This is a genomic window from Autumnicola musiva, assembly GCF_031846585.1.
GTDB lineage: Bacteria > Bacteroidota > Bacteroidia > Flavobacteriales > Flavobacteriaceae > Autumnicola > Autumnicola musiva.
On record NZ_JAVRHK010000018.1, the window covers coordinates 1 to 57,671 of the forward strand.

The following is a 57,671-nucleotide window of genomic DNA, read 5'->3' on the forward strand; positions in this document are numbered from 1 at the left end:
TATGTTAAACAAAAAAGCAGCTTTTTGAATGTTTTATTCTTTAAATATTTTCATACAAAGAACCAACCCCAACCAAAAATGAAGAAATGGCATCTATTATGTTTTATCATAGAATTTTACGTCTTTCATACTCTAACGTGAATTTGCTTAAAATGTATTATCGCATGCTTGAAGAAAGCAAATCGAAGAGCTTATTTGAAGATACAATAATCAAAGAAAGGATCGGAATAAGGGAGGCTATCAAGCAGGAATTACTGAAGTGGGAAGAGAATTCCCCGGAGTCGCATAGATGGCTTATATACATGCAGGAGCCTTTTGTTGCTTCGGAATATAAACTGAGTCATTGGCTGCGAAAACTCACCTATGAACACTGTTACAATAGTGAACTGGCCAATGTAAATTTATATTATGACTGTATCTATACCTCTTCCAACTCAAGAAAAACAAATGATTTGCTTATAGCACAAAAAAATAAAATTGAAAAATATCTTATAGCGGAAATAAATTAGTTGTTTAAAATGGGGATTAAATGACTAATTTTAGAAAGCCCGGCTAGATTGCCGGGCTTTTCTTAATAAATTTTTTTTAGAAGCCGACTATCTCCGAGGTAAGCCGTAGGGATATTCCGCTGGTTTCATTTTTAACCTCTGAGCCAAAACCAAAATTTATATTTCCCTCACCCGGAACTGCGAAAAAGTATTTACGACCTCCCCGAAGGAGAGGTGAAATGGAAACTCCGTGGCCGTGTTCTTGGAGAATCTTGTATATAAAAAACTCCCGGGAAGTATTCTTCTCCGGGAGTTTTTAAAATTTAAAAGCTAGCTAATTATGCTGCATTTTGTTTCTGGATAAGGTTTAATGCTGAACCTTGCCTGTACCATTCTATTTGTGGTTCATTATAGGTATGATTTGCTTTAATTGTATCCTTACTACCATCACTATGAACTACTTCAATAGTAATTTGTTTATCCGGAGCAAACCCTTCAAGATCTATAAAATTAAAGGTATCATCTTCCTGTATTAGATCGTAATCATCCTCATTTGCAAAAGTGATTCCCAACATTCCCTGTTTCTTAAGGTTGGTTTCATGAATACGGGCAAAAGATTTTACCAGTACCACTTTTACTCCAAGGTGACGTGGCTCCATTGCCGCGTGCTCCCTGGAAGAACCTTCCCCGTAGTTATGGTCTCCCACCACAACCGTTGGAATCCCGGCTTTTTTATACTCCCGCTGTACAGAAGGTACTCCGTCATATTCCCCGGTAAGCTGGTTTTTAACAAAATTAGTTTTCTTATTAAAATCGTTCACAGCTCCAATAAGGCAGTTATTGGAAATATTATCTAAATGGCCCCTGTAGCGTAACCATGGCCCTGCCATAGAAATATGGTCGGTGGTACATTTCCCCCAGGCCTTAATAAGAAGCCTTGCACCAGTCAAATTTTTGCCGTCCCAGGGTTCAAAAGGAGTAAGCAATTGAAGCCTGTCGCTGTCTTCTGCCACTTTAACTTCTACACTACTACCATCTTCCTTTGGTGCAACATAACCGTCATCCTCCACAGCGAAACCTTTGGTAGGTAATTCTATTCCCTGAGGCTCATCCAGCATTACTTCTTCCCCGTCTTCATTAATAAGCTTGTCCCGGGTAGGATCAAAATCCAAACGTCCTGAAATTGCTATTGCGGCCACCATTTCCGGAGAACCTACAAAGGCATGTGTATTAGGATTTCCATCGGCACGCTTGGAAAAGTTCCTGTTAAAAGAGTGCACAATAGTATTTTTCTCTTCCCCTTTACGGTCACTCCTGTCCCACTGACCAATACAAGGTCCGCAGGCATTAGTAAACACGGTGGCATCAAGATCTTCAAAAATCTGAAGCAGACCATCTCTTTCAGCAGTAAATCGAATTTGTTCAGATCCCGGATTAATACCAAAATCTGATTTTGCTTTTACTTTCTTTTCAACCGCCTGTTTGGCAATAGAAGCGGCACGGGTTAAATCCTCGTAAGAAGAGTTGGTACAGGAACCAATAAGTCCCCAATCCACATTTACAGGCCAGTCATGTTCCTTGGCTTTAGCTCCCATTTCTGAAATAGGAGTTGCCAGGTCTGGTGTAAACGGCCCGTTAAGGTGAGGCCTTAACTCAGAAAGATTGATTTCTATTAACTCGTCAAAATATTCTCCGGGATTTGCATAAACCTCGTCGTCTCCGGTTAAATGCTCACGTACAGCATTTGCAGCTTCTGCCACGTCTTTACGGTTGGTAGCATTAAGATATCGCTCCATGGAATCATCGTATCCAAAAGTAGAAGTGGTTGCACCAACTTCAGCCCCCATGTTACAAATGGTACCTTTACCGGTAGCCGACATAGAGCGGGCTCCTTCTCCAAAGTATTCAATAATAGCCCCGGTTCCCCCTTTTACGGTAAGAATTCCGGCAACTTTTAAAATAACATCTTTAGGAGCTGTCCATCCGGAAAGTGATCCGGTTAGTTTCACCCCAATTAGTTTAGGAAATTTAAGTTCCCATGGCATTCCTGCCATTACGTCTACAGCATCTGCCCCGCCTACACCTATGGCAACCATTCCCAGTCCACCGGCATTAACCGTGTGAGAATCTGTACCTATCATCATTCCTCCCGGAAATGCATAATTTTCAAGAACTACCTGGTGGATAATTCCGGCACCAGGCCTCCAAAATCCAATGCCATACTTATTTGATACCGATTCAAGAAAATCAAAAACCTCGTTACTGGTTTTATTGGCTGCCTGAAGATCTATAGCCGCTCCCATTTTGGCCTGAATAAGATGGTCACAATGTACTGTTGTAGGCACCGCTACTTTCTTTTTACCGGCCTGCATAAACTGAAGCAAAGCCATTTGCGCAGTTGCATCCTGGCAGGCAATCCTGTCCGGGGCAAACTCCACATAATCTTTACCCCGCTCAAAAGCTGAAGAAGTTTCTCCATCCCATAAGTGGGAGTAAAGTATTTTTTCTGAAAGTGTCAAAGGTTTCCCAACAACTTCACGTGCTTTATTTACACGATCTGCCATTTGGCTGTACACCTTCTTGATCATATCAATATCGTACGCCATTTTTTAAAAGTGTTTATTGTGTTCTAAAAGTCAGGCGAAATTACGAATTTTCCTTGAATTTTGAAAATTACAGTTATTATTCAAAAATTAATGGAAATAATGAAGCAGTTTCTATATGTAAGAAGAAATATTTCAGTAAAAACAAAAAAATATGCTAAAAATTATTAATTTGATAAATTATAAGACCGAAAATTAAAATATGGAAAATTAGCCTCACTGTAAAGAACCGGTAAAAGGAAAGGAGTAGGAGCAAATAACACAGGAGTTCACTAAACTATAGAAGTCAGAATAAATCCCTGATGATCTTTTCTTCAGAAATTCCTTCAGCTTCGGCTTTGTAGTTTTTAATAAGCCTGTGCCGCAGAATTCCAATAGCAACAGCCTGCACATCTTCAATATCGGGAGAAAATTTGCCATTTACGGCAGCATGTGCCTTGGCAGCAAGAACAAGGTTCTGGGAGGCCCGGGGCCCTGCCCCCCAGTCAACATAATTTTTAACAAGATTGGGAGCAGTATTTCCGGCAGGCCGTGTTTTTCCAACCAGCCCCACGGCATATTCCACAACATTATCGGCAATTGGAATCCGTCTAATTACATGCTGCAGTTCTGAAATTTCTTCAGCAGAAAAAAGAGATTTCACTTCCGGTTTTTCATCTGATGTAGTGCTTTTTACAACATTTACTTCTTCCTCAAAACTGGGATATTCAAGATTAATTGCAAACATAAAACGATCCAGCTGGGCTTCGGGCAAAGGGTATGTACCTTCCTGCTCTATAGGGTTTTGCGTGGCCAGCACAAAATAAGGAAGATCCAGTTTATAATGGTGTCCCGCTACCGTAACTGCACGTTCCTGCATGGCTTCCAATAAAGCCGCCTGTGTTTTGGGTGGGGTCCTGTTAATCTCATCTGCCAGGATGATATTGGCAAAAACAGGACCTTTAATAAATTTAAACTGGCGGTTCTCATCTAAAATTTCGGCTCCCAGAATATCACTGGGCATAAGATCTGGTGTAAACTGGATTCGCTTAAAGTTAAGCCCAAGAGCCTTTGCAATGGTATTTACCATTAAAGTTTTGGCTAAACCGGGCACTCCTATTAACAAAGAATGCCCTCCGGAAAAAACGGAGAGCAGAATTTGATTTATCACCTCATCCTGGCCAACAATTACCCTGGAAATTTCCCTTTTTAAATGTTGATTTTTTTCAACTAATTTTTCTACAAGCGCAACGTCAGACATTCAGATTATTCTACTTTTTCAACCAGTTACTGTTGTATTCACAGCTCCTGAATTTACCATTAATTTTAATATATGTATCGGCAATTTTTTCTTTTTGCCATTTTTCTATGGCTTCCAGTTGCTTTGCCTGTAATGCCAGGTCTTTAATTTTAAGATAATCTGTGGCATAATTTGCCTCATGCTCGGCAACACGTTTGGTTACCTGGATAATTTTAAAAAACGGTTTGCCGGTACCATCCTGATCGCTTAACCTTAAGGACATTTCTCCTTCTTCAAGATTTACCACTTGGTTATAAAGTGTGGGATCCAGCTTGGTAAGTTCAAATTTGGTATCCCCGGTTTGTGGATTCCTTAGCCTTCCACCGTCACCACGGGTTTCATCTTCATCTGAAGATGCCTTAGCTGCTTCGGCAAAAGTTAATTCACCCTCATTTATTCTTTTTCTAATAGTATCAATTTCAGCTTTGGCTTTTTCCACTGTTGCATTGGTCACTTCAGGAATAATTAAAATGTGTCTTAAATCTACCTGCTGACCTCTTATTTTGTCAATTTCTATAATATGGAAACCAAATTCAGTTTCAAAAGGCTCACTCACCTCCCCTTCCTGAAGACTGAAGGCAACATCTTTAAATTCCTTTACAAAATTATCTTTTCTTCCAAGAGAAAGGATAGATCCTCCTGTATTGGTATCGTCGGAATAAAGAATGGCTTTTGTCCTGAAACTGGCATCATTATCTACAACATCTGCCCGGAATTCATTTAGCCTGTCTATGGCTTTTTGTTTTTCGCTTTCAGGAACTTCAGGCTCTATAACAATTTGTGAAATTTCAACCTCATCCCCAAAAATGGGCAGCTCATCTTTTTTCATTTCCTCAAAATAAGCCCTTACTTCTTCCGGTGTAACCTCAATCCCCTCAACAATTTTCTGTTGCATTTTCTGGGAAAGCTGTCTTTGTTTATTGATTTCAAAAAGTTCGTCCTGTAATTCTGATTCTGATCCTTTATTATAATACTCCACCACTTTCTCCATAGATCCAAGCTGCCTTACCATTTCTGCTATCTGCTGGTCTATATATCCTCTAATATCTGCGTCCAGCACTACAATACTATCCTGGACAGCATGGTGGGCATACAGCTTATTTTCCATTAAAGAACCGGCCAGCTGGCATTCTGTAACATCTGCCGTAGACATATTCTGGCTCTGCATTTGCTTGTACATAAGATCAATGTCACTATCCAGAATAATATAATCTCCAACAACTGCCGCAATCCCTTCTACTCTCCTGCGCTCGTTGTTATTGGTTACTGTATTTTCAGCCACCTCTTCCTGCGGTTGGATAGCAGTACTATCGGTCACCACAACTTCCTGTGCATTTCCAGTAAGAGCTGAAAAGACAAGTATAATGCCTGCCGCGATTTTAGTTAAATATTTCAAATTCATTATTTTTGATTGCATCTTTGGTAATATCTTTTTCTAATTCCTTTATTAATTCCAGTTTTTTCTTGTTGAGCAAAATCTGTTCTATGGTTGGTGCGGCATATTCCATCGGGGCCTGATCATTCCTTTCCAGCACATCTTTTACGTACACCAAATATACGTTTAGTGAATCTTCAAGCTGCAGATAATTCGATTTTTTTAGCAGCCGGGAACGATCATCTACTGAAAGCGGCCCGATTTTATCATAAACTGCTTTGGTTCGAACCCAAACAGAATCGTTCATAGAATAGTTTTTAAACTGGAGGGCCAGTCTTTCCAATTCCGCCTTGTCTTTCTCATTAAAACGCTGAATAGCACGTTTAATTTCATCAAAATTGGTATTTTCCTTATCCAGGTTGATGTATCTTAGTTTCACCAGGTCTTCATTCAGCCTAAAGCTTTCCCTGTTCTGCTCATAGTAAGCTTCTATCTCATCCGGATTAACCGCAGTATCCAGGCTCCTGGAGACCACAGCATCGGTATATGCGTTGGTATAAATTTCATTTCGGTAATTCTCCACAAGATCATTAAATTCATCCTGCTGCTTCTGCGGAAGGTTTAATTCTGCCCGGTCTATAAGCAACTGCTGCGTGGCCCACCTGTTAATATAATTTGAAACAATTAAAGCACTGTCTTCAGGGGAGGTGTCTTCATCTATAAGTGCCATAATATCTTCCTCATAAAGATAAGAATCATTTACCCGCACCACGACTTTTTGCTCCTTTGCCGGCTTAAAAAAGTTACAACCAGCAAAAATTAGAACCGAGAAAATCAGGATTATTCCGTAAAAGTTTACTTTCAAACTCATTCTCAAATTTGGATGCAATTTATATACCAAACAAATTCCGATTTCGCCTGTATCCTTTAGCATGGCAAAAATAAGAAAACGTCCAGCATCTGCAAGTTATTGCGCAAAGCTTTGTAACTACTTCTATTTCTAATAAAGAAATTAATGCTTTCTTAAAAGATGGCACACGTCTTGTTTTGCAGGAATAGCATAAAATTGCAAATTTTATAGGAAAAAGTAGCTTATGCCTCTTATATTTGCGAAAAACATATAATAAAAATGAAAAAAACCGGATTATTTATCACACTTCTTTTTATGAGTGTAATGGCAGGTGCCCAAACCAAAACTGGAACTATTGATGCAGATTATATTCTCTCACAAATGCCCGGAATGTCGGAAGTTAATACAGGACTGGAAGAATATAACAAAGAACTACAGGCCGACCTGCAACAAAGCATAGGCAACTACGAAGGACTGGTTGCAGACTATCAGGAAAACAACACCACCTTTACCGATGAGCAGAAAAAGCAAAAAGAAACTGAAATTATTGGTCTGGAGAATGAAATTAAAGGCTTCAGGCAAAAGGCTTCCGTGATGGTACAAATGAAACGGAATGAACTTACCACTCCTTTATATGAGAAAATAGATGCGGCCATGCGTAAAGTTATCGCTGCTGAAGGTTATACTCATATTTTAAATGCGGGCGGCAATTCCCTGGCTTTTGCCTCTGAAGAATATGATATAACCCTGAAGGTAATGAAGGAAATGGGCATTTCTGCCCCTGCACCTCCGGAAGGAACTGAATAAAAACCTTTTAAAACTGAAAAGAGGCTGTTCGATAATTTCCGACAGCCTCTTTTTTATTCTTAGTAGCATTAGATTACCTGCTGTAATTTGGAGATTCTTTGGTAATTGTTACATCGTGCGGATGACTTTCATGTATCCCTGAAGAAGTGATTTTTATAAATTTTCCGTTTTCCTTCAGCGCTTCGATATCTTTTGCTCCACAGTACCCCATGCCGGCTTTTAATCCGCCAATAAACTGGTGGATACTTTCTTCCAGTTCTCCTTTGTAAGGTACCCTTCCAACGATTCCCTCAGGAACAAGTTTTTTAATATCATCTTCCACATCCTGAAAATAACGATCTTTGGACCCTTTCTGCATTGCTTCCACAGAACCCATTCCGCGGTAAGATTTAAACTTTCTTCCTTCGTAAATAATAGTTTCCCCGGGGGATTCCTTTGTTCCTGCCAGTAAAGATCCAAGCATTACACAATCGGCTCCTGCTGCAATAGCTTTGGGGATATCCCCTGTATACCGGATACCACCATCTGCAATTACTGGAACCCCTGTACCTTTAATTGCCGCAGCAACTTCCAGCACAGCCGAAAATTGCGGAAATCCAACCCCGGCAACCACTCTTGTAGTACAAATAGACCCTGGCCCAATACCTACCTTTACGGCATCGGCTCCTGCTTCCACTAAAAATTTCGCAGCATCGGCCGTGGCAATATTTCCTACAACAACTTCAAGTTCCTGATATTTCTGCTTTACCTGTTTAAGTATTTCTACCACTCCCCGGGTATGACCATGCGCAGTATCAATAATCACAGCGTCCACACCCGCAGCAACCAGTGCCTCTACCCTGTCTACCGCATCTAAAGTAACTCCTACTGCAGCAGCAACACGTAACCTCCCATAACTATCTTTATTAGCCATAGGTTTTTGTGTGAGCTTGGTTATATCCCTAAAGGTAATAAGGCCAACCAGCTTATCTTCCTTATTCACTACCGGAAGCTTTTCAATTTTATTTTCCTGAAGAATATCTTCAGCCTGCTCAAGGGAAGTTCCTTCAGAAACCGTTACCAGGTTTTGTGAGGTCATTACTTCCGAAATTGGTCGTTCATTATTTTTCTCAAAACGCAAATCTCTGTTGGTCACAATTCCCAGCAATTTTCCTTCCCCATCTACAATCGGGATTCCACCAATGCTGTACTCTTTCATGTGGGCCTTTGCATCCTTTACTTTAGCCGAAATGGGTAAAGTAACAGGATCTATAATCATTCCGCTTTCTGCACGTTTTACTTTTCGCACTTTCAGGGCCTGTTGTTCTATCGTCATATTCTTATGCAGCACGCCAATACCACCTTCCCTTGCCATAGCTATGGCCATACGGGATTCGGTTACCGTATCCATAGCGGCAGAAACAATGGGCACATTTATGGAAATATTTCGGGTGAATTTTGTTCTGATGCTTACTTCGCGCGGCAATACTTCAGAAAATGCAGGCACTAACAATACGTCATCGTAAGTAAGGCCTTCTCCTAAGATCTTGGATTCGTGTGCAGTCATGGCAATTAAGGATTTAATTGCGTGCAAATATAAGCTCTTTTCAGTAGAAACGTATGATAATGGGGGCTTAATTATTCCTACTGAAATCTATAGTTAATTTTAAAAAAATCTAAGAAGGGTTCTATTCTGAAAAAATTAATGATAAGCCCCAAAAACTTTTGAAGCTTCATTAAATGAAGATTCAAAACTGCCCATTTTTATATTATGATTAGCTTTTTTTGAAGTAAAGTAGGAAACCATTCGTTCAGTAGGCATATTCCCGGTAAGTTCATCCTTGGCCATGGGACAACCTCCAAAACCCTGGATAGCACCGTCAAACCTATAACAGCCTGCTTTGTAAGCTGCATCCACCTTTTCATGCCAGCTGGACGGAGTAGTGTGCAGGTGCGCCCCGAATTCAATTTTTGGATACTTCGGAATTAGATTTGAAAAAAGATAATCGATAATATCTGGGGTAGAACTTCCTATGGTATCTGATAATGAAAGAATTTTAACTCCCATTGCTGAAAGTTTTTCGGTCCATTCCCCTACAATCTCCACATTCCAGGGATCGCCATACGGATTTCCAAAACCCATGGAAAGATAAGCAACTACTTCTTTGTTTGAATTACCGGCTATTTCCAGGATTTCTTTCAGAATTTCTACAGATTCAGCTATGGTTTTATGGGTATTCCGCATCTGGAAATTTTCAGAAATAGAAAAGGGATAACCCAAATACCCTATTTCTTCATGAACACATGCATCCTGAGCGCCGCGGGTGTTTGCCACAATTGCCAACAATTTACTCTGTGTGTTGGAAAGATCCAACTGCTTCAGTACCTCAGCAGTATCCGCCATTTGCGGAATGGCTTTGGGAGAAACAAAACTTCCGAAATCTATGGTGTCAAACCCACATCTTAATAAAGCTTGGATATACTGCACTTTTTTTTCCGTGGGAATAAAGGATTTAATACCCTGCATCGCATCCCTTGGACATTCGATAAGTTTTATTTTTTGCATATGTCCAAAGATAAGGGAACAATTTTAAATTTTGAAAATGGACTAAATATGAGAATGGTTTAAATTTTGCGGTTTGAGGTTTTTATTTTTCTTCTCAAATCAAAATCAATATCCCAATTGAAATAAACACCACCACCTGCACCCATTTTAAAATTACTCCGGAATTGGGGTGCCGTTTGAGATAAACTGAGATTTTCCCTGCCATCATTGCTACTGCTATAAAAATTAAAAATGCCTGCAACATAAACAGAAAACCGAGAACGTAGAATTGCAATACAGTATTTCCGGCAGGTTCCCATAGAAAGCCCGGGAAAAATGCCAGAAAATAAATCGTGACTTTCGGGTTAAGTACATTCAATATAAATCCCTGTCTAAAAAGTGAAAATAAAGATTTTCTTTGCAGGCCTTCTGTAGAAAAGGCAATTTCAGGATCACTCTTATAAACCTGGTAAGCCAGGTAAAAAAGATAAAGCGCCCCAAAAACTTTTATAAGCATAAAGAGCACCGGCGAATTTTTAATTATTGCAGAAACGCCAAAAGCCACCAAACTGGTATGCACCAGGATTCCAGAAACTAACCCGAGTGCTACCACGATTCCGTATTTACTACCGTTTGCGATTCCTCTTACGAGCACATAAATAATATCCGGCCCGGGAGAAATCGTCAGCAAAACTGAAGCGGTTAAAAATGGTATCAGCTGTTCAAGCATCTATGAGTTTGTGTTTGTTTAAAGTAAAAGGTAAAAAACCACAGTTCATAAACCATAACCGACAAGCTTTTCTATTCATCATTCCTCTTGTTTAGATTCCTGAATCTAGTTTCCAACTTCTTTTCGCATAGAAAGTTTACTGCACAGCTTCCCTCTCCAGGATTTTTTTATTTATCTCCATTATCAACCCAGGGCCTTCGTAAATAAATCCCGTGTATAATTGAACCAGGCTGGCGCCGGCATCCAGTTTTTCCAGCGCATCTTCAGGAGAAAATATTCCTCCTACTCCAATTATTGGAAAGGCTTGATTACTTTTTTCAGCTAAAAACCGGATTACTTCCGTAGAACGCTTCCGCAGTGGTCTTCCGCTTAAGCCCCCCATTTCATTTTTATTTTCAGAATGTAAACCATCTCTTGAAATGGTAGTATTTGTTGCAATAATTCCGGCAATTCGGGTCTCCTCCACAATTTCAATAATATCCAGCAGCTGGGCATCGGTAAGATCGGGAGCGATTTTTAATAATATCGGCTTTTGTTTTGGACGGCCTGCATTTAACTTTTGAAGCGTAGTAAGTAAAAGAGTTAAAGGTTCCTTGTCCTGAAGCTCTCTTAAATTGGGTGTATTAGGAGAACTAACATTTACCACAAAATAGTCCACGTAGTCATACAGGGCCTTGAAACAGATTCTGTAATCTTCTACCGCTTCCTGGTTGGGCGTAACTTTATTTTTCCCAATATTACCGCCAATTAGCACATTTTTATTCTTTTTAAGGCGCTCCACCATTTCTTCCACTCCACCATTATTAAAGCCCATTCGATTTATTATCGCTTCATCTTCCCTAAGCCGGAACAGTCGTTTTTTCTCGTTTCCGGGTTGTGGTTTGGGTGTAACGGTTCCCACTTCAATAAAACCAAAACCGAGATTGGAAAGTTCTTTATAGAGTTTCGCATCCTTATCAAATCCTGCGGCAAGGCCTACGGGATTTTTAAATTTTAAGCCGAAAACCTCCCTTTCCAGTTTAGGATCTTCCACTAAAAACTTCTTCTTCAGAATCGAGGAAACTCCAGGAATTTTATTTAACTTTTGTAAAGTATCAAAAGTGAAATAATGGACTTTTTCAGGATCGTATTTAAACAGGATCTTCCTGATGAGCGCTTTATACATAATGGCAGGTTTGTGCAAAAATAGCTTAAATTCGGTAGTGAGAAAACTTCAGGCGAAACTAAAAACCTGCGGCGGTATCATCTCCCCTTCTGTCGGCACCTCCTTCAAGTTTTCCGTTAGGCAGCACTCGTATAGCGTCCACCTTTCCTATTACAGTAGACTCCCCTTCGTTGATATGGTAGCCTTTTGCCTTCAGGCTTTTCAGAATTTCAGCATTAAAGGCATTGGGTTCAAACAGAATTTCATCGGGCAGCCATTGATGATGAAAACGTGGCGCATTTACCGCTTCCTGCATGGTCATGTTATATTCTTCCACATTCAATATTGTCTGCAAAACCGATGTAATAATAGTGGAACCGCCCGGGGAACCAAGCGTTAGCCATAGTTTGCCTTTTTTCTCTACAATAGTGGGAGTCATGGAACTCAGCATTTTCTTACCCGGCGCAATTGAATTTGCTTCGGCACCAATAAGACCAAACATATTGGGTACTCCCGGTTTCGCACTAAAATCATCCATTTCATTATTCAGAAAAAATCCCAGTTCCTCCACATAAAGTTTAGAACCATAAGCTCCGTTTAAAGTAGTAGTGGCCGCAATGGCATTTCCAAACTGGTCTACAATAGAATAATGGGTGGTTTCCATACTTTCGTAACCGGCAATTTCACCATGTTCAATTTCAGAAGAAGGGGTAGCTTCAGAAAAGCTGAAATTCTCCATCCGCCCTTCAAGATAATTTTCACCCAGTAAAACATCAACCGGAATATCAACAAAATCGGGGTCACCCAGGTAAAAACTCCTGTCCGCATACGCCCGTCTTTCTGCTTCTGTTAAAACCTGGATTGTTTTTACCGAATTATGCCCGTATTCATCAATAGGATAATCTTCAATCACCTTTAAAATCTGCCCCAATACAATTCCCCCGCTGGACGGCGGCGGCATGGAAATTATATTTAAATCATTATATTCCATATTAATGGGCTTTCTCCAAAACGTTTGATATTCTCTTAAATCCTGCATGCTCATAATACCTTTTTGCCGTTGCAGGTAGGCAATTATTCTCTCCCCCGTACGGCCATTATAAAATTCATCCCGGCCATTTTCGGCAATTCTTTGGAGCGTCCCGGCAAGGGCAAAATTCCTTATAGTATCCCCTTCAGCAAAATCCCCGGAATAAAGGATGCTATCTTTATTTACCTGAACAAACATTTCCCTGTAACGTGCCAGGCTTGCCTCCTGATTTTCTGTGACTACATACCCGTTTCGCGCCAGGGCAATTACAGGTTTCAGAATTTCTTCCATTGGCATGGAGCCAAATTTTTCATGTACCGAAAAAATTCCAGCCACTGTTCCAGGAACTCCCACAGCCATGCACCCAACTTTGCTCAAATTAGAAATCACCTCACCATTTTCATCCTGGTACATATCTTTGGTGGAAAGCAAGGGTGCCTTTTCGCGGTAATCAAGTGTGCCAGTTTCCCCGTTTGCCTTCCGGTAAACCATAAAACCACCTCCACCAAGATTTCCAGCGTATGGATAAACCACTGCCAAAGCCATTTCTGTAGCAATCATGGCATCAAAAGCATTTCCACCTTTCTTCAGAATAGACAAACCAATACCGGATGCTTCTTTCCTGGCCGAAACCACCATGGCTTTATCGGCAACAAAACCCAGGCGTTCCGGAGAATCAGTAACAGCATCCACCCTGGTTTTACAGGAGCATATTGAAATGATAATAAGAAGCAGCAGTAGTTTTTTCATAAGTTTAAGGTAATAGGTTTTCCCGATCATATATCTTTGTTATTACAGGGCAAAACATTTGCAAAATAGCCCATATTTCTATTACTAAAAACTCCTGAAATGATTAATAAGAACAAGCTCATAAATAAATTTATAAGTTACATTAAGATTGACACCCAAAGCGATCCTAATAGCTCATGTACTCCCAGTACCGAGAAGCAATGGAACCTGGCGAATAAGCTTGTTGAGGAACTTAAGGAGATTGGAATGCAGGATGTAAGCATAGATGAACACGCTTATGTAATGGCCGCGTTACCTTCTAATGTGCACCATAAAGTCCCGGTGATTGGCTTTGTTTCCCATTTTGACACTACGCCCGATTTTACCGGTACCAATGTGAATCCGCAGATTATTGAAGATTATGACGGAAAAGATATTATTCTGAATAAAGAAAAAGACATTGTACTTTCCCCGGAATATTTTGAAGACCTGGAACAATATAAAGGACAAACCATTATTACCACCGATGGGAATACTTTACTGGGTGCAGATGATAAGGCGGGAATTACCGAAATTATGACTGCAATGCAATATCTTATTGATAATCCGCAAATTGAGCATGGAGAAATAAGGATTTGTTTTACTCCCGACGAAGAAATTGGCCGTGGAGCACATAAATTTGATGTTGAAAAATTTGGAGCAGAATGGGCTTATACCATGGATGGAAGCCAAATAGGAGAACTGGAATATGAAAACTTTAATGCTGCCGGAGCGGTGGTAAAGATCTTCGGAAAAAGTGTACACCCTGGTTATGCTAAAGACAAGATGATAAACAGCCAGTATATCGCGCAGGATTTTATAAGTTCTCTGCCCCGGCTGGAAACCCCCGAACATACAGAAGGTCGCCAGGGTTTTTTCCACCTTAGTAATATGAAAGGAGATGTGGAAGAGACCACACTGCATTATATCATCAGGGATCATGACAAAAAGCATTTTGAAGCAAGAAAAAAGATGATGCTGGACCTTGGCCGGGAAATTTGTGAGCAGTATGAGCGGGAATGTGTGGAAATTGAAATAAAGGACCAGTATTTCAACATGAAGGAAAAGGTAGAACCTGTAAAACATATTGTTGACCTGGCAGAACAGGCTATGAGAGCTGTAAATGTAGAACCTATTATTAAACCTATACGCGGTGGAACCGATGGGGCACAGCTAAGTTATATGGGTTTACCCTGTCCTAATATTTTTGCCGGAGGGCACAACTTCCACGGAAAATATGAATATGTTCCTGTGGAAAGTATGATAAAAGCTACTGAAGTAATTGTAAAATTAGCTGAGCTTACTTCGGAAAAATATAGAAAGTAAGCCAGATTCCAATTTTGAAGATATGCCGGTAAAATCTGTTGAGCAGTATATTGAAATTCATGAAAAATGGCAGGAAGAATTGCGCATACTAAGAAAAATGATGCTTTCTACCGAACTGGAGGAAACGATAAAATGGGGAGCACCCGTTTATACATTAGCAGGAAAAAATGTAGCAGGGCTGGGTGCCTTTAAAAATCATTGCGCCATTTGGTTCTTTAATGGAGATTTACTCAAAGAGAATACAGAGCTTCTTCAAAATGTACAGGAAGGAAAGACCAAATCTTTAAGGCAAATCCGGTTTAAAAAAGGAGAAGAAATTAAAACCGAACTCCTGGTAAAATATATTGGAGAAGCTGTTGCAAATCAGAAATTAGGAAAACAAATCAGGAAGGAGAAACAAAAACTAAATATTCCCCCTGAATTTCAAACTGCACTGGAAAAGGATGAAGAACTGAATTCCGCTTTCGGGAAACTTACCGAAGGAAAACAGCGGGACCATTGCGCCTATATTTCAGAAGCAAAAAGGGAAAACACAAAACATGGCCGGCTTGAAAAAATAATCCCAATGATAAAAAATGGAAAAGGAATAAATGATAAATACCGGAATTGCTAAAATAGTGCCGTTATTCAGAATATTTAGTAATAAGTCTTACCATTAGCTCATTTAGCAGTTCAACATCATATTCTCCTATAGAAGGCTCAATATGTTCATTTCCAATCCCACTATGATTTGTAATAAAAACATAGGTACCGTTGGTACTTAGAGAGAAAAAGCGCATCAGGAATTCAGTTTCCTTATCTATACCACTTGCAGTAACCGGTATAAGTTTAATACCTTTTTCTGCTGCATTTTTAATAGCAGCATGAAGTTCATCTATCACCTGAGACTCATAATGCGGCGGCGCATCCAGTAAAAGAAAGGCAATCCTGCTTTTAGCATCCTCAGACCATTGCAGTTCGGTAAGCGCGGTATTTAAAGCTGTATGAACGGCTTCGGGAAAATCTCCTCCTCCTCCGGCACGCTGCTTGTTTATAAAAGAAACTGTAGAATTTATATCCCTGCTAAACGGGGAATGCTTTACAAGATAATCATCTTCAACATCCCGGTAAAAAACCGTACCTGTAGAAACTTTTATAGAAGCATTTTTATTTTCAACTTTTCGAATTACATCTTTAAGATCCTCTTTTAGAAACTCCAGCTCATCACTCATAGATCCGGTTGCATCTACAATAAAGGCTAATTCAACTTTATTCGAAACAGGCTTAGGATTTTTAATAGTTACTTCATTAACTCCATCTTCAAAAGGCACTAATTGAATAGCAACAGGATCATCATTAACAGTAAGAATATAATTTTGGCTATTATTTCCTTCAGTTTTATTAAACAGTCCAGGCCATAATTGCGCTACTCCAAAATTATCTGTTCTTGCAATCCAGGCCACAGCATCGCCGCTTCTAATTTCTACTTTCACGTTGTTTACAGGCAGGCCCAAAGTATTTTTTACTTCAACAACAATTCGGCCTGAAGTGTAAAAGTTCCAATAATCAGGCATTTCCGAATATTCCTGCCAATTTAATAAATCCTTCCAGAAGGACCAGTTATCCAGGTCACTCCATTCTCCCGCCGTAATCTTTCCGGCTTCACCATCATCGGCTCCCTGGCCTCCCTCGTTTTCTCCGGATCCCGAAGCCCCTCCTCCCTCAGAGCCTGAGCCTGAAGATAAAAAACCGGAAGGATCTCCTTCTTCAGAAACAGCACCTTCATCCTCGCTTATGGGGTCTTTGCTACAGCTGAAAGAAATAATAAATAGGCAGACCATAAAGAGTAAGAATAGAGATTTTTTCATCATTATATAGATTTTCGACCTATCAGAAAATTGTTGCTATTAAGGCCATCTATAATAAAGATGCTCTTAAAGAGAAAAGGTTGCGTAAAAAATTGGTTTATTTATTTACAGTATTCCCACAGTAGAACCTGTAATAAAAAAGCCTCCCAGATGGAAGGCTTTTTTTCAAAATAGTAAATTTGAGCGGAAACTATTTTTTCTCCTTAACGGCAGGTTTTGCCGGTTCATTTAATTTTCTGCTCATTTCCATTGAAATGGAAGAACGGTCAAATGTAATTTTACCTGCCCCTGTTTCAATAATTACCGCATTATTCTTTTCGCTAAAATCCAGGATTTTTCCATGCATTCCGCTTTTAGTTACAATTCTGTCACCTCTTTTTAATTCTTCAACAAAGTTTTTTTCCTGCTTTGCTTTTTTCATCTGAGGGCGTATCATAAAAAAATACACCACCAGAAACATTAAGATAATTGGTGCAAACTGCGCTATTTGATCCATAATCTGCTGTTAGCTATTGGTTCCTCCCGCTGCTTCAACGAAAGCTTTAATTTTAACTTGTTCTTTACCGTTTTGGGTATTGGCAGTAACGGTTACTGTTTTAGTCACCTGCCCGTTTCCTGAACCATTATACTTCACAGTCATTTCTGCGGTTTCTCCAGGAGCGATTGGCTCTTTTGGTGCATCTGGCACAGTACAACCACAAGAACTGCTGGCATTGGTTATTACCAGCGGTGCACGACCTGTATTAGTAAACTTAAATACATGTTCCACACTTTCTCCTTTGGGGATATTTCCAAAGTCATATTCCTTTTCTTCAAAAGAAAGTTCAGGATAAACAGTAGCTTCTGCATCACGTTCTGCTGCTGTCTCAACATTTTCTGCTCTAACCTTATCAGAAGCGTTGTTGTTATCTTTGCAGGAAGAGAAAAACAAAGTTCCTGCTGCTGCTATCATTAAAAGTCCTTTTTTCATGCTTATATTTTTTAATATTAAGGGTTAAAATTAATAAAATTAATTTACTACATAAGCCCCCGGCCCATTTTATTTAGTTTGCCTTCGCTTTTGTATTCTTTAGATAATTTATCCAGCACTCCATTTATAAAAATACTGCTTTTGGGTGTGCTGTATTCTTTGGCTATTTCAAGATATTCATTGATAGTAACCTTTACGGGAATGGAAGGAAATTTCACAAATTCACAGATAGCCATTTTAATCAACACCATATCTATTTCAGCAATCCGGTCTTCATCCCAGTTTGGGGTTTTTCCCAACATTTCTTTAGAAAGCATCTCGTCGTTCAAATAGGTTTTTCTGAAAAGCTCAATAGCAAACTCCTTGTCTTCCGGGCTTTTAAAAAGTTTGGTAAGTTTTAAAGATCCTGCTGAAGTTTCTTTCATCTTTTGAAGCATCTTAAGGATCGCTGTATTTATTAGCGGTAAATCATCCAGCCAGGTGAGTTTTTTATCTTCAAGGTATTCGTAAAGCTTTTCATTGGGGGCTATAATTTGCTTAAAAACGTTAATTACAAATTCCCTGTCTTCCTGAAAACTGGATTCCCTGGTCTTCATATATTCGGCATAGAGGTCACTATTTTTAATTTCCTCCCAGATAATGGCCACATATTCATCATCTCTTTTCCAATGAGTAATTTTATGATCTTCTATTGCCTGCCTTAAAGGCTCGTTTTCATCCAGAATCTGAACGACCTTATTATCTATAAATTTTTTATTGGGATCTATTTCTTCTTTTGTAGCGAGATGTTTTAGCTGTGATTTTTCAAGAAAGTTTTCAGCTTTACCTCTTATTTCTGTGAAAAGATTTAGCTGCAGCAGATAAAGATCATACATCTCATCCATGCTTTTTTTAAGGAATTTCTCTTCCGTGGCAAGTTTATCGTTTTGGCTTTGGTTGAAGGCGTATAAAGATTGCATTACCTTAACCCGAATATGTCTTCTTGTCAACATGAGTGTAAAAGAACTTTTTTAGAATTAGAAAGGGCGAAAACCTATGTTTTCGCCCTGCAAAAATATCAATATTTTGATACTGATTACTTCAAATTTTGTTTTTTTCTTGCTTCAATTCTTTGGTTCGCAATTTCCAGCGCCGCAAAATGTGTGGTAAGATCTCTTTTTTTCGCAGTTTCCAAAATTTGCAAAGTGGTATTGTAAATATTTTCGGTTTTACGCAAAATTTCCTTCCTGTCGTAATTTTCCAATTCGGCATATACATTTATGATACCCCCAGCATTTATTAGAAAATCGGGAGCATAAACTATTCCTTTTTCCTGCAAAATTTTCCCGTGAGAAACTTCATCTGCCAATTGGTTATTTGCCGCACCGGCGATAATCTTTGCCTGTAATCTCTCTATAGTTTCATCATCAATGGTGGCACCAAGGGCGCACGGAGCATAAATATCTACATCTGCGCTATAAATATCGGGGCCCTCAAAAATAACCGCACCATATTTTTTACTTATTTCCTGCAGTCTGTCTTCATTAATATCGCTAATAAAAACTTTTGCACCTTCCTGAGCTAAATGCTCTACCAAAGTTTCTCCAACATGGCCAATCCCCTGTACCAAAACCGATTTATCTTCCAGGCTATCATCTCCAAATTTAAATTTTGCAGCAGCCTTCATTCCCATAAACACCCCGTATGCGGTAACAGGCGAAGGGTTTCCCGCTCCTCCTTTTGCTTCAGAAATTCCGGTAACATATGGCGTAACTTCCCTAATGGTGTCCATATCTTCGGTTTCCATCCCAACATCTTCAGCAGTGATATATTTTCCGCTAAGGGAATGCACAAATTCCCCAAAACGGCGCATAAGTTCAGGTGTTTTTTGTGTTTTGGAATCTCCAATAAGCACAGCTTTTCCACCACCAAGATTTAATCCTGTAATAGCACTTTTAAAAGTCATCCCACGGGAAAGGCGCAATACATCATTAAGGGCTTCCCATTCGCTGGTATAATTCCACATCCTGGTACCGCCCAAAGCAGGCCCCAAAACCGTGTTATGAATTCCAATAATTGCTTTTAAACCTGTATCTTTGTCGTTGCAAAAAACTACTTGCTCATGATTATCAAAGGATAGCTGGCCAAAGACAGGCGCAGCTTTTTTAAGTTCTTTAGCATTTAGAACATCTACTTGCATAGCTTTCTTAGATATTAAGATTTTATTTTAAATAATCCGTAAAAATCATGGGCGAAAATAGTGAATATTTTAATTATCTATTATTTATTCGATGTTAAAATATTAAATTATCAAACCGCACACCTTATACATGAAACACCTCCGGCACCTCAACAAATATTTCCTGAAATACAAGTGGAAACTTATAAGCGGCCTTATTATCACTATAGCCGCAAGAATATTCGCCATATATTATATTCCGCTTATAGGCGATTCCACTAACGTAATTGAAGATTACGTAAAGGGGGAAATCAACGATGTTTCGGTTGTACGTAATGAACTGGTCTATAATATTCTTCTAATTATAGGTGCCACTTTGGCCTCTGCATTTCTTACATTTTTAATGCGGCAAACTTTTATTGTTGTTTCCAGGCATATGGAATATGATCTCAAAAATGAAGTTTACAGGCATTATCAGGACCTTTCCCTTAATTTCTACAAGAAGAACCGTACGGGAGACCTTATGAACAGGATAAGTGACGATGTTTCCAAAGTACGCCTGTATCTGGGGCCGGCAATTATGTATAGTGTCACCACTTTTACTTCTACCGTGGTGGTACTTATTTACATGACACAAGCCGCACCGGAACTTACCTTATATACCGTAATCCCGCTGCCTTTACTATCTTTTGCCATATATAAATTGAGTGTGGCAATTCATAAAAGAAGCACCATTGTACAACAATATTTGTCCCGGCTAAATACCTTTACCCAGGAAAGCTTCAGCGGAATTGCGGTGATAAAATCCTATGGAATGGAACCGCAAACCAATCGCAATTTCACCGAACTCTCTGATAATAACCGGGATAAAAACCTGGACCTTGTAAAAGTGCAGGCTTTTTTCTTCCCGCTAATGGTGCTTCTTATAGGAATAAGTAATATTCTGGTGATTTATATAGGCGGAAGAAAATACCTGAACGGCGAAATTGAAAACCTTGGGGTGATCGTGGAATTTTTGCTGTATGTGAACATGCTTACCTGGCCCGTGGCATCTATTGGATGGGTAACCTCTCTTATTCAGCAGGCTGAAGCTTCTCAGGAAAGGATCAACGAATTCCTCAATGAAAAGCCTGAAATTACCAATCATAAGCCAACTCCAGATAAAATTACCGGAAGTATCGCCTTCAAAAATGTTAGTTTCACATATGACGATACTAACATTACTGCTTTAAAAAATATCTCTTTTGAAGTAAAAAATGGAGAAACCCTGGCAATAATCGGAAAAACCGGTTCCGGAAAATCTACCATTCTGGAACTCACAGGGCGTCTTTACGATGTTGGCGAAGGGGAGATTAGCATTGATGGAACAAATATAAGAAACCTAAACCTGGAAAGCCTTCGGAATAGTATTGGCTATGTACCGCAGGATGCTTTTCTTTTCAGCGATTCCATCAAAAACAATATCAAGTTCGGTAAAACAAATGCCAGCGATGAAGAAATTTATGAAGCAGCGAAAAACGCTTCAGTCCATAAGAACATTACCGGCTTCAGTAAAGGCTATGATACGGTTCTGGGGGAACGCGGCATCACACTTTCCGGGGGGCAGAAACAACGTGTTTCAATTGCCCGGGCAATTATCCATAACCCTGAAATCCTGTTATTTGACGATTGCCTCTCTGCAGTAGATACCGAAACAGAAGAAGAAATTTTGAATAATTTGTTTAAGATTTCCCGCAATAAAACTACAATTATTGTGAGCCACAGAATTTCTTCAGCGAAAAATGCTGATAAAATAATTATTCTTGAAGACGGTAAAATAGTTCAACAAGGCACTCATTCCCAATTAATAAACCAGTCGGGTTACTATAAAGAACTCTATGCAAAACAGTTAAACGAAAAAGAAATGTGAAAATTCTTTGGGGAATGTTAAAAAATTTTAGATTTTTGAGGAGCATAATAAATAACTAAAGAATCTAATTTATGAGCGACAAGGGAATGATGGAGAAAGAGGAAATATTCTCTAAAGTGTTAAGAGCCGGAAGAAGGACTTATTTTTTTGATGTAAGGGCAACCCGGGCTAACGATTACTACCTAACCATTACAGAAAGTAAAAAGTTTACCAACGATGATGGTTCTTTTCATTACAAGAAGCACAAAATTTACCTTTATAAGGAAGATTTTGCAGGATTCAATGAGATTCTACAGGAAATGACCGATTTTATCCTTGAAGAAAAAGGAGAAGAGGTTATTAGCGAACGTCATCAGAAAAACTACAAGCCTGAAGAGCAGGAAGAAGTAGCAGCAGGAGCAACCACTACAGGGTCTCCTAAAGCATTTACCGATGTAAGTTTTGATGACATTTAAGCCAACCGCTTAATGAAGACATTTATGGAAACCGTCTTAAGAGACGGTTTTTTTATGCTGAAATTTCACCAACTGTTTTGCATTTTAGCCTTTATATAATAAAAGGAAGAGCCGTGACAAAATTTTAATTCACCGCAAATTAGTTCCGAAAATTGCGAATTATGAAAAAACCGAAAGTTTTAAATTACAATTACAGCCTGCTGCTTATCCTGTGCATTTTTTCATCTTCTTTAAATGCACAATTTCTGGAAAATATCTATCTTGAAGGAGAGGCTGTGACAAAATATTCCATTGGCAAAGAATCCAGGAGAATAATACAATATCGGGAGAATGTCTCTGTAGACGTTCCTAAAAATTCCAGATTTGATTCCCCGGTTTACGGTATAAATTTTAGCCTGAACTATAGATTCAATAATTCGCTTTCTGCAGGAGTGGGCTCAGGTATTAATTTTGTAAAAGATCAGAGTCATCCATATTTAGCCTATGAATATTATGATAAGCTTATGGTTCCCATGATTCTTAAAGTTAACTATAATATGGGTATTTCTGAAAATTGGAAAATCCTTTCTGAACTAAACGGCGGCATTCAATTAAATGAATTTGCCTATGGCAATAGTCGCCAGGGATTTTATATTAAAGAGCATGGTGGTTTGCTCGCAGGGGTAAAAGCAGGTATAGGCAGAAAAGTTGGAAAGTATACTGCTATTTTAAAATTTGGATACGAGTGGAACCAACTTACTCATGAAGACAGCCTTGGCTGGTACGATAATAACGAATTTGACTATAGCGATATTATTGAATATGAAACCAACTACCATTTACTAAATGTATCACTGGCAATAAGATTATAATTCTCAATTTAAAGAGTTGTGCTTTAGAACAGATTGTATTTAATGCTCACCCGTAAATTAAAAAGCCCCGGGCATGCTACGATTCAGGATTGAACTAGAGCATCAACCAATTCTTAAACCGTTTTCTATACTGGTATCGGGGCTAATAAGAACAATATCGTTCTCTTCTCCAACGGCTCCAAGCACCAGGCATTCACTCATAAAATTGGCGATTTGTTTCTTCGGAAAATTAACCACCGCAACCACCTGCCTTCCCTGCAGCTGCTTTTTTGTATATCTTTTGGTGATTTGCGCAGAAGTCTTTCTACTGCCAATTTTTTCACCAAAATCTATCCTTAGCTGGTAAGCAGGTTTTCGTGCTTCGGGAAAATCATCTACAGCAGTAATAGTCCCCACCCGCATCTCAACTTTTTCAAAATCTTTCCAGCCTATTTCCATTTTTCGCTTATTTGTTTCTCGAAAATAAACAAAAACGGCTAATTCTTTGCTGTAAGCATTACCTCACTACTGCTAAAACTAACGGTGAAATTTGATTTAAAAATCTATCTGTATTAATATAATTTATTTCGTATTATTATTTTCCTATTGGTTAACTAGGCAATTAATCTAATTTTTCTTTAATTTTAATAGCTGAACACTAAAAATATTAATGAGATGAGCGATTTAAAATTAGGAGACAAAGCCCCCAATTTTGATGCGGAAACATCAGAAGGAAAAATTAATTTTTATGATTATTTAGGCGATGGCTGGGGGATTTTATTTTCCCACCCCGCAGATTACACACCGGTTTGTACTACCGAGCTGGGAACTGCTGCAAAATATAATGACAAATTTGCCCAACGTAACGTGAAAATGCTGGCCTTGAGCGTGGATGGAATAGAATCCCATAAAGGCTGGATTCAGGATATTAATGAAACTCAAAATACCACGGTTAATTTTCCTATTATCGCCGATGAGGATAAGAAAATTTCCAATTTATACGGAATGATCCACCCAAAGGCCGATAATACGCTTACGGTACGGTCAGTTTATGTAATCGCTCCTGATAAGAGCATTAAGTTAATGATTACTTATCCCGCCAGCACTGGAAGAAATTTTGACGAATTGTTAAGGGTTATTGATTCCCTGCAACTTACGGCTTACCAAAAAGTAGCCACTCCGGCTAACTGGAAAGAAGGAGATGATGTGGTTATTAGTCCTGCGGTTTCTAATGATGATGCGAAGAACTTATTTCCCAAAGGATTCAAAGAAATAAAACCATATCTTAGAATGACACCTCAACCAGATAGAAAATAGTTTTATCTAAAGCTGCATAAAATTTGAGATTGTTTAAGCTATGATACCGCAATAACGTATTCCGGATTATGGTATAGCGTCTTTGCCAATAACCCGGCAATTACAAAAATTAAGTTTTATGCAGTTTTTTTACATCCAGTCCCTTCTGCGTAGAAGATGTTCAATATGAGCATAATGGTGCCGCCCGTGCCAGGAGTAAATTGCCAGGCATTTCAAAAGAGTATATTCCGAATAATTTTCAGGATGCCGAAAAGTTTTTTGAAAATCGGCTGCGTCCATAGTGTAAAGAAGATAAACCCATTTTGAATGTAACGCATTTAGATAATCCAGGGAAATTTCTACCGGGGCTTTATTACTGTCTGGTAATTGAGCAGAAGCTTTTTCGTTATATGCTTTTATAAGCGGATTCTCTTCTGTTAACGCCCATTTAAACCTAATATAGGCATGGGTATGGCTATCGGCCAGGTGATGAATTACCTGCCTTACCGTCCAGCCTTCCGGACGATATGTGGTATTTAATTGTGACTCGTCAAGATTTTTTACCAGATTTTTAAGTTTCTGCGGAAAATCAGCAATATCGTCAGTCCAATCCTGAATATAAGTTTCAGGATGATGCTCCGGGAATTGCATTTTCCCGATAGGATACTTTAATAATTCCAGTTGCTCTGAAGTCATATTTAAAGATAAAAAAACGTGCTGAGATCTCAGCACGTTTTCTATCCACAATTTTTCAGAAGGATTTATTTTACATCCACAAGTTCCACATCAAATACCAAAGCCGCATTTGGAGGTATCACTCCACCGGCACCACGCTCACCATAGCCAAGGTGAGAAGGAACTACAAAACGCGCCTGGTCACCAACTTTTAACATCAATATCCCCTCATCCCAGCCTTTAATAACATGGCCTACACCAACAGGAAATTCTATAGGTTGTTTTCTCTTGTAAGAAGAGTCGAAAACAGTCCCATCTGTAAGCATTCCCTTATAATGCACAGAAACAGTTTTTCCTTTTTCGGCCTTTGCCCCGCTTCCTTCCTTTTCAATTTTATATCTTAATCCGCTTTCGGTTTTCTCAAAACCCCGGGAAATTTCACCAAGCAATTCTTCCTGTTGCTTTCTGGCAGCAGCTTCTCTTTCCTCCTTAGCTCCATTAAACTGGCGAAAAGCTTCCACTGCATTAAAGTTTTCAGCATCTGCACCCTGTCTCACAATTTCCAGCTTTTCAATTTTATCACCTTGCTTAATTTTATCTACCACGTCCTGGCCTTCCACAACATTTCCAAAAACTGTATGCTTTCCGTCCAGCCATGGCGTCTCCACGTGAGTGATAAAAAACTGACTCCCATTGGTTCCGGGTCCCGCATTGGCCATGGAAAGTTTACCGGGAGCATCATGCTTTAGTTCGGGATGAATTTCATCTTCAAACTTATAGCCAGGCCCACCGCTACCGGTTCCCTGTGGATCACCTCCCTGAACCATAAAATCCGGAATAACCCGGTGAAATTTTAATCCATCGTAATAAGGTTTTCCCTGCGGAATAACCTCATTCTCCAGATTTCCTTCAGCAAGACCTACAAAATTACCTACTGTTCCCGGTGTTTTTTCATATTCCAGTTCAGCTAATATTTCCCCTTTTGAAGTATGAAATTTAGCATATAATCCATCGTTCATTTTTCTGATTTTTTATTGAATTGCAAAGATACCGAAATAAATTTTTAAGCTTAGATGTTAAAGCCTGATTGAAAGTTACACTATTGCCGGCTTCTAAATATCTACTTTACTTTTTCACCATTTACATAGGTAGCAAGAACTTTTAAGTTAGGGATCTTATCTTCCTCCACCTTCATTATATCTTCATTCAGAATAATGAAATCAGCAAATTTGCCTTTTTCAATACTTCCTTTTTCCTTTTCTTCAAAATTAGAATAGGCCGCCCAAATGGTCATTCCTTTAAGCGTCTCTTCCCGGGACAGTGCCTGTTCTTTCATAAAACCGCCTTCAGGATAATTTCCGGTATCCTGGCGTGAAACGGCGGCATAAAATGTTAGAAAAGGACTTACCTCTTCTACGGGAAAATCGGTTCCCAAAGCCACAATTCCGGCCTGGTCAAGTAATTTCTTATAGGCATAGGCGCCCTGCATACGCTCTTTTCCTAACCTGTCTTCTGCCCAGTACATATCACTTGTTGCATGGGTGGGTTGCACTGACGGAATAATATTTTTACTGAAATACTTAAAATCTCCTTCATCAATAACCTGGGAATGTTCCACACGCCACCGCCTGTCTTCAGCATTACCAATCAAGCTATCGTAGGTTTTAAGTACCAGGTAATTTGCAGAGTCACCTATGGCATGTGTATTTAGCTGAAATTCAGAATCTGCAATACGAATGGCAGTTTCTTTAAAATCTTCTACCGGAGAAAGCAAAGCACCAAAATGTCCAGACCGGTCACTGTATTCTTCTTTTAAGGCTGCACCGCGAGAGCCCAAAGCCCCATCTCCGTAAAATTTCACTGAACGTACATTCAGGCGATCGGTTTTATAAGGCCCTGCAGAAAGATAGTAATCGAGGTTTTCTTTTGTATTACTAACCATAGCGTACATACGAATTTTAAATTCGCTATTTTTATGGAGGCTATCCATCAATTCAATAACTTTACGGTCTATTCCCGCATCAACCACGGTGGTAAGTCCGTAATCAAAGCAAATTTCCTGGGCTTCCATTAATGCGGTTATCTGCTCTTCGGTAGTAGGTGCAGGCTGCGCTTCAGCAATTAAACTCATGGGATTATCTACAATTATCCCGGTAAGCTTCCCATTTTTTTGCTCAATATCGCCACCTTCAAAAGATGTATCCGTAGTAATACCTGCAGCATCAAGCGCCGCCTGATTAACCAGGAGTGCATGCCCGTCTATTCTTGTTACGGCAATGGGAGTATCGGGAAAAAGTCTGTCCAATGTATCTTTGGTGGGATATTCCTTTACTTCCCAGTCATTCTGATCCCATCCTCTTCCGGTAATAAAATCTGCTCCTCTTTTCTGCTGAAATTCAACAATGCGGGCCACTACTTCTTCAAAACTATTCGTCCCGGTAAGATCTACCCGGTTTTGCTGAAGGCCCAGCCTGTAGAAATGAGCATGAGCATCAATAAAGCCGGGATAAACGGCCTTGCCGCCTGCATCATATTTTTCGGCAGCTTCATATTTTTTTTCTAATTCATCAGCTGAACCTATAGCCAGAAATTTCCCATCCTGAACGGCAAAAGCTTCAGCATTACTAAAATTAGTATCTACGGTATAAACTTCAGCATTAAAAACCAGAAGATCTATTTTTTCCTTTTGCCCGGAGTTACAGGAAAATAATACTGTACAACAAAAAAGTAATATTAGAATGTTTTTCATTTTCAAAATTTTTGGCTAAAGTAAAAAATGCACCTCAGGAAAGGTGCATTTTTTAGTATTAATCCCAGGTTAATAAAATTCGGGTTTTAAGCTCCCATACCTTCCCATACTGCACGACGAATATCAGGATTAGCCGCTGCCGCCAAAGCAATGGAAACAAATAGACCAATCATGGCATAAGAGAAGTCTTTAAAAATCATCTTACCGGCCTTCTTACGGTGTTTTTTGCCTTTCTTTTTACGGGCAAGGCTTATAGCAATCTCGCGCCCGCCAATAACTCCAAGGAAAACCCAGGTAGTACTCATAGGTACGGTACTAATAAAAAGTTTATATATAAGCATTACCACATAAATTAAATCTACAAGCGTGGCCGCACGAATATCTGAAATACGCGTTTTCTCGCTTACAACCTGCTGAATTTTATCTCCTCTCAGATAGAATAACAACCCGAGCCCCAGAAAAATGGTTGTTGCGAAAACAGTAAACTGAAAAGAATCCATTTGTCGCGGAAGGAACACAGCTATATTCGCACCATCCTGCATTACCCAAACACCCCAGAGAGTCCCGCTCACCAGCCACTGCACAAATGTCCAGCTGTTGCTGAATTTCCTGCTTTTAAAGTATTTTTTAATAAGGTTATAGGAGAAATACCAAACCAGGAATGAGAGCACGAAAGCCATAATATAGCCCGTCCAACTCTTCCATACCACCGAAGTTATTCCAGAAGTATTTGCGCTAAAAACACTTAAGATGAGGAAAGTAGTAGAAACCGGCATTCTTAACCGCGTTAAAATCAGAAGGATAAGAGGGGCTATAATCTGAAAAAAACTGAACCTGTCAGGATGAGGATAGGCCGTACTTCCATCGGGATTTAAAAGCCGCTGGTAAGTAACATCTCCATCGTAATAAAACCAGCTCCATGCTACTACCGCGAGAAAAATAGTTCCAACGTATAGCCACAGCACCCACCAGGGTTTTCCTTTATTACTTTCTATAAAAGTACCTAATGATTGTATACTGTCATTCGCTACTGTGGCGTAAGCTGCAAAGAAAAAACCAAGCCACATAGCTGCCCGGGAGTTTCCTGTAAAAATACCGGCCAATATAATCCCGCCAATAACAATTGCAAGGAAGGTCTTTTCTTCTACAATAAAGTCAAGAATGTTTAGGTATGGGCGATCCCGTTTAATTCGCTTGAATTTTTTTGCCATTTATAAATTACATTTCAAGGTTTGTGAAGTTTTACTTCTTCAATTTTCGGGTGCAATATTAATTTAAATTTAAGTGTCTAATGTTTAGTAATTGTTAAGTAATACGAATTGATGAAGATAACATATTTCTGAAAAACAGTATTATGAACAGGTGCAGCAGCTATTACCAGAATAGGGAACAAAAAAAGCATCCCTGAGGATGCTTTTAAAACTATTAAAATTTTAAGTAATTCTAACGGATGTTTTAAAAATCAAACTTATAAGTGGCGCCGGCAAGAAACTGCACTCCCTGTACAGGGAAATTTATCCAGCGTTCGTAATTGTTGTTTAATAGGTTACTGCCTTTTACAAAAGCAGAAAGTTGCTCATTAAACCTGTAGCCAAGGTGTGTGTTTAAATCAAAGTAACCATCAAGGGTCACCACCTCGTTTTGTTCAGGATTGGTAGGATTGGTGATTACGGTACGGGCAAGGTCCTTACGCTCTCCCCTGTAAAATATATTTGCACCGGTATACCATTTCTCTGTAATCTGATAATCTGCCGTTAAAGCGGCGGTAAGTTCCGGCAGGTTCCATGCTTCAGCTTCCTCTTCAGTAGAATAACTGAAGTACTCAGCATTTGCAGTAAGTGTAAAGTTGCGATTTACATCTACATTCAGTTCTCCATAAAAAGAAAAAGTGTTTACATCATCATAAATCATTTCAAAAGAATTCCCATAGGCATAATCTTCTTCTGTCACGCCAATGGCATAAGGATTTCTTCGATACATGGCTTTATTAAATTGCGAAGAATAGCTGACTCTTGCATTATATCCCAAACTGTTGGTAAGCCGGCCCTTTGCCCCCACATAAGCATCATATTCAGTATCTGTTGGCTGAATACCCAAAGTTGGAGAGACATAAGGATTATCCTGGAAAAAGTCATAATTAGTATTCTGCTCCAACCCTCCTTCTATTCCTCCATAAGCGGTAAGCAGGTCTGAGAGGCGATAGCCGGCAGTAATTTTTGGATAGAGATAAAAATTATTATCAGAATTTTCAGTATCCAGGCTATAATAAAAAGCAATTCCCAGATTTAAAGTAAGATTATCCCTTAAAATCAGCAAACCTGGATTTATGCCGAAATTCATAAAACTGTAATTATAACCGTCACCACCATAGAAGGCTTCATCAAAACTGCCATTTACAATATCGGCAATAATATTTGTAGTAATTAATTCATCGGCAATATTGGCTTCAAAAGTTCCTCTGGCATCAAAATGATTTTCCGAAGAACTATAGGAATCCCCGGAATGGCGGAATTTGGCTTTGGCTTTATCGAAAAAAGAATCATAAAGTTCTATTTCCCCTCCGGCATAAACCGAAAAATAATTCTGCTGCGGATCTATGTTCAGCACCTGGGCATCAGAAAGCGCCGGGTTTTCCGGAAGGCCATACCAGTTAAAAAGCTGGTGCTGCCCTCCTACCTCGGTTTTCCAGGAAAGGTCACGATCTCTTCGGGTATAGCTCAGGTTTAATTCGGTATCATAAAATTTATCGGCTAAACGAACTCCTTCAATCCCGCCCTGGGAAGAATTGTGAGTAAGAAAAACTCCAAAATTATCAGTGCGGTTTACTTCAAGATTGCTGTAGAACTCTGCCAGGACGTTTGAATAATTCCCAAACCCCAGTGTGGCATAGTTGGAAAATACCTTTGGCGGCCTTTCTCTTTCCACAGTTGTTGCACGGCCTTTGGCAGGCGTAAAGGTAGAAGCGACGGGCACAGAGAAAATACTGTATTTCACCTCTTTTTTGCCAAGGTTCACAGAATCTCCCCGGCTAGGGGTTTCTTTTATTTTTGAGGCGTCCCTAACTGAAGGAGAGTAAGGCTTTACCACAGTTACAGTTTCACTGCCGATAGGATCCTGGGCAAAAAGTAAACCGCTGAATAAATATAAGCTTAAAAACAGGATTCTTTTTCTCCCCGTCCGGTTGTAAGACAGGCTTGAGGCGAGGTCCTTGATTGAGAAAATTCGCATATGGGAGTTCTTAATTGTTAGGTTTAGTAAGATTAGTTGTTTTCTACGGAAGAATTAGTTTTGGCTTCCTGGGCTTTAATTCGGGCCAGTTCTGCTTTAGCTTCAGAGACTATCTCGGGATAACTGGTGAAATTTTTAGTTACGTTGTCCAGAATATAAGTCGCCTGGTAAGCATCGCCGAGTTTATCAAAGTTTTTCGCCATAAGCACAAGGCCTTTTGCGCCCCAGCGCTTGTAACCTGAAAAATCCTTCGCCAGAATCTGGATGGCAGCATTGGAAGCTTCATGATTTCCGCTTTTGTTTTTGAAATAGGCATCGTAATACAAGGCCTCTGCAGCCAACTCTCCGGTAGCTGTTTTCTGAACTTCAGCATAAGCGGTTTTAGCACGGCCTTCGTTTCCTGCTTTCATTGCCGACCGGGCAATAATCACCTGTGCATCTGTTTTTGCTTGTCTTTCAGCTCCTGCACTATTCAGCACTTTTTCAGCATAAGCTTCAGCTTTCTGGAAATTTCCTGCTTCATAATACGATTTCATCAGGTTAGATTGGGCATAAGCCACATTTTCCTTAGAATCGGCTTCTTTTTCCAAACGCTCCAATAACGGAGCCGCTTCAGCATAATTTCCTTTTTCAAGATATATCTGGGATAATCTGGCCAGCGCCTGCTCGGTAAATTCATTGCCCGGCCTGTCTACCACATAACGATAATGGCTCATAGATTTATCTTTACTCCCCTGGCGGAAGTAAAGCTGCGCCAGGTAAAAATGTGCGTTAATGGAATGAATTCCGTTAGGGAAATCCCTTAGGTATTTTTCAAAACCGCTGATAGCCTGTTCAGCCTTATTATTTAAATACTGATTTTCAGCTGATTCATAGGTTGTATTATCTAAATCGGCATCGGTAACTTCAACAAAATCTATATTTCTTACCCAGCTTGCATATTCATCTGTCCTGCCCAGATCCACATAAACGTTTCTTGCGGTGGAAACCGCCTGTTTGGCTTCGGGAGTATTGGGATAATCGGCAACTACTTTTTTCAAACGCTCCAGGGCCTTATCACCTTCATTGGAATTATAATAAATCAAGCCCTGCCTTAGCATCGCTTTAGGAACAAGAGCACTTCCCGAAACATCACGTATAAGCCTGTTGTAGGTTTGAATTCCCTGCTGCGTATTATTCATAGCTACATAAGTATTCCCAAGTTCAAACAAGGCATCGTCCCGGTAAGGAGAACGCGGATATTTACTGATGAAATTATTCAGCTCTTCAATTTTTGTTTCATTCCTGTCTACAAACCCATAGCTGATGGCTTTTTGAAAAGCAGCATAATCACTGTTATCCACATTATTCGCGATGGCTTTGTTGTAAGCTTCCATAGCCGGCCAGTACTGGCTGTTCACAAAATAGCTATCGCCTAACCTTAAATACGCATCATTCCTTCTTGCGGTATCGCTATTGGCATTTTCAGCAAACCTCTTGAAATAACTAATAGCCTGGGCGTAATCATTCTTTTTGAAATAAGCGTAACCAATGTTATAGTCCAGGTTTTTCATTTCTTCCGTTCCCCGGGCGGCAGTCATCCCCCCAAATTCCTTATAGCCAATTATAGCATCGTCAATACGGTTCACATTGAATTCGCTTTCCGCTTTCCAGAAGGTTGATTTTGCGGTAATGGCAGCATCTCTTGGTTCATTTAAGGCTTTATCAAACATTTCTAAAGCCTTGTAATAATCTCCTTCTTCGTAAAGTTCAAGTCCGTAATAAAAAGCTACTTTCTGATAGGCCTGCTTATCACTGAAATTCCTGTTGTTCTCCAGCAAACGCATGGCTTCCTCATAATTTTTAGAAGTAATAAAGGAGTCTATCAACAAAGTTTCCACTTCCTGCCTTTCTGCGGAATCAGGATATTTTTCAAGATAGCTTAGCAGAACCTGTGACGGACTTTCGTAAGAATTACCAATTTCATAGCTGATTTTTGCATAATTCAGCATTGCATCCTTTTGAATTTTAGCATCAAATTCCATTTCACCGGCATTTTTGAATGCGTTTAATGCCTGTTGCTTCTGATCCAGGTTCAGATAAGATTGCGCCAGGTGATAATAGGCATTTTGGGCAATGGAATTATTTCCGTCTATAATTTTATTGAATTCTGAAATAGCCTTTTCATAATCACCCTGCTTGTAATAAGCATATCCTAACTGATAATAATCGGTATTATTCCATTTTCCGCGCAGGCCCTGATATTCCATTAAATAAGGGATTGCCTGTTCGTATTGCTGTAAATTGAAATAACTCTCACCAATAATTTTATTCAGCTGGGATTTTTCCTGCCTATTGGAATTGGGAAGTTGTTCCAGCCCCAGTTCTACGGCTTTTTCAAAATTTCCCAGCTTAAAATTCATATCTGCCTGAAAATAGGAAAGGTCTTCACTATAGCGGTCATTACCCTGAACTTGTTCAAAATTCCTGGTGGCTTCTTCATAATCATCACCTTCATAGGCCATAAAACCTATGTAATATTTTGCCTGAGAGCCGTATTCTTTGGAATCTCTCACCCTTTCAAGATATGTCCTTGCCTGCTCATAATCATTGGAACGGAAATAAGCATAACCATTATTGAAGTAAAAACGCTGCCTCTCTTTCCGGCTCATAGCATCTTCATCAACCTTATCATACCACTTTCTGGCCAGGGCATATTTTCCTGTATTGAAGTAATAATCTGCCACATCAAGATAAGCCGAATTGGTTTTGGTGCTGGTGGGATAACGGGTTACAAACCGCTCCATTAATTGATCTGCACCGGGCTGGTTAAGTCTTACTGCTGCATTGGCAATATAATAGGCCGCATCGGCTCTAATTTTTTCATCTTCGGCTTGGTCTTTAACTTCATCAAAAAGATTCTGGGCTGCCAGGTACTGCTGATTATTATAAAGCTCAAGCGCACGGTTGAAATCGGCTAATTTATTTGTATAAGTAGCAGATTGCTGGGAAATACCTTTAAATGAGAAGAATAGTAAAACAACAATGAGGAGAGATTTACCGGGTGTCATTTATATATGTTTAAATTGAAGTTCAAAGATAATTTAATGCTTATTTTAATAACGATTAATCTGAACTATAATTATGTTAATATGAAAAAAAGTAAACCGGCACTTTTTGAAAAATGTATATTTACCGATAATTTTGCATCCTAACCTAGTATCTGTTTTTATGTCTCAAGCCGTCCTGGAATTAAAAAACGCAGCAATTTATCAGCGTGAAAGTTTAATCCTTTCTGAAGTAGATGTTAAAGTAAACAAAGGAGATTTTGTATATCTTATAGGTAAGACCGGTACCGGTAAGAGTAGTTTCATGAAAACCCTTTACGGAGATTTACCTTTAACCGAAGGAGAAGGCCATATTGTTGATTATAACCTGCGCACACTAAAGCAAAAAGAAATTCCGTATTTACGCCGGAAATTGGGTGTGGTATTTCAGGATTTTAAACTTCTTACCGACAGAAATATCAACGACAATCTGCTGTTTGTACTAAAAGCCACCGGCTGGAAAGACAAAGGCGCCATGGATAAAAGAATTGAAGAAGTGCTTAATAAAGTAGGCATGAAAACCAAAGGGTTTAAATATCCTTATCAACTTTCTGGGGGAGAACAGCAAAGGATAGCAATAGCCCGGGCATTGCTGAATAACCCTGAACTTATCCTTGCCGATGAGCCTACCGGAAACCTGGATCCCCAGACTTCTGTTGAAGTAATGGAAGTACTGCAGGAAATTAGCAAAAACGGAAATACCATTCTAATGGCCACTCATGATTATGCTTTACTGCTGAAGTATCCCTCGAAAACTTTAAAATGCGATGGGCAACGTGTTTTTGAAGTGGTGCAGAAAACTGTTTAGTAGTAGTTTGGAGTTTGAAAAATCCTACAGCCTCTGCCACATTCCTTAAAAAGGAAAGGAGCTTTTTGTTTTTCAGAAAAAAGTCAGGATAAAAATTCTAGCGAAGCGAAAACAGAACTCTTCACTCCTAAATTCGCACTTCTAACTTCTAACCTCATCTGCCGGTACCGGATTTTGCTTGTTGATAAAAAGATAATACAGATTCACGCAAATAATCGCGGCATTAGTGATCACCACCGGCCATGATTCCAGTAAGATCCCGTAGATCACAAAAAAAATACAACCGATAGAATTTACGTACCGAAGGGTATTTATATTCTTCATCAAAAATGCAAGTAGTACAAAGAATGAAGCCAGATAACCGCACCATTCCGTTAAAGATATTCCTAAGATCTCCATTTCAGATTAAAACATAAAAAAGGCTGTAAGGAAGTTTTACACCCCTCACAGCCCTTGTTGCAATGTAAAGAATTATATTATTTTGTTACGCTTACGATCATTTTCGGTAAGGTAAATTTTTCTAAGTCGAAGATGATTTGGCGTCACTTCCACATACTCATCTTTTTGAATATATTCCAGTGCTTCTTCCAGAGAAAATTTAATTGCCGGAACAATTTTCGCTTTATCATCGGCTCCTGAAGAACGTACGTTGGAAAGTTTTTTGGTTTTAGTAATATTTACCACCATATCATCCTGGCGGGAATTTTCCCCAATTACCTGGCCTTCGTAAATATCCTCTCCCGGATCTACGAAAAACTTACCTCTATCCTGAAGTTTATCAATAGAATAAGGGATAGACTTTCCTTTTTCCATAGAAACCAGAGAACCGTTTTGCCTTTCAGGAATCCCTCCTTTTAGCGGCTGATATTCTTTAAAACGGTGCGCCATAATCGCCTCACCCGCGGTAGCGGTAAGCAACTGATTTCTTAACCCAATAATTCCGCGGGAAGGAATGATAAACTGGATAACCATACGGTCACCTTTTCCTTCCATACTTAACATTTCCCCTTTTCTAAGCGTCACCATCTCCACTGCTTTGCCTGAAACATTTTCAGGTAAATCGATAGTTAATTCTTCAACCGGCTCACATTTAGTCCCGTCAATTTCCTTGATGATTACCTGTGGCTGACCAATTTGAAGTTCATATCCTTCACGACGCATGGTCTCGATTAAAACCGAAAGGTGAAGTACCCCACGGCCAAAAACCATAAATTTATCTGCACTGTCTGTTTCTTCTACACGAAGAGCAAGGTTTTTTTCCAGTTCTTTAAACAAACGGTCTTTTATATGACGGGAGGTCACAAATTTCCCGTCTTTTCCAAAGAAAGGAGAATCGTTTATAGTAAAAAGCATACTCATGGTAGGCTCATCTATCGCGATAGTCTTTAAACCTTCAGGATTTTCTATATCGGCAACGGTATCGCCAATTTCAAAACCTTCAAGTCCAACAATCGCACAAATATCTCCTGCCTGAACTTCCTCAATTTTTCTGCGGCCTAAACCTTCGAAAGTATGTAGTTCTTTAATTTTTGTCTTTTTAATGCTGCCATCACGCTTTACAAGGGAAACCTGCTGATTTTCCTTTAAAGTTCCTCTCTGAAGTCGCCCGATTGCGATCCTTCCCGTAAAAGAAGAGAAATCCAGAGAGGTGATAAGCATTTGCGGAGAACCTTCAAGATCTACTTTAGGGGCAGGAATATGTTCGATCACCATATCAAGAAGCGGCTCCACATTTTCAGTCTGGTTTTTCCAGTCATCACTCATCCAGTTGTTCTTGGCTGAACCGTAAACTGTTGGAAAATCAAGCTGCCATTCTTCAGCACCAAGTTCAAACATAAGGTCAAAAACCTTTTCATGAACCTCATCGGGAGTACAATTTTCCTTATCCACTTTGTTTACCACCACACAAGGTTTTAAACCAAGATCGATTGCTTTTTGAAGCACAAAACGTGTTTGCGGCATTGGCCCTTCAAAGGCATCAACCAAAAGCAAAACTCCGTCTGCCATATTTAAAACACGTTCTACTTCTCCCCCAAAGTCGGCGTGACCGGGAGTATCTATAATGTTAATTTTTGTGTCTTTATAAGTAACTGAAACGTTCTTGGAAGTAATTGTAATCCCACGTTCTCTCTCAAGATCATTATTATCCAGAATAAGATCTCCGGTATTTTCATTATCCCGAAAAAGCTGACAATGGTACATAATTTTATCAACCAGGGTAGTTTTTCCATGGTCAACGTGTGCAATAATTGCGATATTTCTGATAGCTGTCATACAAGCCTGTTTTAAAAGGCTGCAAATGTACAGTTATTTTTCACGAAATAACTATAATTATATCAGATAATTACAGTAAAATAACAGGAGGCAGAAAACATTCCAAAATACTGGAATTCAAAATACTAAGATTTTCCAGCTATCAGTAATAATAAGGAATGCGCAAATTATATAAACAAGCCATCATCAGAACAACTACAAGAAAATCTCCTTCTGCTTAACAATAACTAGAAAGAGCCAACAAAAAATACTCCTGCCGGTTTCAAATTTGAAGAATAACTATAAAAATCACCACCTGAATGATAATGCTGCCTTTCTTCCGCATAAATTAATTTGAAAAACTTTCCGATAATTCTGAATTCTGAGGCATTTTTTATTTAGCTTATATTTGCCATAAAATCTTAAGAGATGGATCTGAACAATATTCCGAAGATAAAAAATACAGCCTCAAATAATTTCTTTTTGCTTTGTGGCCCCTGTGCTATTGAAGGAGAGGAAATGGCTTTAAGAATAGCTGAAAGAGTGGTAGAAATTACCAGCAAACTGGAAATTCCCTATGTTTTTAAAGGTTCTTTTAAAAAAGCCAACCGCAGCCGCATTGATAGTTTTACCGGAATTGGAGATGAAAAAGCGCTAAAAATTCTGCGTAAAGTTTCAGAAACTTTTGATGTACCCACCATTACCGATATTCATGAAAACAATGACGCCGCCATGGCAGCGGAATATGTAGATGTTTTGCAAATTCCTGCTTTTCTGGTAAGGCAAACCGATCTTGTTGCGGCAGCTGCAAAAACAGGTAAAACTGTGAACCTGAAAAAAGGTCAATTTATGAGCCCGGAAAGTATGAAGCATGCGGTATCTAAAGTGCAGGAATGTAATAATGAAAATGTGATGGTTACCGATCGTGGGACCATGTTTGGTTACAGCGATATGATTGTAGATTTTCGGGGAATTCCCACTATGAAGGATTTTGCAACTACTGTTTTGGATGTGACCCATTCCCTCCAGCAACCCAACCAGAGCAGTGGTGTTACGGGTGGAAGGCCGGAAATGATCGAAACGATTGCCCGGGCAGGAATTGCTACCGGAGTTGACGGTTTGTTTATGGAAACGCATTTTGATCCCGCCAATGCCAAAAGTGACGGCGCAAATATGCTGGATCTTGAATATCTTGAAAACCTACTTTCTAACCTGGTAGCGATTAGAAAAACTATAAACGATTTTTAGCTTATTTACCAGAAGTATAAAACCAAAACCCACAAGTTTCGTTAACTCGTGGGGTTCTTTATTTAAAAGAATAGTTGTTAGTTAAACTCAATTATCACCATTACCGGCAAATGATCTGATGGATACTTCAGGTCTTTTGAATCACTTAAAACTGCATACTTTAGTACCTTTACCTTATTATTTACAAAAACATAATCGATGCGGCGGGTTACCGGCTCTTGAAAATTGTAAGCATTGAAGGTACCTTCAGGCCCGAAAGCCACTTTTTCAGCAATGTTTTTACTGTCATTCATTTCTTTGGAAAGATACTGAATGCTCTGTGTCCCGGGTTCAAGATTAAAATCTCCTGTTAAAATTACCGGCAGGTTTTCAGTATTTATTTTCCGTATTTTCGAATATATAAGTTTTACACTCTCCTGCCTGGCCTTTTCCCCTACATGATCAAAATGAGTATTAAAGTACCAGAACTTTTTTCCTGTCTCTTTATCCTGAAATAAGGCGTAAGTGCAAATTCTGGGCAATGCCGCATCCCATCCGGTAGAAACTTTTTTGGGAGTTTCAGAAAGCCAGAAAGTGTCGTTTTCCATCATTTTAAAACGATCGGTTTTATAAAGAATCGCACTGTATTCTCCTTTTTCTGCTCCGTCTTCCCTTCCCACACCAACATAATCATAATTATCTAAGTGCGACGTAAAATATTCCAGCTGACTTTTCAAGGCCTCCTGCACTCCAAGAATATCAGGCTCATAAAACTTAAGCTGCCCCGTGATAAAATCTTTTCTTTTAGACCAGGAATTTTCCCCGTCGTTCTCATTGGCATATTTTATATTATATGTCATCAATTCCACCTGGCTGTAGGAAGAAATAATATTCATCAATGCAAATATAACTGCACATAATAGGTTTATTTTGTTCATTTTACAAAGTTTAAGTTTAGCAATTTATGATTACTAATTTAGCTGAAGCTCTACCAGCACCGGAAAATGGTCTGAAGGATATTTCTGATCATAAGAATTATTCAGCACACCATACTTTTTAACGGCTACACCTTCCCTGCTAATAAATACATAATCTATGCGATTGATGGGCTCTTCATGAAATTCATAAGCATTAAAAGTTTTTTCCGGTCCAAAACATCCATTTTCACTAATTTCTCTGCTGTCCAAAAATTTTTCACCCAAATATTTAATCCCATCTGTATGTGGTTCCAGATTAAAATCGCCGGAAAGGATTACCGGGAACTTATCCTTATTCAATTCTTCTATTTTGCGGTAGATTAATTCGGCACTTTTTTTCCTTGCTTCCTCTCCCCTATGATCAAAATGAGTATTGAAATACCAAAATTTTTCACCTGTTTTCTTATTCTGAAAAAATGCACAGGTGCAAATCCTTGGATATGCCGCGTCCCATCCTGTAGAAGGCTTTTCAGGCGTCTCTGAAAGCCAGAAGGTCCCTCTTTCCAAAACTTCAAATTTGGCAGATTTATATAATATCGGACTAAATTCTCCTTCAGTTTTACCATTTTTCCTTCCCACTCCTATATAGTTATATTCATTTAGATTACTCTGAAAATATTCCAGTTGCCCGAGCATAGCTTCCTGCAAACCCAAAATATCAGGATTATAAAACCGGAGCAGCCCCGTGAGTGCCGCTTTTCTTTTAGACCAGGAGTTTTCACCATCGTTTTCATTAGCATATTTAATATTGTAGGTCATTAACTTCATAAGCTAAATTTTATGGTTTGGCAATGAGAATTGAAAAATAAGAGGAAAAATTTATTCTGAACATTAAATTTTCATAAAGATGAAGTTGCTATATAGTTTATAAAAATGACACAAAAACTTTTCAGTAAAAAATCAAAAATAACAAAATTTATTATTTACTTTGTAGTTCAAAGTACTTTAAAATGGAGAATAAAAAGTATCTGAATGATCTAAGTGAGATCAGGGAAATGATGAACCGCTCTTCGCGGTTTATTTCCCTTAGCGGATTAGCCGGAGTCTTTGCCGGAATTTATGCAATTATAGGCGCAGTGCTTGCTAATATTCTATTATCTAACCATGGCAGCCTTTATGTAAGTGGCGACAGTTCGTTAAACGTCGATGCAGAAGATCCAGCGCTACAAAGCAGTTTAACTGTAATTGCTGTTGTTGTACTTGTGCTGGCAGTTGCCACTGCCATTCTCCTCACTACCCGAAAAGCTAAAAAGAACAACCAAAAAATATGGGACAATACCAGCAAAAGACTGGTTATTAATTTTTTCGCGCCACTTACTGCAGGAGGATTGTTTTGCCTGGTTTTATTGCAGTACGAACTTGTCGGGTTAATTGCTCCCGCTATGCTCTTGTTTTACGGGATGGCGCTGATCAACGCAAGTAAATATACCTTTAATGATTTGAGATCTTTGGGTTATGCCAATGTAATGCTGGGACTTATCGCTACCCAATTTATTGACTACGGACTTTATTTCTGGGCGCTGGGATTCGGAGTTTTCCATATCATCTATGGTGGCGTGATGTATAATAAATATGAGCGAAAAAAGGCTTAGATGAAGAATATTATCAGCAACATAAATAAAGCCTTCGATCATCGTATCAGGCTGGGAATTATGAGTATTCTCATGGTGAATGAGTTTGCTGATTTTACAACACTTAAAGAACTTTTAGGTGCGACAGACGGGAATATCGCCAGCCATACAAAGGCATTGGAAAAACAAAATTATATAAAAGTGGAAAAATCGTTCATCAATCGCAAACCGAATACCCGCTACCTGGCGACAGACACGGGGCGGAAAGCTTTCCAGGAACACCTGGATGCGCTGGAAAAGCTGCTGAATTCAGGAAAAAATATTAATAATAGTTAGTGTGCAGTTAAAGATTAAAGTTTTGATCATAAATTAAATAATGATCAGCAAACATTTTTGATGTGCGTTTAGAATAATGCAATCCGAAAGAATACCATAAGTAAGAAACAGCTTAAAATTGCTGTCCACAAATAATTTTTCGGTGGCTCATAAAAGTTTTTACTGAACAACAATGAATAAAATAATAAAAGCAATTTTTATGAATTATAACTTTGAATTTCAAAGTACTTAATAACCATTAAAAAATTATTATTATGAAAAATGCAAGATTAACAATCATTTTACTTAGTGCGGGAGCTATCCTGCTCATTCCGTTAATTGCAATGCAATTTAACTCTGAAGTCGACTGGTCCTCTTTTGACTTTCTGATAATGGGAATTTTACTTCTTGGATCCGGGCTGGCTATCGAATTTGCCTTACGAAAATTTTCAACTATTAGAAGCAGGATAATTGCCTGTGGAATGATTCTGGCAGCCCTGTTCTTAATCTGGGCAGAATTGTCTGTTGGCATAATCGGAACATCATTTGCCGGGAGTTAGTTTCCTATTAATTAATTAATAGATCTTAAGTATGGAATATTTTGTAGAAAAACATTCGATAGTACGTCAAATTTGGGGAAAAGGAGATACCATTCTTTTTATTTTCGCAGGGGCTTCAGCCGAATTTGCACTCAATAAAGCAGTGGACTGGTTGTACTATACTAGCCGGCTTCCGAAAGATCCGCTGGCCCGGCTTTTTTCAACGGTATCTTATGCCAGGGAAATTGTTTTTTCTGAAAAAGATGCTGCTTTTCGTGCTATAGATCGCATTAATGCAGCCCATGCTTCTGTAGAAACCAGCCGCGGAGCAAAGATTCCGCACTGGGCTTACCGGGATGTTCTTTTTATGCTTATTGACTATTCCATCAGGTCCTTTGAAATACTGGAGCGCAAACTGACTTTAGCTGAAAAACGGGAGGTATTCAATGTCTTTTACAAGCTTGGAAGGCACATGGGCTTGAAGGGCCTGCCGAAAACTTTTGAAGGATTCGAAGAAATGCGGAATATTCACCTGAAGCAAGATCTTTATTACGGCGACTATACACGAGATCTGTTTAAACAATATCGCAATCATCTGGGCTTTGTACGCTACAGGCTATTACTTGAAACTCAGAACCTGATTTGTCCCAAAAAAGTTAGTACTTATTTAGGTTTTCGGAGAATTTCATTATTAAAACCTGCGCTCTTCTTTTATAAATTTAGCAGAAATATAAAGCTGGACTGGCTTCTGAAAGAACTTATCCTTCCTTCGGCCTATAAAAAAGAAGTCCGCTCTCTGGATACTCTGCCGGTATAAAAATCAATAAATTACAAGTTAATGAACTATAAAAACATAATCCGGAAATTTGCCTTTCTTTACTTTCTGATTTTTCGCCCGGAATGATTTTACCGGAAAGCATCCAATGTATATATTTGACATTTTAAGCTTCTCTCAGGCAATATTGTCGGAACTTTGTTATACATCGTCTGTAGTAAATTTATGATATTCAAGGTGCCTAAAAATTTTCAATGGCCAATTCTATCAGATTCTGCCAACAGCATTCGAAGTTTGAAACGAGGATATTTTCAGGATTAATAAATATTTCTTTTCAATATATTTCTTTATCTTTGCAGACCTGGCGAAATTTGCAGGGAAATTCTTTGAAAACATGTTTGGTTGGAATGTGGTCCTGAAATAAATTAGGACATATCCAACTTGGCTAAAATCTAATAAATTTGCACCGTTTTTTCGCGTTAGGGATTGTAGCGGAAATCCTTTTTATTTTGTTTTTCGACTCCGCTCGAAATGACAAAATAAAAAGATTGAAGCGAAAAGCCCGGCCGCCGAAGCTACTGAGCTTATCGAAGGAGTGAAGGTGGCAACGCCCGGGCCTTTAAGAAAGCTCTAGGTTGGCACGAAAAATGCAATATTTATATAAGTTCTTTTACATATTGGGGTCGACTTGGTTTTGACAGCGAGTCTAATTGAGTTGTAAGCACGTCGAGCGCCGGAATATAGCTCGTAAATCTCATGTTTCAGACTTTTTTAAACGGCGAGAATAACTACGCCTTGGCTGCGTAACCGAATTATAGTAGGTTATACTTAGTCCCTGCAAGGCAGGGAGCCAAGATGTCCCGCGAAGGCCTTGATTTACGGCATTCGCAACAGGGGCACCGACAAAGTAAATATAGGAATTACAGGGCCTTGATGTAATTCCGAAATCTAATTGAGGATACGTGTAAAGTTGGTGGTTTTCGGCCGGCTTTGCATCGACAATCAAACGAAGACTAAACGTGTAGAAAGCTTCTGAATTGCTTGTTTGGACGAGGGTTCGAACCCCTCCGACTCCACTCTAAAACCCCGTAAGCACAATGTTTACGGGGTTTTTAGTTTTAAGGTGACAAACGGGGTGACAAATGCGACTTCTGAATCTTTAGCACCCTTCCTTATTGTCGGCTCATTTTTGAGACAAAAATATTTAAATCTACAATTTTTTGTATTACATTTGTATTTCAATTTTGGTGTAGATGAAAGAAGATTATCAAATGAAGGAAATCTATAACCTTCTTGGTATTAGTAACCATAAAACAATTAAGGAGCTTATAGAGGACAAAAAAGAAGAATTGAAGATTTCTTCTGACCGGCAGTTATCTAAGGTTTTGGGTATAAATAAAGACACTCTTAATAGAATTATAACTGGTGAAAGTAAAAAAGTAGATATTATATCTATAATCAAAATCAGTAATTTCCTTGATTTAAAGATAGAGGATACAATTCAGGTCTATGTATCTACACTTAAAACTGAATCAATATCTGAGATTGAAGATAATAGAAAGGCAAATTTTATACTACGTAACTTCGATATTGAAAGGTTGTATAAATTGGGATTTCTTAAAACAAAAACAAATTTTCAGGAAATAGAAAAAAGAATTTTAAATTTCTTTGAAATTGATAACATTTTTGACTACAACAATTCTGTTGCATATCCGCTGTTCAGCAAGACCAAAAGATCTGCAGATGAAGTTATGAATACGTTTTGGATAAAAGCTGCTTATTTACAATTTGAAGCTATTAACAATCCTAATGAATTCGATCCAGAAGAATTAAAAAAAATAGTTACCAAAATCCGTCCCTATACTCGTTTAGTAGATAATGGTTTAATTACTGTTATTAAAGTTCTTTATTCATTAGGTGTTACGGTAATAGTTCAGAAATATGTTTCTAAAACTGCTGTGAAAGGTGCTACTTTTATTGTAGACAATAAGCCCTGTATCATTTTAACTGATCAATACGAAAGATATGATCTAATGTGGTTCACTTTGTTGCACGAAATATGCCACGTTCTTTTTGATTTTGACGAGCTTAGTCGAAAGAGTTACCATTTATCAGGCGCTTCCGATTTACTATTACTTAACGAAGAAAGAGCCAATAAATTTGCTAGAGAAATTTTATTTCCAGAGGAAAGAATGAATTTCTTAAAACCAAATATTTTCAATCCATTTCTGGTTTCACAATATGCTGAACAAAATAATGTACATCCCTCTATAATTTACGGTTTCTATCTTCACGATCATCCACAGGAAAGTGGTGTATTATATAAAAAATTTAATCGATTTTTGATCAAATCCGAAATGGCTGTTCGATCCCTAAAAACTAATTTATGGGACACAGATGAAAGCCCAGCAGATCAAGCAAGAAAAATAATTGAAAAAATATCAAACTAGTAGTTTTATGGAAAATAAAAAACTCGAAAGAGATACAACTTTAGAAGAAATTAAAAAATTAGCCGATGAATCTGATAAGAACTCAGGCTTTCAACTTGGATTAGAAGCTGACTTTGAAGAGGAATTGATTCAATTAGATCTAATAAATGACAAACAAAATCCTTCTGAATCGTTTCGATTATTTTATGCCATTGAAGGTATACTTAGAACGCATTTACCTCCAAAATCGGAATCTGAATTTAGCTCCTTTGTTCGAGAAGAAAAGAATATTTTTTTAACCGGTGGCAAGAAAAAGGATGCCAGTGGTCGGCGAGGAGCTGATCCTAGACAAGCCTACATCACTACCCACCTTGAAGTCGCTCTAAATGAATTACTTAGATGGATGCAAGAAGGAGGAACTAAATTTGATTTATTCTTAATCTTTCGGGATTTAAATATAAAATATGGCTATTACAAGGAAAATGAATTAGACAAAGTGGATCAAACTAAATAAGATCATGGAAAACGAAAGTTATATTGCTGGGTTTCGATTCGAAAGACTTCTTAGTAAGGTTTATTCATCTAATTCAGTTAATGCGAATAAGAGCTTGTTAGAGAATGCATTAACGATGGAACAAGGAAAAACTTACGCAAAACATCTAGGCTCATCTGAAAAGCAATTTTTTGCCCTTCAGAAAAAACTAATTGAAACTCTTAATAAATTACAGATCAGAGCACCATATAATAAATCGAGCGAATATTTCAAACACCTAGCTGACTATTCGGAAGAATGTAATTCAGCCGCTGGTTTATCTGAAATTGTTGAGAAAGCTTTATTAAAAGCAAGTTCATTAGATAATTCAGGAAAATAGAATAGTAGGTTTTAATTTATGAATGATTCTACTTTACGAAATTGGCTTTGGTTTTTTGGAATTTTGAGTTTATCTCTATTAACCTTTGCTGTTTTTGCACCCTTTATAATCCCTAAATCTAATCCTGACTGGTTACCAAGTATAGATTATCAAACAGGAAATGAGATCGGAATTACCTTTAATGGTTTAATGTCTCCATTTATAGCAATCTCTGCTGCTTTACTTACATTTATTGCATTTTTAGTTCAATACCAGGCAAACAAAAAAATACAGGAACAGTTTAAAATTCAAGAAGTTGATCAGCTATTTTTTGAAATGCTGAAATTACACAAAGAAAATGTAAATGAATTTAATATTGATGGTTATGATCACATTGTAACTAAACAACCTGATAGTAAGGATAGTTTACAAAAAATCCAAAGACAAACTTCTCAAAGAAAAGTATTTGTAACAATGGTTACAGAACTAGAAGCTATTATTGAAATAGCACAATTAATGTTGCAACCAAAAACTGATAAGAATAAAGAAAGATTATTTCAAGTTGCTTATGAAATTTTCTTTTTTGGTATAGAATCAGAAAATGTTCAAAATTGGAACTTTCACCGATTTGAACAGTTTAAATTAAAACTTAAGAATATTAGGAAGAAACATTCTTATTCTTACAGTAAAGAAAATAAATTTGTCGTTAATGGCAAATATATACACCTATATATTAAATACAAACCATTTTCCGGTCATGAAAACCGGCTAGGACATTATTATAGGCATTTATACAGTACCGTAGATTACATTGTTTCTCGAGAAAAAGATCGCACTATCTCTAAAGATAAGTCTCAGCATTATTTAAAACTACTCAGAGCTCAGTTATCTAACGATGAACAATTGCTGCTTTATTACAATTACAGAATTGGATATGGTGCAAATTGGGATAAAAGAGGAGAGAGAAATAACGCATTCCTGACCCAATTCAAAATGATTCATAATATTCCTATAAAAAAGGTGAAGTTTATTGAAAAGCCAGAAGTACATTTTAAAGATTATATTCGGAAAAAAAATCCGAATTTATTCGAACAATATACTCCAAAAGAAATTGAAGTAACTTAATCTTTAGAGATATCGAATGTCAAAATGTGAATATTTCGCCGTTTTCGATTATTCCCTCATTCTGCACATCAAACCGGTAATTCATAATCTTGCCTGAAATAAAAACTCCAATACCCTTTCTATCGAAAAGGGAGTTACAAAATTTCACCTAGGAGATATGCCTTGAATGCCCTGGCTTAAAAATTTCATATTGAGGTTGAACCCCTATAAGATAATTTAATCGAATTAGGTAATAATACGCAGAATTTGATTTAATGTGTTCTAAAAGTGTTATGCTCTGTATCATATTTTCTGAAACAAAAACCTCAAAAAGATAGAGCATTATTTCTTCTTTATGTTGAGCCATCATATTATTTCTGTATGCCTCTTTGTCCTGATCATAGAATTTAATCAGAGCCATTTCGCAGTTCAACAATTTCTCTCGCTCTCCATTGAAAATTTCAAGGTATTTCTTCTCTGATGCATCAGGGTTGGTACTTTTTGCAATTCTATGGGCTAAAGTGGCCATAGAGCTTGTAGAACCTTTTTGATGATCTAGGATTCTTTTAATGACATTTCTAGATATCCCACAATAAAAAGGTTGACCATTTTTTATAAATAAATATAGCCCCGCAAAATCTTTTGTTATAGAAAGTGGTTTTTTCGTACGGTAATCAAAAACTTTAGTGTCTAACTTCTCTATAGCTGCCGCAGGACCGATACCTTCAAGAGAGTTTTTATCATTTGTAAAAGTGCTGTAAGAAATTTTATTCCCTAAAGGATTCCACTCATCACAAAGCTTTTGTAGATCATTAAAATAATTTATGAGGTTATTTGAATCTAATTCTTCCAAATCGAAACTAATGGTTTAGCAATTATTAACTTCTTCACTCTTGAGCTTTTTTGTTCGTTTCTCGCAGTTTAGTCTTTTTACTCTTAATAAGTCGGTGAAAATTGCTTTCAAATTTTCGAGTTTGTTTTTTGATGGAATCGTTTCCTTCATTGAGTTCATTCATCACGTGATTTGCTTTCATTAAATAGCTAAAATAATTTCCCCAATTGTAAGTTTTTTCCGGGTGAGGTAGGTATTTACCAGGCCGACTTGGGTCGGGAATCCGTTTTAATATGCGTTTACCACCTATAATCGTAAATCTCTTAATCAATCTTTGTTTGAATAAACCTTTTCCTAAATGATGTTTTTTACCAGCGTAAAACTTTCCTCTTTTAATACTCCTTATCATACTACGGTAATACTTAGAGATTCCTTGGGTTTTCACATACACTCGTTTTCCTGTATATTCAAATCCAAGATATTCAAGTTGATAATTTGGAGTGACTTTACCGTTCTTGCCTACTAATCCACCTTTATAATTTCCAGATTTATAGCAGTATCGATAAAGCTTAGTTTTATCAGGATGGATATCAAGATTACAGGAGGCAGAATTTCTTATAGAATTAAGCATTGCTTGATGAATCTCTGCTTCCGCTTCTCTTGGACAAACCAGAATTAAATCATCACTATAACGTTGATAAAAACCACCCACTGCCGAAACCGCAGCAAACATTTCGTCATCAAAAGTTAACATATAAATATTTGCTAAAGTTGCACTCATAGGACTACCTTGAGGTATTCCTCTTTGGGAAAATGAATTCTTGTGAGATTTACTTCTCTTCACACCACGTCTATCTGAATGCACGAGATAGGTATGATTCTTAAAGAATTCGTTTTTTTTGCAAAACGCAATTACATTTTCTCGTCTGAAATTTCTAAGCTTTGCAACCTTTTTCTGCTTCCATATTGTTCTGTCCGGGTTGTTAGCTTCTTTGCGCTCTACCCATAATCTTTTATAAAAAGCATTATGAAGCTCATTTAATTTAACATAGCGTTTCTTTGTTAAAGCTCTATATACGTTATAGTGATCATCTGGCATTGAAAGCCTTCCTTTATCATCATGTCTATTTAGAACTCTTTTCCAATGGGTATGCAGGATTTTATGATCTAGGCTATCAAAAAAGTTAGATACATCCGCAACAATTACACTAACAGGTTTACCTTGAAAATCATTGATTGCCTTAAAAGCATCGTGAGCAAACTCAATATTAGATTTATTACCTTTTCTTCCTTTTCCCTGTCTTATTTTTCGATAGGCAACAGAACAATGATTATAGTCCTTATGCCTTATGTACCATTCGTACATAATACTTAAGTAATAACTATAGTAACTAAAAATTAAGGCATCCAAATGTGTAGCATAGAGAATAGGTCTGTTTTTTGGATCTTTTACTTCTCTTATTCTTTTCCCAAATTCATTTTTCTCAGATCCCGCTGCCCTGTATTTCCGTTGAATGATATCACGCTTAATAAATGGAGTAAACCTATGTTTCCGTATCAGTTCAGGATTAGTAACGTAATCCACCAGCCAACCTTTATCCTTTGGTTTGAAGGGTAGACCTATGTGTGCGTATTGCTTTAATTTAAACCAGTTATTTATTGCCATAAGAAAAAAGAGCTGGTCGGGACTATATTGACGCCTGTCCTAAGACTTGGTAGTACATCGGCTTGCTACTTTATTACGTAATAAAATTACGCTTATAGATAGCGTCCCTACGCTAATTAGAATACTTATTGCTGTATTAATAAATATATTATCGCCACTTAACATGACAGAACTACTTATCAACAGCATATCACAATACCTTGTAAGGTTGCTCTTCTCTGACCGACTAACGGGAAGAGAGAACGTAACCCACTTTGGAATGTTCAATCAAACTACGGACTACCCGTAGCTGGGTGTATTTCTACTCTTCAGTAAGAAATACCGTAAATAAACGTACTTACCGGCTAACCAGCTCTTGGGCAAATATAATTTTTTTAGTACACCTATCTACCTATTCCTTAAATAATCAAGAATTCTTATAAAACCACCGGTTAAAATACAAGATGATTTTCGGACATTTTAGAGTGTATCTTTTTATATAACCCCCTCATTATCCAAATCATAACGGTAATTCACAATTTCTCCTGAAATAAAAGCTCTACTACCCTCTCAATTATCGGAAAGGGAAATACAAACCATTCCCAGGGAGAAACACGTTAATTACCCTGACTTAAAATATCAATTTGAAGCTAGACATCTTTAAAGAAACGATGAATCGGGTTCTCGAATATCTGGGTATTTAGAAATGGAGATTGATAAAGAGCATTTTTAAAGGGACTATCTCAAAAACTGTGTAAGTAGAAAATATAGGGGTTTGCAAACCCCTATATTTTTTTAACCTTGCCTGCTCAGTTCAGGTACTAATATTTACACATGATGAAAAAAAAAGATCTATTCGATGATGAATTTTTAAAGCAGTTCAAATCAGGAGAAGAACTTAGCGGTTTTCTCAAACAACTTCAAAAACGTGGATTGGAGAAAATGCTGGAAGGAGAGCTGGATGGCCATTTGGATTACGAAAAGCATCAAAAATCTGGTTCTGGGAATACCAGGAATGGATATTCCCAAAAGAAAGTTCGCAGTTCCTTTGGTGAGAATAGTATAAAGGTACCCAGAGATCGGGACGGCTCTTTTAATCCAATGATTGTTCCCAAGCGAGAGAATATGGTCGATGGCATTGAAAATATTATTATATCGCTCTATGCCAAAGGGATGAGCAACAGTGATATTGAAGAACAAATCTCTGAAGTGTATGGTTTTGATATCTCCACTTCCACCATATCCCGAATTACCGATCATATCAGCAATGATATCGTAGCCTGGCAGAACCGTCCACTGGAGCCTGTGTACCTGATTGTCTGGATGGACGGCATCGTATTTAAAGTCCGTGAGAATTCTAAGGTGGTCAATAAAACTGTTTATATAGCGGTAGGTCTTAGACGGGATGGTAAGAAAGAAGTTCTTGGACTCTGGCTTGGCAAAAACGAATCTGCAGCTTTCTGGATGAGCGTACTCACCGATATGAAAGCTCGTGGAGTAGAAGATATCCTGATCACGGCTACCGATAATCTAAACGGATTTACCGATACCATAAAAAATGTGTTCCCTGAATCGACCACTCAAATTTGCGTAGTACATCAGATCAGGAATGCATGCAGATATGTCGTATGGAAGGATAAGAAAGCCTTTAATAAGGATATGAAGCTCATCTACGATGCACCAACAAAACAAGCCGCAGAAGCCGCCCTGGAGGATTTTGCCCGCAAATGGAATGATAAATATTCTTATGCTATTAAAAGCTGGCGGGACAACTGGGAAGATCTTACCGCTTTTTATGAGTTCCCTTTAGAAATAAGGCGTATCATCTATACCACCAATCTCATTGAAAACCTAAACGGTAAGATCAGGAAGTACACCAAGAATAAATTATCCTTCCCTACCGATGATGCAGTGATGAAATCTGTATATTTGGCAACAAGGGAAGCCACCAAAAAGTGGACAATGCCTGTTAGAAAATGGGGAATTATCCTCAATCAGTTCTTAACTATATATGAAGAAAGGGTTCAACTTTAAGTGATAAAGTTAAACCCCTATATTTAAAACTTACACACTTTACGGGACAGTGTCTTTTTAAAAGTCACTTTCAAATTCTCCTAAAAACCATTCCAACGTCTTACCGTGTTTTCCAAGTTCCCTTTTTAAAAAATTCTCGTGCTCTTTGATAGTTTGCTTCTTGGCGTTGAGCAATTTTGTAATCGTCTCCCACTCTCTGTGCTTCCAGTATAAACTTAAGTTCTCTGGGTAGTCCGCTGGTGGGGTCGTTGAGTTCTCTATTAAGCTCTGCACGTACTTTCTCTTTAAATCGTCCTTCTTCTTGGCCAATTCTTTCCTCCTCTTTCTCAAGATATTTGAGTTCTTTTCCCTCAAGCTCTCCAAACTCTTCTCGTAAGGCTCTCTCTTCATTAAGTAATTCCGTAATATTTCTTTCTTCTCCTCTAATTTTACCTGATATTCGTTCTTCTTCTCTTCTAAATTCTTCTCTAAGATCTTCTTCAGCTCCAAATTTTCTGGATTCAAAGCTATCTCGTTCTGTCTTCTCAAGTCCTCCAAAGATTTCTGTAAGCTCGTATTGTTTTCTTGATATATCTTGGTTATTTTCTTCTCTTTCTCTAATAGTTCGTATCCATTCATCTGATATTTCTTCAAACTCATTTCGTAACTCGTCGCTTCTTCGTCTATACCTTGCTCTAATTTCTTCATCAGTTCCTGCGATTTCGAGTTCTGTTCCTTTATCTTCTTCAGTTCTTTCTTGCTCGAGCTCAATTTTTCCAGCTTTTCCAAAATATCTTTCTTCCAGGTCTGTAATGTATTTTCGAAAGCTTCTCTCTTCATTTCTAAGCTCTTCTTCTCGCTGTTGAAGTTCCTGGTATTGTTCCTTAAATTTAGAGAATACTTCTGTTCGGTACTTCTTTTCCAGACCTCCCAGTTTCTCTTCAGCTCCTTCTGAAGCGCTCTTAACTCTAAATATTTCGCGTTCAAAGTCTCGTTCAGTGTCTCTGTATGATTTTCTTCCCAAGCACTTTCTAATTGTCCGTATAGTATTTTTAAGTCGGCTTTTTCGGCATTTGACAGATTCTCCAAAAATTCTTCTTTGCTGTTCATCAAATTCCAATACTCCTTCTGGAGCTCTTTCGGAAACTGATATGTAAGAGGTACGGGCTTCTTGGTCATTATATTCCCATTTTATGCGTTGAACACTTTTAAAATTCTCTTCAATTTCTCGATCAGAACCTTTTGGAACGATTATGCTAATTGTATCAATTCCAAGCCTTCTAAGTTTAATTTTCTTTTCATCGGAAATCTTATGGGTTATTACCAACTCAATAAAAAGTATAGCTTTATCCTTTTCATCAAAAAAAGTCACATCAGGTCTTAACAATAAAAACCTTTCATCTATTTCAGGATTTTTGCCGTTATGAATTTCACCATTTTCATCTTCATAAAAGGTTAATTCAGATCTAACCTTGTGAGCTGAAATAAACCTAGATTTAATTAATTCTACCGGATTACCCATATTTCCTTTCGGAGGATATTTCAGAACAGCCGGAACCTTTATTCTTTTAAGCCGTTGTAAAATATCTGAGGCAATAATTTCTCTATGCTCCCTATTGCTATAGGTGCATTTTTCCTCTCCTTTTGAAACATCAACTGGGACATGACTAAAATATGATCGATAGTTAGGATTCTTTTTCTGGATATTAGCTTGCATTGGCTTATCACAGCCCACACAAAAATATCCTTTACGACCGCTTTCTGCCTCGTCGATATATATAGTCTCTCCTTTTACATTTTTTGCTCTGTCTGTTTGAAGATCCCTTTCGTATATTTTTTTTTCAATTGGCATTTTAACTAGCTTCAACAATTTTAATTTCTTCCTCGGTCAAGCCATAAAGCTCATATACCATCTGGTCTATCTTCCTGTCGGTTTCTTCTATTTGTTGTTGAAGTTCAACAGCTTTTTTCTTATTCTCTTCGACCAGCTCCATTATATTCAAAATCAACTTTAAACTAAGTTCTTATATCAGAATATTACTTTGGCGAATTAATATTTTTCTCAATAATATTAATCTCCTTTTGATTTAGCCCATACAATTCATAAACAATAGAATTAATTTTATCCTCTAAATTTTGAATTACACTTTTAAATTCTTCGAGGCTTTTTGACAATTGAATTTCTCTATCAAAGTTGTTTTCTTGCTTTGATCTCCTAAACAAAGGGAGATAATCGTTTTCTTTGTGCCTGTAAATTAAAATTTCGGAAATTATTTCATTTAATTCTGTCTCAATTTCTTTTTTTGGTTTTCGAACGGGAATATTCATCAAAGGTGTTTTATCTATCTGGTAATTATCCCCCTGCATTTTACCTTTATATTTTAGCCAGAAGGCCAAAGCATTGGAATTCAGCAATGATGTTAAACACTTTAAATCAATCCTATTTGTTTTAATAACCATAAAGGTTCTATTTACGTACGCATCAAAATCCGTATATGTAAATGTGGGTCTATTTGAACATTTTCGAAGTGAAAATATTTTCTCACCTTGAAAATATTTTTCATCTCTTGAGCGGTGTAAACCATAAGGTTTATTTACAGAAGTCAAAACCTCTTTAAATTTATCTATATGATTTTTGACATTCGGAAAATCTTCAATTTTTCTAACATCCTTAAAACTTGAATCTGTATAAATTACCCAAAGATTATTTCTTCTATCTCCATAGTGCCTTCCAAATTCATTTGTTGTATAAAAAGGTTTTATTAAATCCTTTTCATTCTTGTTAAGATTTAAGGTTTCGTATTCATTTTGATTTAGATTAAAAATACCATCGCCTATTTCAACGTCACTAATTTTATCTTTGTGCTTTTTATTTACAACATCCTGCAAGATGTCTATCCCGGAAGCAATTTCTTTAGATTCCAGTGTAAAATTTTTAGACCCATTTATTTTTTCAATTATTTTCTGAAATTCAGAATCTATAAAATGTATAGAATTATGCAAAGAAAGCTCTTTATTGATGGTCGATATGAAGTAATCAAATCTAACATCCACAACTTTTTCCAAAAAAAGTTGAGCTTCATCATGATTAATCTTACTATCTGAAATCTTCGAAAACTGAAGGTCGTATTCGTCATTTACCGGAGACTTTTTCATAACATAGATCATGGTTTGAATCCCAGCACTATCGAAAACTTTAAAGTTTCCGAAATCAATAAATTCTAACAACTTACCATTTTGAAGAATATAATTTCTAAATTTTTGGGCACCATCATTGGTTATCCAGTTATTTGGTGCTATATAACCAATAAGACCTTTATAACTTTTAATAATATTCAATGCGAGTACTCCAAAAAAGTACCATAAATCCATTTTGCCTTGATAGCAATCGTGATCATGCAAACCGTTAAATGCCGATTTATTAGAAGCTTCTTTGATATAAGGCGGATTACCAATTACGACATCAAACCCTCCATCTTTAAAAACTTCCTTAAATTCTTCTTCCCATTTAAAAGCTTTAACTCCAGCTTTCTTTTTTTCTTCAATCAGCGAATTGCCGCATTTGATATTGCCGCTAAGGTCATTCAACTTCCTATGTGGTTTGGCTGTACGTAGCCATAAACTTAAACGGGCGATCTCCACGCTTTCTTCGTTGATATCTACGCCGTAAATGTTATTTTCGAGAATGGTATTTTCTATACCCGGGAACCTAAAACTCCCGCCCAGTAGCTTACCGTGCATTTCATCTATATAGCGGTGTTCTTTTATTAAAAAGTCCAGCGCCTGATTTAAAAAAGCCCCGGAGCCACAGGCAGGGTCACAGATGGTAAGTTTTAATAACCATTCGCGATAATCATCAAGAATTTTTAGTAATTGTTCGAGTGTTTCCCGTTTTCTTCGCTTTCTCCCTTTATAGTACTCTTCTTCCCTAAAGCCTAATCCACTTTTCTTTTCATTGCAAAGCTTGCCTACAGTATTCTCCACGATATATTTCGTGATATACTTGGGGGTATAGAATACACCGTCCTTTTTTCGTTTGCTTTTCTGCTTATCGAAGTCGGCTCCCTTGATCTCGGCATTTACGCTTTCAATTTCATTAAGTGAATTCTCAAAGATGTGTCCGAGAATATTCACGTCTACTTGGCTTTCAAAATCGTAGGTAGCCAGTTTCTTGGTATGCTTCAACAATAGTTCATTATCTATCTTTAGCATATCCAGGATGGGATCGGGCTTAAAGAGTCCGCCGTTATAAGCGAAGATCTCGGCCTGGTCTCCTTTAGCCTCCCGGCCGGTGTTTAGGTAATTGAAATAGATCTTGTATCGCTCATACAAGGATTGCTCCACATCCATATCCTGTAACATCTCCCAGTTTTGTATGATCTTATGGATACTATTAGGTGGAAGCAACCCGCGGTCTTCAGCAAAGAAAACGAACAGAAACCGGTCTATTAGCTTCTGTGATTTCTTAAAGAGATTGAGCTTTACATTCTTTTCCAGCTTATTTACTTCCTTCTGGAATTCTTCATTTGCCAGTGATTCTGAAGCCAGTTCAGATTGACGAATGCTTTTTAGCTCCTTTGCATTCTTCTTTACAAGGTCACGATATAATTCTCTTTTAAATACCGAATAATCCTTGTAAAACTCCTTGGTAATCATCTCTTCTTCCACCAGGGATGCTTCCTTGACCTTAAGAGGCAATCCGGTCATAATATTATCATGCTGAAGGCAAAGCCATAACAAACCAAAGTCATCACGGTTAAGCTCAAAAAGATCGAATTCCAGAAATTCGGTTGCATCATTTATATAAAAGCGAAGCTTCTCGAAATTGGAAGTAATCACATACACACAATTTTTCTGGTTAGCCTTATAATCGAAGGCCTGCTGCCTAATTCCTTCCAGGTGCTTGGTATTGGTACCTTTTAACTCAATTACCCCAATGGCATTTCCTTTTTGAAGAATCGCACCATCAGCCTTTCGGTTGTTAGAATCGTTCTTAAATTCGGTAGTAAGATTGTAATTAGGATTGGGATTGAGCTTATATCCAAGGATATTCACGAACAGTTCACTCAAAAAAGTTGCCTGGAACTGTTCTTCCTTAGACTTTCTAATGTTCTCCTGGATCTCGGGATGCTGAAAATAAGAAGTGAATTTTTTATATGCTTTATCGATGATCTTATCATCCTGAAGCTTAAGGTATTTCTTTAAAACAGAAACCTGGTATAAGGCCATAAAATGGATTGGTTAGCATTACAAACTACAATACTAATGTAGGGAAAGAGTATTGACAGATATTTGGGTAGTAAAGCTAACCAATCTTGTGTATTTTTCAAATGTTAATTTTTCCAGCAATTTGACTTCCATTTATAAACCACTTACAATCTTTGATTTCAAATATTAATTAATACACTAATAATCATTAACTTAATTATATAAAATTACTTCATTAAAACTTGATGTATCATTTAAATTGAGACTTTATGGATGTCAATAAAATTTTAGAAAATCTGAAAAATGAAAATACTCCCATTGATATTGCAAATTATGCCACTAATTTGCTTTCCTATCATATCATAAATCACAATTATCTCCGGGCTATCTTAGAAGCCCAGGTAGAAATTCTGGTCAGGCTGAATGATAATTCGGATATTGATGTTGATGGACATCTCAAAATTATTGAAGACAAGATTGATAAGGAATCAGACAAGGATTTTATTGAGGCAATGCAGCAGATTATTAGGAAGGATTGATATATCTTTACTATTAAACTCTTTAGTTACTACAACGGAATTACTTCAATGGTCTGTTTCTTTTCCGGCGGGTTTTTTACTCGAATATTTATTTTCTCATAATTCCATACGTTGTCTTCTCGATTTGCAGTAATATCCATAATCGCCTTCATTTTATTCCCTCTTACTCGGATAGAGGAATTGACAGTTTTATTGTCATTTGAATAATTCACGTGGCCTTCTAAAATTGCAAGCTTATCTATCGGCTCAATTTCTCCAAGCAATTCAGTAACTCTTTTATCTGATTTTGCTTTATCCAGCGCATTTTCGTAAAGCTCAGTATCAGCATATGATTGAGCGTAATCGGTAGCAATGCCGCTAATTCCTGAAGATGAGATTAAATAAATAATTATGACTAAAATAACAGCTATAGGAATTATCCATTTCAAATATTTATTCATTTTCTTCTGTTAAGTTTT

51 protein-coding genes and 1 other RNA gene are annotated in these 57,671 nt (G+C 37.9%); 21 read left to right on the forward strand and 31 right to left on the reverse strand.

From position 1 onward, the window contains the following. The first annotated feature begins 86 nt into the window (after positions 1 to 86). Positions 87 to 509 carry a hypothetical protein gene (locus RM539_RS16855; RefSeq protein WP_311504591.1) on the forward strand — a complete coding sequence of 141 codons (423 nt, stop codon included), beginning with the start codon at positions 87 to 89 and terminating at the stop codon, positions 507 to 509. A 317-nt stretch (positions 510 to 826) separates the two neighbouring features. Here the strand turns inward: RM539_RS16855 and RM539_RS16860 are convergent, their stop codons facing one another. The 4 genes from RM539_RS16860 to RM539_RS16875 form a co-directional block, all read right to left on the reverse strand. Further along, positions 827 to 3,094: an aconitate hydratase gene (locus RM539_RS16860; protein ID WP_311504592.1), complete on the reverse strand. Its 2,268-nt coding sequence runs from the start codon at positions 3,092 to 3,094 to the stop codon at positions 827 to 829. A gap of 283 nt (positions 3,095 to 3,377) precedes the next feature. Further along, the gene (locus tag RM539_RS16865) at positions 3,378 to 4,331 is read right to left on the reverse strand and encodes an AAA family ATPase (RefSeq protein ID WP_311504593.1); all 954 of its coding nucleotides are present in this window, start codon (positions 4,329 to 4,331) and stop codon (positions 3,378 to 3,380) included. A gap of 10 nt (positions 4,332 to 4,341) precedes the next feature. Continuing rightward, the gene (locus RM539_RS16870) at positions 4,342 to 5,772 is read right to left on the reverse strand and encodes a peptidylprolyl isomerase (RefSeq protein ID WP_311504594.1); all 1,431 of its coding nucleotides are present in this window, start codon (positions 5,770 to 5,772) and stop codon (positions 4,342 to 4,344) included. Next, a complete protein-coding gene (locus tag RM539_RS16875; protein ID WP_311504595.1) occupies positions 5,750 to 6,616 on the reverse strand; it encodes a peptidyl-prolyl cis-trans isomerase in 867 nt (288 codons plus the stop codon). The genes RM539_RS16870 and RM539_RS16875 overlap by 23 nt, the downstream gene beginning before the upstream one ends. A 258-nt stretch (positions 6,617 to 6,874) precedes the next feature. Here RM539_RS16875 and RM539_RS16880 point away from each other — a divergent pair, with 258 nt between their 5' ends. Next, on the forward strand, positions 6,875 to 7,402 hold the full coding sequence (locus RM539_RS16880) for an OmpH/Skp family outer membrane protein (RefSeq protein WP_311504596.1): 528 nt from the start codon (positions 6,875 to 6,877) through the stop codon (positions 7,400 to 7,402). Between the two features lie 73 nt (positions 7,403 to 7,475). Here the strand turns inward: RM539_RS16880 and guaB are convergent, their stop codons facing one another. From guaB to ggt, 5 genes are all read right to left on the reverse strand, one after another. Beyond that, positions 7,476 to 8,948 (reverse strand): IMP dehydrogenase, encoded by a 1,473-nt coding sequence (gene guaB, locus RM539_RS16885; RefSeq protein WP_311504597.1) that lies wholly within the window; start codon positions 8,946 to 8,948, stop codon positions 7,476 to 7,478. Between the two features lie 135 nt (positions 8,949 to 9,083). Continuing rightward, positions 9,084 to 9,947, reverse strand: a complete 864-nt coding sequence (locus RM539_RS16890) for a hydroxymethylglutaryl-CoA lyase (protein WP_311504598.1) — start codon at positions 9,945 to 9,947, stop codon at positions 9,084 to 9,086. A gap of 94 nt (positions 9,948 to 10,041) precedes the next feature. Beyond that, positions 10,042 to 10,656 (reverse strand): LysE family translocator, encoded by a 615-nt coding sequence (locus RM539_RS16895; protein WP_311504599.1) that lies wholly within the window; start codon positions 10,654 to 10,656, stop codon positions 10,042 to 10,044. A 136-nt stretch (positions 10,657 to 10,792) separates the two neighbouring features. Further along, positions 10,793 to 11,821, reverse strand: coding sequence for a quinone-dependent dihydroorotate dehydrogenase (locus RM539_RS16900; RefSeq protein WP_311504600.1), 1,029 nt, complete (start codon positions 11,819 to 11,821; stop codon positions 10,793 to 10,795). 58 nt (positions 11,822 to 11,879) lie between these two features. Next, positions 11,880 to 13,580, reverse strand: coding sequence for a gamma-glutamyltransferase (ggt, locus tag RM539_RS16905; protein WP_311504601.1), 1,701 nt, complete (start codon positions 13,578 to 13,580; stop codon positions 11,880 to 11,882). A 99-nt stretch (positions 13,581 to 13,679) separates the two neighbouring features. Here ggt and pepT point away from each other — a divergent pair, with 99 nt between their 5' ends. Continuing rightward, positions 13,680 to 14,924, forward strand: a complete 1,245-nt coding sequence (gene pepT, locus RM539_RS16910) for a peptidase T (RefSeq protein WP_311504602.1) — start codon at positions 13,680 to 13,682, stop codon at positions 14,922 to 14,924. A 22-nt stretch (positions 14,925 to 14,946) separates the two neighbouring features. Then, entirely contained in the window at positions 14,947 to 15,537 is a 591-nt protein-coding gene (locus RM539_RS16915; protein ID WP_311504603.1) for a YdeI/OmpD-associated family protein, read from the forward strand. A gap of 10 nt (positions 15,538 to 15,547) precedes the next feature. On the opposite strand, the gene RM539_RS16920 is transcribed toward RM539_RS16915, so the two are convergent. From RM539_RS16920 to RM539_RS16940, 5 genes are all read right to left on the reverse strand, one after another. Continuing rightward, entirely contained in the window at positions 15,548 to 16,774 is a 1,227-nt protein-coding gene (locus tag RM539_RS16920) for a vWA domain-containing protein (protein ID WP_311504604.1), read from the reverse strand. 187 nt (positions 16,775 to 16,961) lie between these two features. Then, positions 16,962 to 17,267: a preprotein translocase subunit YajC gene (gene yajC / locus RM539_RS16925; protein ID WP_311504605.1), complete on the reverse strand. Its 306-nt coding sequence runs from the start codon at positions 17,265 to 17,267 to the stop codon at positions 16,962 to 16,964. A 9-nt stretch (positions 17,268 to 17,276) separates the two neighbouring features. Then, positions 17,277 to 17,741: a DUF1573 domain-containing protein gene (locus tag RM539_RS16930; protein ID WP_311504606.1), complete on the reverse strand. Its 465-nt coding sequence runs from the start codon at positions 17,739 to 17,741 to the stop codon at positions 17,277 to 17,279. A gap of 47 nt (positions 17,742 to 17,788) precedes the next feature. Further along, the gene (gene nusB, locus RM539_RS16935; protein ID WP_311504607.1) at positions 17,789 to 18,733 is read right to left on the reverse strand and encodes a transcription antitermination factor NusB; all 945 of its coding nucleotides are present in this window, start codon (positions 18,731 to 18,733) and stop codon (positions 17,789 to 17,791) included. An 83-nt stretch (positions 18,734 to 18,816) separates the two neighbouring features. Beyond that, on the reverse strand, positions 18,817 to 19,920 hold the full coding sequence (locus tag RM539_RS16940; protein ID WP_311504608.1) for a Glu/Leu/Phe/Val family dehydrogenase: 1,104 nt from the start codon (positions 19,918 to 19,920) through the stop codon (positions 18,817 to 18,819). A 130-nt stretch (positions 19,921 to 20,050) separates the two neighbouring features. Between RM539_RS16940 and RM539_RS16945 the strand changes: the two genes are divergently transcribed. The 3 genes from RM539_RS16945 (at position 20,051) to RM539_RS16955 (ending at position 23,114) form a co-directional block, all read left to right on the forward strand. Continuing rightward, positions 20,051 to 21,808 (forward strand): ABC transporter ATP-binding protein, encoded by a 1,758-nt coding sequence (locus RM539_RS16945; RefSeq protein ID WP_311504609.1) that lies wholly within the window; start codon positions 20,051 to 20,053, stop codon positions 21,806 to 21,808. 71 nt (positions 21,809 to 21,879) lie between these two features. Further along, a complete protein-coding gene (locus RM539_RS16950; protein WP_311504610.1) occupies positions 21,880 to 22,263 on the forward strand; it encodes a PUR family DNA/RNA-binding protein in 384 nt (127 codons plus the stop codon). Positions 22,264 to 22,424: 161 nt separating this feature from the next. After that, positions 22,425 to 23,114: a hypothetical protein gene (locus RM539_RS16955; RefSeq protein WP_311504611.1), complete on the forward strand. Its 690-nt coding sequence runs from the start codon at positions 22,425 to 22,427 to the stop codon at positions 23,112 to 23,114. Between the two features lie 102 nt (positions 23,115 to 23,216). Here the strand turns inward: RM539_RS16955 and RM539_RS16960 are convergent, their stop codons facing one another. Continuing rightward, the gene (locus RM539_RS16960; protein ID WP_311504612.1) at positions 23,217 to 23,552 is read right to left on the reverse strand and encodes a tRNA-binding protein; all 336 of its coding nucleotides are present in this window, start codon (positions 23,550 to 23,552) and stop codon (positions 23,217 to 23,219) included. A gap of 216 nt (positions 23,553 to 23,768) precedes the next feature. On the opposite strand from RM539_RS16960, the gene RM539_RS16965 reads away from it, so the two are divergent. Continuing rightward, the gene (locus RM539_RS16965; protein WP_311504613.1) at positions 23,769 to 24,410 is read left to right on the forward strand and encodes a peroxiredoxin; all 642 of its coding nucleotides are present in this window, start codon (positions 23,769 to 23,771) and stop codon (positions 24,408 to 24,410) included. A 129-nt stretch (positions 24,411 to 24,539) separates the two neighbouring features. Here the strand turns inward: RM539_RS16965 and RM539_RS16970 are convergent, their stop codons facing one another. The 6 genes from RM539_RS16970 to RM539_RS16995 form a co-directional block, all read right to left on the reverse strand. Then, positions 24,540 to 25,085: a YfiT family bacillithiol transferase gene (locus RM539_RS16970; protein ID WP_311504614.1), complete on the reverse strand. Its 546-nt coding sequence runs from the start codon at positions 25,083 to 25,085 to the stop codon at positions 24,540 to 24,542. 65 nt (positions 25,086 to 25,150) lie between these two features. Then, the gene (locus tag RM539_RS16975) at positions 25,151 to 26,083 is read right to left on the reverse strand and encodes a peptidylprolyl isomerase (RefSeq protein WP_311504615.1); all 933 of its coding nucleotides are present in this window, start codon (positions 26,081 to 26,083) and stop codon (positions 25,151 to 25,153) included. A 101-nt stretch (positions 26,084 to 26,184) separates the two neighbouring features. Further along, on the reverse strand, positions 26,185 to 27,813 hold the full coding sequence (locus RM539_RS16980; RefSeq protein WP_311504616.1) for an amidohydrolase: 1,629 nt from the start codon (positions 27,811 to 27,813) through the stop codon (positions 26,185 to 26,187). Positions 27,814 to 27,899: 86 nt separating this feature from the next. Further along, positions 27,900 to 29,024: a hypothetical protein gene (locus tag RM539_RS16985; RefSeq protein ID WP_311504617.1), complete on the reverse strand. Its 1,125-nt coding sequence runs from the start codon at positions 29,022 to 29,024 to the stop codon at positions 27,900 to 27,902. A gap of 244 nt (positions 29,025 to 29,268) precedes the next feature. Then, on the reverse strand, positions 29,269 to 31,041 hold the full coding sequence (locus RM539_RS16990) for a TonB-dependent receptor (protein ID WP_311504618.1): 1,773 nt from the start codon (positions 31,039 to 31,041) through the stop codon (positions 29,269 to 29,271). Between the two features lie 32 nt (positions 31,042 to 31,073). After that, entirely contained in the window at positions 31,074 to 34,091 is a 3,018-nt protein-coding gene (locus RM539_RS16995) for a tetratricopeptide repeat protein (protein WP_311504619.1), read from the reverse strand. Positions 34,092 to 34,251: 160 nt separating this feature from the next. Between RM539_RS16995 and RM539_RS17000 the strand changes: the two genes are divergently transcribed. Beyond that, on the forward strand, positions 34,252 to 34,935 hold the full coding sequence (locus RM539_RS17000; RefSeq protein ID WP_311504620.1) for a cell division ATP-binding protein FtsE: 684 nt from the start codon (positions 34,252 to 34,254) through the stop codon (positions 34,933 to 34,935). A gap of 141 nt (positions 34,936 to 35,076) precedes the next feature. Here RM539_RS17000 and RM539_RS17005 read toward each other — a convergent pair whose 3' ends face one another. Together RM539_RS17005 and typA are read right to left on the reverse strand one after the other, a co-directional pair. Next, a complete protein-coding gene (locus RM539_RS17005) occupies positions 35,077 to 35,259 on the reverse strand; it encodes a uroporphyrinogen decarboxylase (RefSeq protein ID WP_349254719.1) in 183 nt (60 codons plus the stop codon). A gap of 147 nt (positions 35,260 to 35,406) precedes the next feature. Next, a complete protein-coding gene (gene typA / locus RM539_RS17010) occupies positions 35,407 to 37,209 on the reverse strand; it encodes a translational GTPase TypA (RefSeq protein WP_311504622.1) in 1,803 nt (600 codons plus the stop codon). Positions 37,210 to 37,617: 408 nt separating this feature from the next. Between typA and kdsA the strand changes: the two genes are divergently transcribed. Further along, a complete protein-coding gene (gene kdsA, locus RM539_RS17015; protein ID WP_311504623.1) occupies positions 37,618 to 38,436 on the forward strand; it encodes a 3-deoxy-8-phosphooctulonate synthase in 819 nt (272 codons plus the stop codon). A gap of 77 nt (positions 38,437 to 38,513) precedes the next feature. On the opposite strand, the gene RM539_RS17020 is transcribed toward kdsA, so the two are convergent. Both RM539_RS17020 and RM539_RS17025 read right to left on the reverse strand, forming a co-directional pair. Next, entirely contained in the window at positions 38,514 to 39,353 is an 840-nt protein-coding gene (locus RM539_RS17020; protein ID WP_311504624.1) for an endonuclease/exonuclease/phosphatase family protein, read from the reverse strand. Positions 39,354 to 39,386: 33 nt separating this feature from the next. Continuing rightward, on the reverse strand, positions 39,387 to 40,160 hold the full coding sequence (locus RM539_RS17025) for an endonuclease/exonuclease/phosphatase family protein (RefSeq protein WP_311504625.1): 774 nt from the start codon (positions 40,158 to 40,160) through the stop codon (positions 39,387 to 39,389). Positions 40,161 to 40,342: 182 nt separating this feature from the next. On the opposite strand from RM539_RS17025, the gene RM539_RS17030 reads away from it, so the two are divergent. The 9 genes from RM539_RS17030 to RM539_RS17070 all read left to right on the forward strand — a co-directional run bounded on the left by RM539_RS17030 (position 40,343) and on the right by RM539_RS17070 (position 46,997). Beyond that, positions 40,343 to 40,984: a hypothetical protein gene (locus RM539_RS17030; RefSeq protein ID WP_311504626.1), complete on the forward strand. Its 642-nt coding sequence runs from the start codon at positions 40,343 to 40,345 to the stop codon at positions 40,982 to 40,984. Next, a complete protein-coding gene (locus tag RM539_RS17035; protein ID WP_311504627.1) occupies positions 40,985 to 41,299 on the forward strand; it encodes a winged helix-turn-helix domain-containing protein in 315 nt (104 codons plus the stop codon). It abuts the gene before it with no gap. A 254-nt stretch (positions 41,300 to 41,553) separates the two neighbouring features. Beyond that, positions 41,554 to 41,838: a hypothetical protein gene (locus tag RM539_RS17040; RefSeq protein ID WP_311504628.1), complete on the forward strand. Its 285-nt coding sequence runs from the start codon at positions 41,554 to 41,556 to the stop codon at positions 41,836 to 41,838. 31 nt (positions 41,839 to 41,869) lie between these two features. After that, positions 41,870 to 42,634, forward strand: coding sequence for an oxygenase MpaB family protein (locus tag RM539_RS17045; RefSeq protein ID WP_311504629.1), 765 nt, complete (start codon positions 41,870 to 41,872; stop codon positions 42,632 to 42,634). Between the two features lie 637 nt (positions 42,635 to 43,271). Continuing rightward, positions 43,272 to 43,671: a transfer-messenger RNA gene (ssrA, locus tag RM539_RS17050) on the forward strand. Positions 43,672 to 43,845: 174 nt separating this feature from the next. Next, positions 43,846 to 45,042, forward strand: a complete 1,197-nt coding sequence (locus RM539_RS17055) for an XRE family transcriptional regulator (protein WP_311504630.1) — start codon at positions 43,846 to 43,848, stop codon at positions 45,040 to 45,042. Between the two features lie 7 nt (positions 45,043 to 45,049). Next, entirely contained in the window at positions 45,050 to 45,535 is a 486-nt protein-coding gene (locus tag RM539_RS17060; protein WP_311504631.1) for a hypothetical protein, read from the forward strand. Positions 45,536 to 45,539: 4 nt separating this feature from the next. Further along, a complete protein-coding gene (locus RM539_RS17065; protein ID WP_311504632.1) occupies positions 45,540 to 45,893 on the forward strand; it encodes a hypothetical protein in 354 nt (117 codons plus the stop codon). Between the two features lie 18 nt (positions 45,894 to 45,911). Continuing rightward, positions 45,912 to 46,997 carry a putative phage abortive infection protein gene (locus RM539_RS17070; RefSeq protein WP_311504633.1) on the forward strand — a complete coding sequence of 362 codons (1,086 nt, stop codon included), beginning with the start codon at positions 45,912 to 45,914 and terminating at the stop codon, positions 46,995 to 46,997. Positions 46,998 to 47,145: 148 nt separating this feature from the next. On the opposite strand, the gene RM539_RS17075 is transcribed toward RM539_RS17070, so the two are convergent. Continuing rightward, entirely contained in the window at positions 47,146 to 47,829 is a 684-nt protein-coding gene (locus tag RM539_RS17075; RefSeq protein WP_311504634.1) for a GIY-YIG nuclease family protein, read from the reverse strand. Between the two features lie 34 nt (positions 47,830 to 47,863). Next, the gene (locus RM539_RS17080; RefSeq protein ID WP_311504635.1) at positions 47,864 to 49,474 is read right to left on the reverse strand and encodes a reverse transcriptase domain-containing protein; all 1,611 of its coding nucleotides are present in this window, start codon (positions 49,472 to 49,474) and stop codon (positions 47,864 to 47,866) included. Between the two features lie 816 nt (positions 49,475 to 50,290). On the opposite strand from RM539_RS17080, the gene RM539_RS17085 reads away from it, so the two are divergent. Beyond that, positions 50,291 to 51,487 (forward strand): IS256 family transposase, encoded by a 1,197-nt coding sequence (locus tag RM539_RS17085; RefSeq protein WP_311504651.1) that lies wholly within the window; start codon positions 50,291 to 50,293, stop codon positions 51,485 to 51,487. Between the two features lie 100 nt (positions 51,488 to 51,587). Here the strand turns inward: RM539_RS17085 and RM539_RS17090 are convergent, their stop codons facing one another. From RM539_RS17090 to RM539_RS17100, 3 genes are read right to left on the reverse strand one after another with little or no spacing between them, the layout of a single operon-like run. Next, positions 51,588 to 53,333, reverse strand: a complete 1,746-nt coding sequence (locus tag RM539_RS17090; RefSeq protein ID WP_311504636.1) for a hypothetical protein — start codon at positions 53,331 to 53,333, stop codon at positions 51,588 to 51,590. Continuing rightward, positions 53,320 to 53,475 (reverse strand): DUF8810 domain-containing protein, encoded by a 156-nt coding sequence (locus RM539_RS17095; RefSeq protein WP_311504637.1) that lies wholly within the window; start codon positions 53,473 to 53,475, stop codon positions 53,320 to 53,322. The genes RM539_RS17090 and RM539_RS17095 overlap by 14 nt, the downstream gene beginning before the upstream one ends. A gap of 28 nt (positions 53,476 to 53,503) precedes the next feature. Then, complete coding sequence (locus tag RM539_RS17100; protein ID WP_311504638.1) at positions 53,504 to 56,695, reverse strand: Eco57I restriction-modification methylase domain-containing protein; 3,192 nt, start codon at positions 56,693 to 56,695, stop codon at positions 53,504 to 53,506. Between the two features lie 248 nt (positions 56,696 to 56,943). Here RM539_RS17100 and RM539_RS17105 point away from each other — a divergent pair, with 248 nt between their 5' ends. Beyond that, positions 56,944 to 57,213 (forward strand): hypothetical protein, encoded by a 270-nt coding sequence (locus RM539_RS17105; RefSeq protein ID WP_311504639.1) that lies wholly within the window; start codon positions 56,944 to 56,946, stop codon positions 57,211 to 57,213. A 29-nt stretch (positions 57,214 to 57,242) separates the two neighbouring features. Here RM539_RS17105 and RM539_RS17110 read toward each other — a convergent pair whose 3' ends face one another. Beyond that, positions 57,243 to 57,653 carry a cytochrome c oxidase assembly factor Coa1 family protein gene (locus RM539_RS17110; protein WP_311504640.1) on the reverse strand — a complete coding sequence of 137 codons (411 nt, stop codon included), beginning with the start codon at positions 57,651 to 57,653 and terminating at the stop codon, positions 57,243 to 57,245. Between the last annotated feature and the right edge of the window lie 18 nt (positions 57,654 to 57,671).

What these genes read in the sequence shown, in the direction of transcription:
- RM539_RS16855 (WP_311504591.1), top strand. Translation starts at nt 87, where the DNA reads ATGGCATCTATTATGTTTTATCATAGAATTTTACGTCTTTCATACTCT.
- RM539_RS16860 (WP_311504592.1), bottom strand. Translation starts at nt 3,094, where the DNA reads ATGGCGTACGATATTGATATGATCAAGAAGGTGTACAGCCAAATGGCA.
- RM539_RS16865 (WP_311504593.1), bottom strand. Translation starts at nt 4,331, where the DNA reads ATGTCTGACGTTGCGCTTGTAGAAAAATTAGTTGAAAAAAATCAACAT.
- RM539_RS16870 (WP_311504594.1), bottom strand. Translation starts at nt 5,772, where the DNA reads ATGAATTTGAAATATTTAACTAAAATCGCGGCAGGCATTATACTTGTC.
- RM539_RS16875 (WP_311504595.1), bottom strand. Translation starts at nt 6,616, where the DNA reads ATGAGTTTGAAAGTAAACTTTTACGGAATAATCCTGATTTTCTCGGTT.
- RM539_RS16880 (WP_311504596.1), top strand. Translation starts at nt 6,875, where the DNA reads ATGAAAAAAACCGGATTATTTATCACACTTCTTTTTATGAGTGTAATG.
- guaB (WP_311504597.1), bottom strand. Translation starts at nt 8,948, where the DNA reads ATGACTGCACACGAATCCAAGATCTTAGGAGAAGGCCTTACTTACGAT.
- RM539_RS16890 (WP_311504598.1), bottom strand. Translation starts at nt 9,947, where the DNA reads ATGCAAAAAATAAAACTTATCGAATGTCCAAGGGATGCGATGCAGGGT.
- RM539_RS16895 (WP_311504599.1), bottom strand. Translation starts at nt 10,656, where the DNA reads ATGCTTGAACAGCTGATACCATTTTTAACCGCTTCAGTTTTGCTGACG.
- RM539_RS16900 (WP_311504600.1), bottom strand. Translation starts at nt 11,821, where the DNA reads ATGTATAAAGCGCTCATCAGGAAGATCCTGTTTAAATACGATCCTGAA.
- ggt (WP_311504601.1), bottom strand. Translation starts at nt 13,580, where the DNA reads ATGAAAAAACTACTGCTGCTTCTTATTATCATTTCAATATGCTCCTGT.
- pepT (WP_311504602.1), top strand. Translation starts at nt 13,680, where the DNA reads ATGATTAATAAGAACAAGCTCATAAATAAATTTATAAGTTACATTAAG.
- RM539_RS16915 (WP_311504603.1), top strand. Translation starts at nt 14,947, where the DNA reads ATGCCGGTAAAATCTGTTGAGCAGTATATTGAAATTCATGAAAAATGG.
- RM539_RS16920 (WP_311504604.1), bottom strand. Translation starts at nt 16,774, where the DNA reads ATGATGAAAAAATCTCTATTCTTACTCTTTATGGTCTGCCTATTTATT.
- yajC (WP_311504605.1), bottom strand. Translation starts at nt 17,267, where the DNA reads ATGGATCAAATAGCGCAGTTTGCACCAATTATCTTAATGTTTCTGGTG.
- RM539_RS16930 (WP_311504606.1), bottom strand. Translation starts at nt 17,741, where the DNA reads ATGAAAAAAGGACTTTTAATGATAGCAGCAGCAGGAACTTTGTTTTTC.
- nusB (WP_311504607.1), bottom strand. Translation starts at nt 18,733, where the DNA reads ATGTTGACAAGAAGACATATTCGGGTTAAGGTAATGCAATCTTTATAC.
- RM539_RS16940 (WP_311504608.1), bottom strand. Translation starts at nt 19,920, where the DNA reads ATGCAAGTAGATGTTCTAAATGCTAAAGAACTTAAAAAAGCTGCGCCT.
- RM539_RS16945 (WP_311504609.1), top strand. Translation starts at nt 20,051, where the DNA reads ATGAAACACCTCCGGCACCTCAACAAATATTTCCTGAAATACAAGTGG.
- RM539_RS16950 (WP_311504610.1), top strand. Translation starts at nt 21,880, where the DNA reads ATGAGCGACAAGGGAATGATGGAGAAAGAGGAAATATTCTCTAAAGTG.
- RM539_RS16955 (WP_311504611.1), top strand. Translation starts at nt 22,425, where the DNA reads ATGAAAAAACCGAAAGTTTTAAATTACAATTACAGCCTGCTGCTTATC.
- RM539_RS16960 (WP_311504612.1), bottom strand. Translation starts at nt 23,552, where the DNA reads ATGGAAATAGGCTGGAAAGATTTTGAAAAAGTTGAGATGCGGGTGGGG.
- RM539_RS16965 (WP_311504613.1), top strand. Translation starts at nt 23,769, where the DNA reads ATGAGCGATTTAAAATTAGGAGACAAAGCCCCCAATTTTGATGCGGAA.
- RM539_RS16970 (WP_311504614.1), bottom strand. Translation starts at nt 25,085, where the DNA reads ATGACTTCAGAGCAACTGGAATTATTAAAGTATCCTATCGGGAAAATG.
- RM539_RS16975 (WP_311504615.1), bottom strand. Translation starts at nt 26,083, where the DNA reads ATGAACGATGGATTATATGCTAAATTTCATACTTCAAAAGGGGAAATA.
- RM539_RS16980 (WP_311504616.1), bottom strand. Translation starts at nt 27,813, where the DNA reads ATGAAAAACATTCTAATATTACTTTTTTGTTGTACAGTATTATTTTCC.
- RM539_RS16985 (WP_311504617.1), bottom strand. Translation starts at nt 29,024, where the DNA reads ATGGCAAAAAAATTCAAGCGAATTAAACGGGATCGCCCATACCTAAAC.
- RM539_RS16990 (WP_311504618.1), bottom strand. Translation starts at nt 31,041, where the DNA reads ATGCGAATTTTCTCAATCAAGGACCTCGCCTCAAGCCTGTCTTACAAC.
- RM539_RS16995 (WP_311504619.1), bottom strand. Translation starts at nt 34,091, where the DNA reads ATGACACCCGGTAAATCTCTCCTCATTGTTGTTTTACTATTCTTCTCA.
- RM539_RS17000 (WP_311504620.1), top strand. Translation starts at nt 34,252, where the DNA reads ATGTCTCAAGCCGTCCTGGAATTAAAAAACGCAGCAATTTATCAGCGT.
- RM539_RS17005 (WP_349254719.1), bottom strand. Translation starts at nt 35,259, where the DNA reads ATGAAGAATATAAATACCCTTCGGTACGTAAATTCTATCGGTTGTATT.
- typA (WP_311504622.1), bottom strand. Translation starts at nt 37,209, where the DNA reads ATGACAGCTATCAGAAATATCGCAATTATTGCACACGTTGACCATGGA.
- kdsA (WP_311504623.1), top strand. Translation starts at nt 37,618, where the DNA reads ATGGATCTGAACAATATTCCGAAGATAAAAAATACAGCCTCAAATAAT.
- RM539_RS17020 (WP_311504624.1), bottom strand. Translation starts at nt 39,353, where the DNA reads ATGAACAAAATAAACCTATTATGTGCAGTTATATTTGCATTGATGAAT.
- RM539_RS17025 (WP_311504625.1), bottom strand. Translation starts at nt 40,160, where the DNA reads ATGAAGTTAATGACCTACAATATTAAATATGCTAATGAAAACGATGGT.
- RM539_RS17030 (WP_311504626.1), top strand. Translation starts at nt 40,343, where the DNA reads ATGGAGAATAAAAAGTATCTGAATGATCTAAGTGAGATCAGGGAAATG.
- RM539_RS17035 (WP_311504627.1), top strand. Translation starts at nt 40,985, where the DNA reads ATGAAGAATATTATCAGCAACATAAATAAAGCCTTCGATCATCGTATC.
- RM539_RS17040 (WP_311504628.1), top strand. Translation starts at nt 41,554, where the DNA reads ATGAAAAATGCAAGATTAACAATCATTTTACTTAGTGCGGGAGCTATC.
- RM539_RS17045 (WP_311504629.1), top strand. Translation starts at nt 41,870, where the DNA reads ATGGAATATTTTGTAGAAAAACATTCGATAGTACGTCAAATTTGGGGA.
- RM539_RS17055 (WP_311504630.1), top strand. Translation starts at nt 43,846, where the DNA reads ATGAAAGAAGATTATCAAATGAAGGAAATCTATAACCTTCTTGGTATT.
- RM539_RS17060 (WP_311504631.1), top strand. Translation starts at nt 45,050, where the DNA reads ATGGAAAATAAAAAACTCGAAAGAGATACAACTTTAGAAGAAATTAAA.
- RM539_RS17065 (WP_311504632.1), top strand. Translation starts at nt 45,540, where the DNA reads ATGGAAAACGAAAGTTATATTGCTGGGTTTCGATTCGAAAGACTTCTT.
- RM539_RS17070 (WP_311504633.1), top strand. Translation starts at nt 45,912, where the DNA reads ATGAATGATTCTACTTTACGAAATTGGCTTTGGTTTTTTGGAATTTTG.
- RM539_RS17080 (WP_311504635.1), bottom strand. Translation starts at nt 49,474, where the DNA reads ATGGCAATAAATAACTGGTTTAAATTAAAGCAATACGCACACATAGGT.
- RM539_RS17085 (WP_311504651.1), top strand. Translation starts at nt 50,291, where the DNA reads ATGAAAAAAAAAGATCTATTCGATGATGAATTTTTAAAGCAGTTCAAA.
- RM539_RS17100 (WP_311504638.1), bottom strand. Translation starts at nt 56,695, where the DNA reads ATGGCCTTATACCAGGTTTCTGTTTTAAAGAAATACCTTAAGCTTCAG.
- RM539_RS17105 (WP_311504639.1), top strand. Translation starts at nt 56,944, where the DNA reads ATGGATGTCAATAAAATTTTAGAAAATCTGAAAAATGAAAATACTCCC.
- RM539_RS17110 (WP_311504640.1), bottom strand. Translation starts at nt 57,653, where the DNA reads ATGAATAAATATTTGAAATGGATAATTCCTATAGCTGTTATTTTAGTC.